This is a genomic window from Gillisia sp. Hel_I_86 (assembly GCF_007827275.1).
Classification (GTDB): domain Bacteria; phylum Bacteroidota; class Bacteroidia; order Flavobacteriales; family Flavobacteriaceae; genus Gillisia.
This window is the reverse complement of the sequence record NZ_VISE01000001.1, coordinates 1-57,671: the sequence shown is the minus strand read 5'-3', so window position 1 is coordinate 57,671 and position 57,671 is coordinate 1. Positions and strand designations below refer to the sequence as shown.

At 37.2% G+C, this 57,671-nt stretch carries 62 protein-coding genes, 1 tRNA gene and 4 pseudogenes (1 of these 67 running past the window's edge); 19 read left to right on the top strand and 48 right to left on the bottom strand.

Going from position 1 to position 57,671, the window contains the following annotated elements:
• Positions 1-398 carry the 5' portion of a hypothetical protein gene (locus JM83_RS00320; protein ID WP_144958335.1) on the bottom strand. It extends 40 nt beyond the left edge of the window, so the window shows 398 of its 438 coding nt (coding positions 1-398); its start codon is at positions 396-398; its stop codon lies beyond the left edge, outside the window.
• On the bottom strand, positions 395-1,474 hold the full coding sequence (recF, locus tag JM83_RS00315; protein WP_144958334.1) for a DNA replication/repair protein RecF: 1,080 nt from the start codon (positions 1,472-1,474) through the stop codon (positions 395-397). Before recF ends, JM83_RS00320 begins: the two co-directional genes overlap by 4 nt.
• 145 nt (positions 1,475-1,619) lie before the next feature.
• Here recF and JM83_RS00310 point away from each other — a divergent pair, with 145 nt between their 5' ends.
• The 7 genes from JM83_RS00310 to JM83_RS00280 all read left to right on the top strand — a co-directional run bounded on the left by JM83_RS00310 (position 1,620) and on the right by JM83_RS00280 (position 7,821).
• The gene (locus JM83_RS00310) at positions 1,620-2,390 is read left to right on the top strand and encodes a tetratricopeptide repeat protein (protein WP_144958333.1); all 771 of its coding nucleotides are present in this window, start codon (positions 1,620-1,622) and stop codon (positions 2,388-2,390) included.
• Positions 2,391-2,399: 9 nt separating this feature from the next.
• The gene (gene ribH / locus JM83_RS00305) at positions 2,400-2,897 is read left to right on the top strand and encodes a 6,7-dimethyl-8-ribityllumazine synthase (RefSeq protein ID WP_144958332.1); all 498 of its coding nucleotides are present in this window, start codon (positions 2,400-2,402) and stop codon (positions 2,895-2,897) included.
• Positions 2,898-3,007: 110 nt separating this feature from the next.
• The gene (locus tag JM83_RS00300) at positions 3,008-3,295 is read left to right on the top strand and encodes a hypothetical protein (RefSeq protein WP_144958331.1); all 288 of its coding nucleotides are present in this window, start codon (positions 3,008-3,010) and stop codon (positions 3,293-3,295) included.
• 6 nt (positions 3,296-3,301) lie between these two features.
• Positions 3,302-5,152 carry a DNA mismatch repair endonuclease MutL gene (gene mutL, locus JM83_RS00295; RefSeq protein WP_144958330.1) on the top strand — a complete coding sequence of 617 codons (1,851 nt, stop codon included), beginning with the start codon at positions 3,302-3,304 and terminating at the stop codon, positions 5,150-5,152.
• Positions 5,153-5,896, top strand: coding sequence for a rhomboid family intramembrane serine protease (locus JM83_RS00290; protein ID WP_144958329.1), 744 nt, complete (start codon positions 5,153-5,155; stop codon positions 5,894-5,896).
• Positions 5,896-6,795: a rhomboid family protein gene (locus JM83_RS00285; protein WP_144958328.1), complete on the top strand. Its 900-nt coding sequence runs from the start codon at positions 5,896-5,898 to the stop codon at positions 6,793-6,795. The genes JM83_RS00290 and JM83_RS00285 overlap by 1 nt, the downstream gene beginning before the upstream one ends.
• Positions 6,796-7,821 carry an endonuclease/exonuclease/phosphatase family protein gene (locus tag JM83_RS00280; RefSeq protein ID WP_261376288.1) on the top strand — a complete coding sequence of 342 codons (1,026 nt, stop codon included), beginning with the start codon at positions 6,796-6,798 and terminating at the stop codon, positions 7,819-7,821.
• A gap of 5 nt (positions 7,822-7,826) precedes the next feature.
• Here the strand turns inward: JM83_RS00280 and JM83_RS00275 are convergent, their stop codons facing one another.
• The 13 genes from JM83_RS00275 to JM83_RS00215 form a co-directional block, all read right to left on the bottom strand.
• A complete protein-coding gene (locus JM83_RS00275) occupies positions 7,827-8,444 on the bottom strand; it encodes a WbqC family protein (RefSeq protein ID WP_144958327.1) in 618 nt (205 codons plus the stop codon).
• Between the two features lie 423 nt (positions 8,445-8,867).
• Positions 8,868-10,430: a signal peptidase I gene (lepB, locus tag JM83_RS00270; RefSeq protein WP_144958326.1), complete on the bottom strand. Its 1,563-nt coding sequence runs from the start codon at positions 10,428-10,430 to the stop codon at positions 8,868-8,870.
• A 53-nt stretch (positions 10,431-10,483) separates the two neighbouring features.
• Entirely contained in the window at positions 10,484-11,188 is a 705-nt protein-coding gene (dapB, locus tag JM83_RS00265) for a 4-hydroxy-tetrahydrodipicolinate reductase (RefSeq protein ID WP_144958325.1), read from the bottom strand.
• Positions 11,189-11,190: 2 nt separating this feature from the next.
• Positions 11,191-11,781 carry a DUF5683 domain-containing protein gene (locus JM83_RS00260; RefSeq protein ID WP_144958324.1) on the bottom strand — a complete coding sequence of 197 codons (591 nt, stop codon included), beginning with the start codon at positions 11,779-11,781 and terminating at the stop codon, positions 11,191-11,193.
• On the bottom strand, positions 11,771-12,673 hold the full coding sequence (locus tag JM83_RS00255; RefSeq protein WP_144958323.1) for a ParB/RepB/Spo0J family partition protein: 903 nt from the start codon (positions 12,671-12,673) through the stop codon (positions 11,771-11,773). Before JM83_RS00255 ends, JM83_RS00260 begins: the two co-directional genes overlap by 11 nt.
• Positions 12,674-12,676: 3 nt before the next feature.
• Positions 12,677-13,441, bottom strand: a complete 765-nt coding sequence (locus tag JM83_RS00250) for a ParA family protein (RefSeq protein WP_144958322.1) — start codon at positions 13,439-13,441, stop codon at positions 12,677-12,679.
• Positions 13,442-13,638: 197 nt separating this feature from the next.
• Positions 13,639-14,520 (bottom strand): SDR family oxidoreductase, encoded by an 882-nt coding sequence (locus JM83_RS00245; protein WP_144958321.1) that lies wholly within the window; start codon positions 14,518-14,520, stop codon positions 13,639-13,641.
• A 176-nt stretch (positions 14,521-14,696) separates the two neighbouring features.
• Complete coding sequence (scpA, locus tag JM83_RS00240) at positions 14,697-16,829, bottom strand: methylmalonyl-CoA mutase (protein ID WP_144958320.1); 2,133 nt, start codon at positions 16,827-16,829, stop codon at positions 14,697-14,699.
• The gene (locus JM83_RS00235) at positions 16,829-18,214 is read right to left on the bottom strand and encodes a methylmalonyl-CoA mutase subunit beta (protein WP_144958319.1); all 1,386 of its coding nucleotides are present in this window, start codon (positions 18,212-18,214) and stop codon (positions 16,829-16,831) included. Before JM83_RS00235 ends, scpA begins: the two co-directional genes overlap by 1 nt.
• Before the next feature lie 42 nt (positions 18,215-18,256).
• Positions 18,257-18,571, bottom strand: coding sequence for an FtsB family cell division protein (locus JM83_RS00230; protein WP_144958318.1), 315 nt, complete (start codon positions 18,569-18,571; stop codon positions 18,257-18,259).
• 19 nt (positions 18,572-18,590) lie between these two features.
• Positions 18,591-19,199, bottom strand: a complete 609-nt coding sequence (gene udk, locus JM83_RS00225; protein ID WP_144958317.1) for a uridine kinase — start codon at positions 19,197-19,199, stop codon at positions 18,591-18,593.
• 118 nt (positions 19,200-19,317) lie between these two features.
• Positions 19,318-19,788 (bottom strand): c-type cytochrome, encoded by a 471-nt coding sequence (locus tag JM83_RS00220; RefSeq protein WP_261376287.1) that lies wholly within the window; start codon positions 19,786-19,788, stop codon positions 19,318-19,320.
• The gene (locus JM83_RS00215; RefSeq protein WP_144958316.1) at positions 19,778-20,893 is read right to left on the bottom strand and encodes a PQQ-dependent sugar dehydrogenase; all 1,116 of its coding nucleotides are present in this window, start codon (positions 20,891-20,893) and stop codon (positions 19,778-19,780) included. The genes JM83_RS00220 and JM83_RS00215 overlap by 11 nt, the downstream gene beginning before the upstream one ends.
• Before the next feature lie 439 nt (positions 20,894-21,332).
• On the opposite strand from JM83_RS00215, the gene JM83_RS00210 reads away from it, so the two are divergent.
• The 6 genes from JM83_RS00210 to JM83_RS00185 all read left to right on the top strand — a co-directional run bounded on the left by JM83_RS00210 (position 21,333) and on the right by JM83_RS00185 (position 25,410).
• A tRNA-Pro gene (locus JM83_RS00210) sits at positions 21,333-21,410 on the top strand.
• Positions 21,411-21,609: 199 nt separating this feature from the next.
• On the top strand, positions 21,610-22,065 hold the full coding sequence (locus tag JM83_RS00205; RefSeq protein ID WP_144958315.1) for an Arm DNA-binding domain-containing protein: 456 nt from the start codon (positions 21,610-21,612) through the stop codon (positions 22,063-22,065).
• 182 nt (positions 22,066-22,247) lie between these two features.
• Positions 22,248-23,018, top strand: a complete 771-nt coding sequence (gene istA, locus JM83_RS00200) for an IS21 family transposase (RefSeq protein WP_186434924.1) — start codon at positions 22,248-22,250, stop codon at positions 23,016-23,018.
• Between the two features lie 86 nt (positions 23,019-23,104).
• Entirely contained in the window at positions 23,105-23,779 is a 675-nt protein-coding gene (locus JM83_RS00195; protein WP_144958313.1) for a Mu transposase domain-containing protein, read from the top strand.
• A gap of 18 nt (positions 23,780-23,797) precedes the next feature.
• Entirely contained in the window at positions 23,798-24,532 is a 735-nt protein-coding gene (istB, locus tag JM83_RS00190; protein WP_144958312.1) for an IS21-like element helper ATPase IstB, read from the top strand.
• Positions 24,533-24,564: 32 nt separating this feature from the next.
• Positions 24,565-25,410: a site-specific integrase gene (locus JM83_RS00185; protein WP_144958311.1), complete on the top strand. Its 846-nt coding sequence runs from the start codon at positions 24,565-24,567 to the stop codon at positions 25,408-25,410.
• Positions 25,411-25,772: 362 nt separating this feature from the next.
• Here JM83_RS00185 and JM83_RS00180 read toward each other — a convergent pair whose 3' ends face one another.
• The 9 genes from JM83_RS00180 to JM83_RS00145 all read right to left on the bottom strand — a co-directional run bounded on the left by JM83_RS00180 (position 25,773) and on the right by JM83_RS00145 (position 33,755).
• Complete coding sequence (locus JM83_RS00180; protein WP_144958310.1) at positions 25,773-27,896, bottom strand: T9SS type A sorting domain-containing protein; 2,124 nt, start codon at positions 27,894-27,896, stop codon at positions 25,773-25,775.
• 461 nt (positions 27,897-28,357) lie between these two features.
• Positions 28,358-29,425 carry an IS5 family transposase gene (locus JM83_RS00175; RefSeq protein WP_144958309.1) on the bottom strand — a complete coding sequence of 356 codons (1,068 nt, stop codon included), beginning with the start codon at positions 29,423-29,425 and terminating at the stop codon, positions 28,358-28,360.
• 59 nt (positions 29,426-29,484) lie between these two features.
• Positions 29,485-30,018, bottom strand: coding sequence for a hypothetical protein (locus JM83_RS00170; RefSeq protein ID WP_144958308.1), 534 nt, complete (start codon positions 30,016-30,018; stop codon positions 29,485-29,487).
• Positions 30,019-30,040: 22 nt separating this feature from the next.
• On the bottom strand, positions 30,041-30,577 hold the full coding sequence (locus tag JM83_RS00165) for a hypothetical protein (RefSeq protein ID WP_144958307.1): 537 nt from the start codon (positions 30,575-30,577) through the stop codon (positions 30,041-30,043).
• Between the two features lie 24 nt (positions 30,578-30,601).
• Entirely contained in the window at positions 30,602-31,114 is a 513-nt protein-coding gene (locus JM83_RS00160) for a hypothetical protein (RefSeq protein WP_144958306.1), read from the bottom strand.
• 23 nt (positions 31,115-31,137) lie between these two features.
• Positions 31,138-31,674 (bottom strand): hypothetical protein, encoded by a 537-nt coding sequence (locus tag JM83_RS00155; protein ID WP_144958305.1) that lies wholly within the window; start codon positions 31,672-31,674, stop codon positions 31,138-31,140.
• A gap of 135 nt (positions 31,675-31,809) precedes the next feature.
• A complete protein-coding gene (locus tag JM83_RS19055) occupies positions 31,810-31,983 on the bottom strand; it encodes a hypothetical protein (RefSeq protein WP_186434923.1) in 174 nt (57 codons plus the stop codon).
• 109 nt (positions 31,984-32,092) lie between these two features.
• Complete coding sequence (locus tag JM83_RS00150) at positions 32,093-32,548, bottom strand: protease complex subunit PrcB family protein (RefSeq protein WP_144958304.1); 456 nt, start codon at positions 32,546-32,548, stop codon at positions 32,093-32,095.
• A 71-nt stretch (positions 32,549-32,619) separates the two neighbouring features.
• Positions 32,620-33,755 (bottom strand): IS630 family transposase gene (locus JM83_RS00145; RefSeq protein WP_144958303.1). Its coding sequence is split into 2 segments (ribosomal slippage): positions 32,620-33,326 and positions 33,326-33,755, totalling 1,137 coding nucleotides; the frame shifts between segments, so codons are not numbered across the junction.
• 1,572 nt (positions 33,756-35,327) lie between these two features.
• Here JM83_RS00145 and JM83_RS19745 point away from each other — a divergent pair.
• The 3 genes and pseudogenes from JM83_RS19745 to JM83_RS00135 form a co-directional block, all read left to right on the top strand.
• Positions 35,328-35,423, top strand: a pseudogene (locus JM83_RS19745) (hypothetical protein); the annotation flags it as partial.
• A gap of 21 nt (positions 35,424-35,444) precedes the next feature.
• The gene (locus tag JM83_RS00140) at positions 35,445-36,458 is read left to right on the top strand and encodes a site-specific integrase (RefSeq protein WP_315897837.1); all 1,014 of its coding nucleotides are present in this window, start codon (positions 35,445-35,447) and stop codon (positions 36,456-36,458) included.
• 19 nt (positions 36,459-36,477) lie between these two features.
• Positions 36,478-36,999, top strand: coding sequence for an ORF6N domain-containing protein (locus JM83_RS00135; RefSeq protein ID WP_144958302.1), 522 nt, complete (start codon positions 36,478-36,480; stop codon positions 36,997-36,999).
• A 25-nt stretch (positions 37,000-37,024) separates the two neighbouring features.
• Here JM83_RS00135 and arsB read toward each other — a convergent pair whose 3' ends face one another.
• From arsB to JM83_RS00035, 20 genes and pseudogenes are all read right to left on the bottom strand, one after another.
• Positions 37,025-38,089 (bottom strand): ACR3 family arsenite efflux transporter, encoded by a 1,065-nt coding sequence (gene arsB / locus JM83_RS00130; RefSeq protein WP_144958301.1) that lies wholly within the window; start codon positions 38,087-38,089, stop codon positions 37,025-37,027.
• 1 nt (position 38,090) lies between these two features.
• Complete coding sequence (gcvH, locus tag JM83_RS00125) at positions 38,091-38,471, bottom strand: glycine cleavage system protein GcvH (RefSeq protein ID WP_144958300.1); 381 nt, start codon at positions 38,469-38,471, stop codon at positions 38,091-38,093.
• 12 nt (positions 38,472-38,483) lie between these two features.
• The gene (locus tag JM83_RS00120; RefSeq protein ID WP_144958299.1) at positions 38,484-39,257 is read right to left on the bottom strand and encodes a metallophosphoesterase family protein; all 774 of its coding nucleotides are present in this window, start codon (positions 39,255-39,257) and stop codon (positions 38,484-38,486) included.
• A gap of 20 nt (positions 39,258-39,277) precedes the next feature.
• Positions 39,278-39,745, bottom strand: coding sequence for a DUF6428 family protein (locus JM83_RS00115; protein WP_144958298.1), 468 nt, complete (start codon positions 39,743-39,745; stop codon positions 39,278-39,280).
• Between the two features lie 10 nt (positions 39,746-39,755).
• Complete coding sequence (locus tag JM83_RS00110) at positions 39,756-40,391, bottom strand: hypothetical protein (RefSeq protein ID WP_144958297.1); 636 nt, start codon at positions 40,389-40,391, stop codon at positions 39,756-39,758.
• A gap of 61 nt (positions 40,392-40,452) precedes the next feature.
• Positions 40,453-40,785 (bottom strand): ArsR/SmtB family transcription factor, encoded by a 333-nt coding sequence (locus JM83_RS00105; RefSeq protein WP_144958296.1) that lies wholly within the window; start codon positions 40,783-40,785, stop codon positions 40,453-40,455.
• Between the two features lie 69 nt (positions 40,786-40,854).
• Entirely contained in the window at positions 40,855-41,064 is a 210-nt protein-coding gene (locus JM83_RS19325; RefSeq protein WP_144958295.1) for a GDCCVxC domain-containing (seleno)protein, read from the bottom strand.
• A 6-nt stretch (positions 41,065-41,070) separates the two neighbouring features.
• Positions 41,071-42,417, bottom strand: a complete 1,347-nt coding sequence (locus JM83_RS00095) for a dihydrolipoyl dehydrogenase family protein (RefSeq protein WP_144958294.1) — start codon at positions 42,415-42,417, stop codon at positions 41,071-41,073.
• 60 nt (positions 42,418-42,477) lie between these two features.
• A complete protein-coding gene (gene merA / locus JM83_RS00090; protein ID WP_144958293.1) occupies positions 42,478-44,181 on the bottom strand; it encodes a mercury(II) reductase in 1,704 nt (567 codons plus the stop codon).
• A 16-nt stretch (positions 44,182-44,197) separates the two neighbouring features.
• Positions 44,198-44,572, bottom strand: a complete 375-nt coding sequence (locus JM83_RS00085; RefSeq protein ID WP_144958292.1) for a YHS domain-containing protein — start codon at positions 44,570-44,572, stop codon at positions 44,198-44,200.
• Between the two features lie 199 nt (positions 44,573-44,771).
• Positions 44,772-45,113: a heavy-metal-associated domain-containing protein gene (locus JM83_RS00080; RefSeq protein ID WP_261376285.1), complete on the bottom strand. Its 342-nt coding sequence runs from the start codon at positions 45,111-45,113 to the stop codon at positions 44,772-44,774.
• 24 nt (positions 45,114-45,137) lie between these two features.
• Positions 45,138-45,734 (bottom strand): mercuric transport protein MerTP, encoded by a 597-nt coding sequence (gene merTP / locus JM83_RS00075; RefSeq protein WP_144958290.1) that lies wholly within the window; start codon positions 45,732-45,734, stop codon positions 45,138-45,140.
• 10 nt (positions 45,735-45,744) lie between these two features.
• Positions 45,745-46,116, bottom strand: coding sequence for an ArsR/SmtB family transcription factor (locus JM83_RS00070; RefSeq protein ID WP_144958289.1), 372 nt, complete (start codon positions 46,114-46,116; stop codon positions 45,745-45,747).
• A 247-nt stretch (positions 46,117-46,363) separates the two neighbouring features.
• Positions 46,364-47,164: a DUF4138 domain-containing protein gene (locus tag JM83_RS00065; RefSeq protein WP_144958288.1), complete on the bottom strand. Its 801-nt coding sequence runs from the start codon at positions 47,162-47,164 to the stop codon at positions 46,364-46,366.
• 140 nt (positions 47,165-47,304) lie between these two features.
• Entirely contained in the window at positions 47,305-47,778 is a 474-nt protein-coding gene (traM, locus tag JM83_RS19710) for a conjugative transposon protein TraM (RefSeq protein WP_315897855.1), read from the bottom strand.
• 420 nt (positions 47,779-48,198) lie between these two features.
• Positions 48,199-48,804 (bottom strand): annotated as a pseudogene (locus tag JM83_RS00055) (conjugal transfer protein TraK); the annotation flags it as partial.
• 43 nt (positions 48,805-48,847) lie between these two features.
• Positions 48,848-49,687, bottom strand: coding sequence for a hypothetical protein (locus JM83_RS00050; RefSeq protein WP_144958287.1), 840 nt, complete (start codon positions 49,685-49,687; stop codon positions 48,848-48,850).
• Positions 49,687-50,190 (bottom strand): annotated as a pseudogene (locus JM83_RS00045) (conjugal transfer protein). Before JM83_RS00045 ends, JM83_RS00050 begins: the two are co-directional and overlap by 1 nt.
• Positions 50,191-50,509: 319 nt before the next feature.
• Entirely contained in the window at positions 50,510-51,640 is a 1,131-nt protein-coding gene (locus tag JM83_RS00040; protein ID WP_144958286.1) for an IS91 family transposase, read from the bottom strand.
• 96 nt (positions 51,641-51,736) lie between these two features.
• Positions 51,737-52,204 (bottom strand): helix-turn-helix domain-containing protein, encoded by a 468-nt coding sequence (locus JM83_RS00035; protein ID WP_144958285.1) that lies wholly within the window; start codon positions 52,202-52,204, stop codon positions 51,737-51,739.
• 74 nt (positions 52,205-52,278) lie between these two features.
• On the opposite strand from JM83_RS00035, the gene JM83_RS00030 reads away from it, so the two are divergent.
• From JM83_RS00030 to JM83_RS19050, 3 genes are read left to right on the top strand one after another with little or no spacing between them, the layout of a single operon-like run.
• On the top strand, positions 52,279-53,565 hold the full coding sequence (locus JM83_RS00030) for an ISL3 family transposase (protein WP_144958284.1): 1,287 nt from the start codon (positions 52,279-52,281) through the stop codon (positions 53,563-53,565).
• A complete protein-coding gene (locus tag JM83_RS00025) occupies positions 53,501-53,881 on the top strand; it encodes a transposase (protein ID WP_144958283.1) in 381 nt (126 codons plus the stop codon). The genes JM83_RS00030 and JM83_RS00025 overlap by 65 nt, the downstream gene beginning before the upstream one ends.
• Positions 53,856-54,029: a hypothetical protein gene (locus JM83_RS19050; protein WP_186434922.1), complete on the top strand. Its 174-nt coding sequence runs from the start codon at positions 53,856-53,858 to the stop codon at positions 54,027-54,029. The genes JM83_RS00025 and JM83_RS19050 overlap by 26 nt, the downstream gene beginning before the upstream one ends.
• Positions 54,030-54,757: 728 nt before the next feature.
• Here the strand turns inward: JM83_RS19050 and JM83_RS19270 are convergent.
• The 4 genes and pseudogenes from JM83_RS19270 to JM83_RS00005 all read right to left on the bottom strand — a co-directional run.
• Entirely contained in the window at positions 54,758-55,264 is a 507-nt protein-coding gene (locus JM83_RS19270) for an MFS transporter (RefSeq protein ID WP_222430204.1), read from the bottom strand.
• 7 nt (positions 55,265-55,271) lie between these two features.
• On the bottom strand, positions 55,272-55,979 hold the full coding sequence (locus JM83_RS19265; RefSeq protein ID WP_222430202.1) for an MFS transporter: 708 nt from the start codon (positions 55,977-55,979) through the stop codon (positions 55,272-55,274).
• 6 nt (positions 55,980-55,985) lie between these two features.
• Positions 55,986-57,295, bottom strand: a pseudogene (locus JM83_RS00010) (MBL fold metallo-hydrolase).
• Between the two features lie 182 nt (positions 57,296-57,477).
• On the bottom strand, positions 57,478-57,671 hold a 194-nt coding region (locus tag JM83_RS00005; protein WP_144958282.1), incomplete at its 5' end, for a helix-turn-helix domain-containing protein.

Sequence of the window (57,671 nt, the reverse complement as noted above, 5' to 3'; positions counted from 1 at the left end):
TGGTACCGCTTGTAATGATAAATGATGCCCCGCTCATTTTTTAAACTAAGTTTCTCTTTACTTGAAGCTACAATAATTTCTTTCCATTTATTAAAAGGAGTGGAATAATATAAAGCCACTTTTTCATCTTCAATCTTTACTATTATATCTTCCGGTTCCCCGGCAGAAATATAAGTACCGTCAAATTGTGGTTTTACTTTTGTCCTGAAGCCTATACTATCAATAATTTCGATATAATCTACAATTTCATTGATCTTAAAATCCCGAATAGAATCCTTGGTGAATTCAACTTTTTCAATTCCCCAATACCCGTTGATATATTCTAATTGCTCTTCAGGATTATTATTGCAACTAGTTAAAAATATCAACAGCATTATTACGGTACCAATTCTCCTCATAGTTTAAATATTTTAAAGGTTTGCTTGCTTTCTTTCATCACTTTTTCGGTTCTGTCTGCATGGGTATCGCTAATAAAAATCTGTCCGAGTTCATCGGTGGCAACCAGGGTAATAATATGTGCAACCCGCTGTTCATCCAACTTATCGAAAATATCATCCAATAATAGAATCGGATTTACCTTGCTCACTTTCTTGATAAAGTCGAATTGTGCCAGCTTTAATGCGATAAGAAAGGATTTTTGCTGCCCCTGGGATCCAAACTTTTTAATAGGATGTCCATCGATCTCAAAACTAAGATCATCTTTATGTAAGCCTACGCTGGTGTATTGAAGGATCATATCTTTTTGAAGATTTTCTTCCAACAATGTAGAAATAGATCTTTCAAATAATTTGCTCTTGTACTCTAGGCTCACTTCCTCCTGATTATCGGATATTTCTGAATAGCGCTTATTGAAGATCGGGATAAATTCAGCTAAGAATTTTTTTCTTTTTTCAAAAATAATATTTCCAAACTCTGTAAGTTGCGCATTATAGATCTCTAAAGTATCTCGTTCAAATTTATTGTTGGCAGCAAAATATTTGAGCAATGCATTTCTCTGGGCGAGCACTTTTCCGTAGGCAATTAAAGCGTTTAAATATCCCTGATCACTCTGCGAAATCACGCCATCCATGAATTTTCTTCGGGTATCGCTGCCTTCGATTATAAGGTCCCGGTCCCCGGGGGAAATCATTACTGCCGGTATAAAACCAATGTGTTCACTGAATTTCTCGTAGGGTTTGTTGTTCCTTTTAATTACTTTTTTCATGCCTCGTTTGGCACTTACCAAAATATGTTCTTTCCGTTCATATTTTTTTAGTGAGCCTTCAATAACAAAAAAATCGGCGTTGTGGTTGATGTTCTGACCGGTAATTGGGTTGAAATAACTCTTCCCAAAAGATAAATGATAGATACTATCTAAAATATTGGTCTTTCCAACGCCATTTCTGCCTACAAAACAATTTATTTTTGAGTCGAAATCGAAACTGGAGGAACCTAAATTTTTATAATTGACTAAGGTAAGCGTCTTTAAAAACATAAAATGCTGTTATTCAGCTAAATAATTATTAATTTTGAATTGCTAAAGGTAATAGAATCGTGCCGAAAGTATTAAAAAATAAGAAATAATTTCCCTTTCAAATAAGAATAAAAATTTTATTTTTGCGACTCATTAAACCAACTTTATGGCTACGTACAAGAAAAAAGGTTCTAAACCGTCTACCAAGGAAGAAAGAAAGAATCAAGTAGAGGAAGAATCTACAACCGCAGAAGTTTTTAACACCTTGGACGAAGGTGCCGGAAGAACAGAAGAGTGGGTTGCAGAAAATCAAAAATGGATCTACATTATTGTTGGTTTGGCCGCGGTTATAGTTTTAGGATATCTAGGATGGCAACGTTTTATTCAGGAGCCTAAAGAATTGGAAGCTTCTAACGAAATGTTTCAAGCGCAACAATATTTTGACACTGCGTTGGCTGGAACAGGTGTAGAGAGTGACTCTTTATACAACATGGCATTGAACGGTGGGGAAGGAAAATATGGTTTCTTGGATATCATAGACAACTACGGAAGCACAAATGCAGGAAATTTAGCTCATTACTACGCTGGGTTTGCATATTTAAATACTAATAAGTATCAGGAAGCTATAGACCATTTAGAAGATTTTGATGGGGACGATGAGATTTTATCTGCTTTAGCTGTTGGTGGAATGGGAGATGCATTTCTTCAATTAGATCAGCCTAAAGAAGCACTTAATTATTACGAGAAGGCTGCAACTATGCGTTCTAATGAATTCACTGCTCCTAGATTTTTGTTAAAAGCTGCGATCACTGCTATCCAATTAGGAGAAGGTGAAAAAGCCGTGGAATATTTAAACAGAATTAAAGATGAATTTGCGAATACTCCAGAAGCAAATCAAGTTGCCATCTATTTAGGGAAAGCTCAAGCAATGAACTAAAGATTTTCTATGGCAACACAAGGAAAAAACCTTAGCAAATACGATAAAAGCCAAATGCCGGAAGCCAAAAACTTTCGGTTTGGTCTTGTTGTGGCCAAATGGAATGAAAATATTACGGAAGGCCTATTTAAAGGTGCCTTTGATACCTTGAAAGAGAATGGCGTGATCAACGAAAATATTGTTCGTTGGAACGTTCCCGGGAGTTTCGAACTTATTTATGGGTGCAAAAAAATGCAGCAAAGCTACGAGATGCTGGATGCTATTATTGCCATAGGAAGTGTGATCGAAGGGGAGACCAAACATTTCGATTTTGTGTGCCAAGGGGTCACCCAGGGCATCAAGGATTTAAATATTCAAAATGACATTCCTGTAATTTTCTGTGTGCTAACAGATCAAAACATGCAACAAGCTATAGATCGTTCCGGAGGTAAATTTGGGAATAAAGGTTCTGAAGCTGCGGTTACAGCCATTAAAATGGCACAATTAAGAATAGACGCCAAGTTTTAAAACAAGCTTCTTTCGGCATTATTCTTGTTCTTTTCTTTTTGCTTGAGCAAGCTTTCTATTCTCTCGCTTTTTAAGTAAATTTGAAATTCTATTAAGAAACAACAAGTATTTTGAAATTCAGTCTTTATAAATCCAAGAAGAACACCCGCTATAATTACACGCCACGTTATTATAAAGGAAAAGACACAGGAAATATTTATGATTTCGATTCTAAATTCTCAAAATATAAAAACACCACAAATTCTATAGATTTCGGTGCGCAATGGGCAGATGCTAGAAGTGCTAGTAGAACTAGAGGTAATCGTGAAATCAATAAACGTGTGATCTATATTATTATCGTCTTGATATTAATTTTCTTGTGGATCATAGATTTTGATTTATCCATCTTTTCGAATTAATTTTCCATGACCGATGTTATTCATCTCCTGCCAGACCATGTGGCTAATCAAATTGCTGCGGGGGAAGTAGTACAAAGGCCTGCTTCTGTAGTTAAGGAATTACTGGAAAATGCAATAGATGCGAAGGCATCGAACATTCAGGTATATATCAAGGAAGCCGGGAAAATCCTTATTAGTGTGATAGATGATGGTTCTGGGATGAGCATTACCGATTCCAGACTTAGTTTTGAGCGCCATGCGACTTCTAAAATTAAAGCTGCCGAAGATCTTTTTCAACTTCAAACAAAAGGATTTAGGGGAGAGGCTTTAGCCTCTATTGCTGCAATTGCACATGTGGAACTAAAGACCAGAAGAGAGGAAGATGAAGTTGGAACCTGCATAAAAATTGAAGGCAGCCAGATTACTTCTCAAGAGGTTTGTGTTACGGCAAAAGGAACTTCTATAAGCGTAAAGAACCTTTTTTATAACATCCCTGCCAGAAGAAACTTTTTAAAGTCAGATACGGTGGAGACCCGCCATATCATAGATGAATTCCAGCGGGTCGCTTTGGCACATCCTACCATTTCATTTTCGTTGGTACATAATACAGGGGAATTATTTAATCTGCCTGCTTCTAATTACCGGCAACGCATCACCAATATTTTGGGTGGAAAATCCAATGAAAAATTGGTTCCTGTAAACGAAGAAACAGAAATTCTAAAAATTTCCGGATTCGTTGGGAAACCGGAATACGCAAAGCGCACTAGGGGAGAACAGTTCTTTTTTGTGAACGACAGGTTTATTAAAAGCCCATATCTCAATCATGCGGTAATTGCTGCATTCGAAGGGCTTCTGAAGGACAGGGCATATCCTAGTTACTTTTTATATCTTCAGGTAGATCCCAAGAGCATAGACATTAATATCCACCCTACCAAGACCGAAATCAAATTCGATGATGAGCATGCGTTATATGCCATTTTAAGAAGTGCTATAAAACACAGTTTAGGACAATTTAATGTTGCCCCTGTTCTGGATTTTGAAAGGGATCCTAATTTGGATACGCCCTATAATTATGAAAATAAACGAGCTTCTACCCCTCAAGTAGAAGTAGATAGGAACTTTAATCCTTTTAAAAATGAAGCGTTTACTTCCTCTAACTTTAAAACTGGTTTTAAGAAGGAATCTGCTAATTGGGAAACTTTATATACCGGTTTGGAATCTGAATCTATCGGAAATAATGTGGATGTTCGCCAGATAGAATTTGAAAGCGAGGAAGTAACGGGGAACCTTTTTGGTGCTTCTAAAACAGAAGAAGTTCAAAACACCACTTTTCAGCTAAACAAGAAATTCATTATCAGCACCCTTAAAAATGGGATGTTGGTAATAGATCAGCATAGAGCGCATACTCGAATATTATACGAAGAATTATTGAAAAGCATAACAGTATCGGCGGCTGTAAGTCAGCAGTTGTTGTTTCCGCTAGTGCTTCAATTCAATCAGCAAGAAACCGACTTGTTGAAAGGCATCAAAGATTCGCTGGAACAAACCGGATTCATATTTTCGGAAATCACCTCCAGTTCTGCGGAGATCATTGGAATCCCTACTTCAATTTCAGAAAGTGAAGTAGCAATGTTGTTGGAACAACTTCTGGTGGATTTTCAGAATGAGGTGCCAGAAAACAATTTTTCCCATACAGATCTGCTAGCCAAATCTTTAGCAAAGAGCATGGCCGTAAAATCTGGAAATTTGTTGAATGCTACCGAACAACTGCATATTGTTAATGGATTATTTGCTTGTAAAGAGCCGAGTTTAACCCCTTTTAACAAGCCTGTTTTTATTACCTTGCCGGTGGAAGAACTGGAAAAAAAATTCATGTAAATGGGAAGAATTACAGATACTGTAAAAATACTTATAATCATAAATGCCATATTTTTTATTGGTACCATGTTCGTTGGCGATTACACGTATAAATTATTTTCGCTTTGGTTCTTTCAGAACGATAATTTTGGGGTTTGGCAAATTGTTAGCCATATGTTCATGCATGCTGGGTTTATGCATATCCTATTTAATATGTATGCATTATGGGCATTTGGAAGTCCTATCGAGCAAATGTTGGGCAAGAATAAATTCATTTTCTTTTATTTTTCTTCCGGAATTGGAGCTGCGATTATCCACTCGCTAGTGAATTATTTTCACGTTCAATCTGGTTACAATGCTTTGTTGGATGCCGGTATGAATCCTATTGACATTCAGCAATTATTGGAAACGGGGCAGTACAATACTTCTATCTTAAGTAGCGTTTCCAAAGATACCTTAGAAAGCATGTTCACTGCTTTTAACACCCCTGCAGTTGGTGCTTCTGGAGCAATTTATGGAGTTTTAGTCGGTTTTGGTATGTTATTTCCAAATGTTGAATTATTTTTACTATTCGTACCAGTTCCAATCAAGGCTAAAATATTTATCCCTATATTAATAGCGATAGATCTATTCTCTGGCGTTACCGGATACTCCTTGTTTGGTGGGGGGATAGCTCATTTTGCCCACGTAGGGGGAGCCCTTTTCGGTTTTATAATGATGTGGTATTGGAAAAAGAATCAGTTTGAACAAAATAGGTGGGATTAATGGGACCGGCAGATAAATTTAGATATAAATTGCAAACAGCAACAGTTGTGGAAAAACTGATTGCAATAAATGTGTTGGTATTTATCCTCTTTTTCCTGATCAAGACCATTGCCTTTCTTTTCAACCTTCCTTCTGGTTTTATTACAGAATGGTTGGTTTTTCCCAAAGAACTGGGGGAATTTGTTTTTAAGCCTTGGTCTATAATCACCTATTCTTTTCTGCATTCAGGAATCTGGCATATTCTCTCGAACATGCTTATTCTATATTATGCAGGGATCTATTTTCTCAATTATTTTTCTTCAAAAAAACTGTTGACATTTTATTTTCTGGGGGTCATAATTGGAGCCTTGGTTTATATGTTGAGCTATAATTTATTTCCTGCTTTTGAAGCCACAGGGAAATCGTATTTGGTTGGAGCTTCTGCAGGGGTGATGTCCGTTTTAGTTGGAGTAGCAACCAAGGTTCCAAATATGAGGATTCGGTTGATGTTTATAGGAACCATAAAATTCTGGTATATCGCCGCATTTCTGGTGGTAATAGATGTTATCCAAATCCCTTTTGGAAACGCAGGCGGCCATTTCGCTCATTTAGGCGGTGCTTTCTTTGGGTATATGTATACAAAGCAATTGGCACAAGGCAATGATATTGCAAGCGGTTTTGAGAAGTTTATAAATTGGTTCATTGCATTGTTCGATTCTTCCCGAAAGCCAAAGCCAAAAATGAAAACTGTTTATAAGAAAAAAGGAGCGAGCCCTTACAAAACAAAAGTTTCAATTACCAATAAAAATGAAAAGCAGCAAAAAATAGATGCTATTCTAGATAAGATAAGCACTAGTGGGTATGATAGTTTAACAAAGCAAGAGAAAGATTTCTTGTTTCATGCCGGTAAAGATAAGTAGATGAAGGAGCTTGGCTTTTTGGATAAATTGATATTTATCCTGAACTCGTTTATGGCATTTGCGCTTTTGTTGTCTTATTTACTGCCTTACGTGCCTCCAAAGACCTTTCCCTTGCTATCTGTACTCAGTTTAGGAGTGCCAGTGTTGATTTTGTGTAATTTTATTTTTCTGCTTTTTTGGGCTGTTCGCTTTAAGAGACAGCTATTACTTTCATTGATTGTTTTAGTGCTGGGCTATAATTATGTGCTTTCCTGGATCCAATTTTCGAATGAGCCAGAATCCAAGGGAGATAACAGTATCTCCTTGATGAGCTATAATGTAAGGATGTTCAATGCTTATAAATGGGTGAAAGACGATAAGATCCCGGAAAAGATCACTGGTTTTATTACTGAAAAAGATCCGGATATCTTAGGGACACAGGAACACTTTGTTGGAGTTTCCGGAATAGTGAAAAGCTATCCTTATAATTTTATAAAGCTGAAGGATGGCGGCTCCGAGTTTGGTTCAGCGCTCTTTTCCAAGTATCCTATAATTAATAGCCATTCTGTAGATTTCCCTGAAGATGGAAACAATAATGCCATTTTTGTTGATATAGTTAAGAATGAGGATACCCTGCGAATTTTCAATGTTCATTTTCAATCCCTAAATATTAAACCGGGAATAGGTGATTTGCAAAAAGAAGATTCCAAAAAGCTATTTGGAAGAATTGGCTATGGGTTTAAGCTTCAGCAGAGACAAGCCGAAATGATGATGGCAGAGGTCGAAAAATCCCCTTACAAGACCTTGATCTTGGGCGACTTTAACAATACGGCCTTCTCTTATATCTATAAACTGGTTAAAGGAGATCGATTTAAAGATGCCTTTCTTGAAGTGGGCAGTGGCTTTGGAAAGACCTTTAACCTAAGTTATTTTCCACTTAGAATAGATTTTATGATGATAGATAAAGGCTTAAAAACCCAGACTTTTGAGGTATTTCCTGTTAAATTATCAGATCATTATCCAATATACTCCACTATAAGTTGGTAGTAAAATTACATCGCTTTTAAATATGCTACCGCATTTGGACCTTCATTAAAAAGCAGGTCCAGGATACAAAGATTGGACAAGAACCCATATTTTTCTTGAAACACCTGTATATATTCTGGAATTTTCAATGTGCTTTTGGCATTGATTAAATTTCGAAGGTCAACTATGTTTTCTGGGTGTTTGTCGTATTCAGAAGTATGTTCAAACTCCAATTCCAACTGAAGACATTCCAAAACGGTTTTAAAACAATCCTGATTGAATTCATAGAGGGTTGGATATTCTTGGCTAAATAAAGGGGCAAGCTCATCTTCGTAAAATTCAAAAAAAGGAGAGGTTTGGTAAGCAGTTTTCAGGGATTTCCAATGTGTGTTTTGCCATTTATCATCATTGTCTATTTTAACCCCGTTATATTTTTGGTGCACCTTGACCTCGGTCTTTGGCAAATGTTTTATAGGGATGTTCAAGCTTAATTTTCCGTTCGCTCCATAGACATACATTCGGTTGCGATATGTTTGCTTTTGGAAATTATCTTCTTTCTCTATCCAAACTTTAGTGGTATCCACCAATTCCTTAAACTGAGAAATAGGCCCAAAATAGGGGAGGCTTACTAAGATCTCTTTCATGCGGATTAAAATTATTTATATATCCATTATTTATACAAAATGACATTTGAACATCTCGTCACCCTGTCCCGAAAGCTTTCGGGATTGTTTCAGGGTTACTGAGATGCTGAAACAAGTTGCCATTGACGTATTTTGAATGCTTTGTCATCCCGACGCTAGGAGGGATCTCTAACTGAATTGATTTCGTTTTATTGAGATTCTTCAGTCCACTACGTTTCCTTCAGAATGACAATCCTTTTTTATTGTCTTCCCCGCGGAGGGATCTGCTCTGAGATCCTTCAACAGGCTACATTTGAGGTAATTTTAACCACGTCAATTTCCTGCGCTAGATATTTTTTTTTACTGGTCTCAGCATGACGACAAGTTGGGATATAAATAGTTAAAAGTGATTATTGGCGCATAACGAACAATCATTTCAATTATCTATGAATCTCTTTTCTTCTTAAAGAAATTATAACCAAATAGAACCAGTAGACCAATTAAGAAATATGGCAAATAGGAGGTAGGCTCCTTATCTCCACTAACTGTTGTAAATAAGCGTTCCCAACGGATCTTGTTCATAATCCCAGTTCCATTGGTATCCCAACTAAACCAGACAAATACAGGTTTGCCCACTACATGATTTTCCGGTACAAATCCGAAATAACGGCTATCTAAGCTATTATGGCGGTTATCTCCCATCATCCAGTAATAATCCATCTTAAAGGTGTAAGTCTCGGTAGGTTGTCCGTTAAGCAACACCTGGGTTCCGTTAACGCTTAGTTTATTGTTGATTCCCAATTCAGATCCTTCATATACTTCAATCAGCCTCTTGTAGAATGGTAAGGTTTCAAGATTTAACTTTGTGGTTGCTCCCTTCTTTGGAACAAAAATAGGTCCCATGTTATCTTGGTTCCAATTTAAATTTTTGGACTTCGGAAATAGTCTGGTGTCCTTATTTCCAATAGAATCGTTTAATTTTTGAATAAATGCAACATTTGGATGATTCTTGAACTTGTTATAAGCATCTTCCGTAAGATTTATTCTAAAAGAATTGGTTCCCGGATCATAGCCATAAGGATCTGTAACATCATAACGCTCATATAAATACCTGGGGTCAAAAGCTTTCCCTTTTGTAGTTCCTATGTAATTATGTTGAAGTTTAGCTCTTCCCGGTAGTTTAAGTGGTTCAGCATTAATAAAGATCCTACCATCTATTATCCTCAAGGAATCCCCTGCAACTCCCACAGCACGTTTCACATAATTCGTTTTCTTATCTATTGGTTTATAATAATATTTATCGGTAAAATACATATTGTTCATAGTATCTACCGGCCAGTTAAAAACCACGATATCTGAGCGTTCAATTTTTTCGAAGCCCGGTAATCGGAAATATGGAATTTGGGGTTTTTCCAGATACGATTTTACTCCCAAAATTGGAATGGTATCATGAACCATAGGAAAAGCTACTGCTGTTAAAGGAGTTCTTGCACCGTAATGGAACTTGCTCACAAACAGAAAATCACCCACCAACAATGTTTTTTCCAAGGAAGAAGTAGGGATCGTAAATGGCTGAATAAGATAGGTATGCACCAAAGTTGCCGCGATCACTGCAAATAGAATGGAGCTTATCCATTCTCCAGTAGCAGTTCTGGGGGTTAAACTTCTATCCTTTATATAAGTTAACTCGGCAGCATAGTTCAAATAAAAGATATAGAGCCCGAAAGTAACCAATACCAAAATAGTATCCATCAGTTTATGCTTCCCAAAACTTCTTATGGTTTCTATCCAAACAACAGGAAACATAATTAGATTAACAATAGGCACAAATAATAAGATGGTCCACCACCAAGGCCTATGGATGATCTTCATTAAAACCACCGCATTGTAAACAGGAATTGCAGCTTCCCATGCCTGTCGCCCTGCCTTAACGTACAATTTCCAAGTTCCTAAAAAATGAACAACCTGAACGATCAGGAAAAACAAGAACCACTGCGTAATAGTCATATATCTTAAGTTTAGGGTATAGGTGTCATAGAAACCAATACCGTTACATATAATTATGTCAAATTTTGAAGGACATCCTTCATGGAAAAAACCCCTTTTTTATCTCTGATCCATTCAGCAGCAATAACAGCACCTAGTGCAAAGCCTTCTCGGGAATGCGCAGTATGCCTTATTTCTATAGAATCAATATCAGATTTATATGAAACCGTATGGGTACCGGGAACATTTTCTTCTCTTTTTGCTGTAATCGGAATTTCATTTTCTTCAGCGTGATCCAGTTGCCAACCCGTTTTTCTGGAATTTCCAATAATCTGTTGTGCCAAACTAATTGCGGTTCCGCTAGGGGCATCCAATTTTTGAAGATGGTGTATTTCTTCAATTTCCACGGAATAATTTTGAAATGGATCCATGATCTTTGCTAATTTCTCATTTAGATCGAAGAACAAATTCACGCCAATGCTAAAATTTGAAGCATATAAAAAAGCTGAATTTTCAGCTTCACAAAGTTTTACTGCCTGCTCATAATTTTCCAGCCAACCCGTTGTTCCAGATATTACTGGAAGCTGCTTCTTTATGCATGTTTTTATATTTGTAAAGGCGGCTTTCGGGATGCTAAAATCTATAGCCACATCGGCTTCGCTAAGATCTTCGTTTTCTATATCCCCCGTAATTTTATGGGTAATGGCATGTCCTCTTTCCAAAGCTATTCTTTCAATGGTCTTCCCCATTTTTCCATATCCTAAAAGTGCGATCTTCATAATTAGAAATTAAAATTTAAAGATAGTCCGTATCGGGTTTTTCCTGAAAATTCATCAAAATTCACCGCAGGTTTAAAAGAAAGGTCTTCCCTCACATTAAATTGCTGAAGATGCGCATCTACATTGGCATCTATGATATTTAAAATATAGATTCCTGCAGTAACCAATAAAGAGACCTCTTTGTTGCGCTGCAAAGTTTTTTGTGCTCTAATTAACCCATCTGTAGTAACCCTGGTTACACCATCTACAATGAATTCATCGTCTTCGAATCCAGCAAGCCTTCTTTTATAGGCATTTCTATACCGGTCGTATTGTTTGTCATTGTCAAGATAAAAATAAATCCCAATCCCAAGACCTGCGTAAGCAATAGGGATTTTCCAATATTTCCCATTGTAGGCCTGGCCTAAACCTGGTAGAACCGCAGAAAAAAATGCTGCTTTTGCGGGTGCTAGTGGGTTGTATTCTTTGTAATCCTTTTTGGGTTCAACAATAGTGTCCGAAGTCGTTTTAACCTGTAAAGTGTCTTTTTGGGCCACTGCCAGTGTAGTAGCTAGAAATAAGAAAAAAATGGTTAAAAGAGACTTAAGATTCACCCTGGATCATTTTTTTGATTCTGTTGTAATCTTCTTCTGAATTAAAGGGAATAATCAATTTTCCTTTTCCTTTTGAAGCAACCTTGATAGCTACTTTGGCTCCAAGATATTCAGAAAATTCCTTGATTCCTTTTTTATATTCTTGTGAAAGGTTCGGACTTTTGGAAACAGGTTTTTTAGTGTCTCCTCCAGATAGTTCACGCACCAATTTCTCCGTATCCCTTACAGATAAGGAGCGTTCCAGAATCTTTTCGTAAATATCCAGTTGAATTTGCGGGTCTTCTATATTGATAATTGCGCGTCCATGCCCCATAGATAAAAATCCATCCCTCATTCCTGTTTGAATGATTGGGTCTAGTTTTAATAATCTTAAGTAATTTGCTATTGTAGATCTGTTTTTACCTACACGCTCGCTTAATTGCTCCTGGGTAAGATTGATTTCATCGATCAATCGTTGATAAGAAAGTGAGATTTCAATAGGATCCAGGTCTTGGCGTTGGATATTCTCTACCAGTGCCATTTCCAATGATTCCTGATCGTTTGCAATTCTTATATAAGCAGGAACAGTTTCCAGCCCAACCAATTTTGAAGCTCTAAACCTTCGTTCTCCCGAAACCAATTGGAATTTATTGAAATCCAGTTTACGAACGGTAATTGGTTGAATAACTCCCAATTCTTTTATGGAAGATGCCAATTCCCGTAAGGCTTCTTCATTGAAACTTGTTCGCGGCTGAAATGGATTCACTTCTATTGAAGCAAGTTCCAATTCAACTATATGGCCCACAAGTTTATCGGCGTGTTTATCTTCAGCAGATTTTATATCGTGCTCGGGATCTTTCAGAAGCGCTGAAAGTCCGCGGCCCAATGCTTGCTTTTTGGTAGCTTTCGCCATCGTTTAACTGTTTTTCTTGATTATTTCATGTGCCAGGCTCAAATAGTTACTGGCTCCTTTGCTTCCAGCATCATAATTTATAATGCTCTCCCCATAACTAGGGGCTTCACTTAAACGCACGTTTCGTTGAATGATTGTGGTAAATACCATTTCATTAAAATGCTTCTGAACTTCTTCTACCACCTGATTGGAGAGTCTTAATCTGGAATCGTACATGGTCAATAAAAGGCCTTCAATATCCAGTTTATCGTTATGGATCTTCTGAACGCTTTTAATGGTGTTCAATAATTTACCCAAACCTTCCAGTGCAAAATATTCACATTGGATTGGAATGATCACAGAATCTGAAGCGGTTAAAGCATTCAGGGTCAATAATCCCAAAGAAGGGGCACAATCTATAAGGATATAATCGTAACTATCTTTTAAATGACCAATAGCCTTTTTAAGCATGTATTCACGTTCCTCTTGGTCTACCAATTCTATTTCGATGGCTACCAGGTCTATATGGGATGGGATGATATCCAGGTTGGGGGAACTGGTCTTTACGATGGCTTCTTCAGCCTTGCAAGAATGTTCCAATAGTTGATAAGTCCCTAATTCCACAGCTTCCACATCGATCCCTAAACCAGATGTTGCATTGGCTTGAGGATCTGCATCTATAAGGAGGACTTTTTTTTCAAGAACCCCGAGGGAAGCCGCTAAATTTACTGAAGTAGTAGTTTTACCAACTCCTCCTTTTTGGTTCGCAATAGCAATGATTTTGCCCATTAATTGTATTCTATTTTAGAAGGTAAAAATACAATTTATTATAGGTTAATAAAATGATTTTGTTAACAGCTTCTACAATGTTAAAAAGATTGAATCCCTCTTTGAGGGTTTAATTCCCCGGTCTTGCCTGGAATTTTTTAAAAGGATTTTCCTATTCATACCTCCTGGCTTGCCCCCTATATTCTTGATTTATATTTTTATTTGCTCTTCTTAGATCGAATCATCGTTTCCAATTGATCCCACATTTCTTCAGGAATTGCTTCCAAAAGGTTGAATTGGCCTGCTCCTTTTAGCCATTCCCCACCATCTATAGTGATTACTTCTCCATTTACATATGCAGAAAAATCTGAAAGCATATAGGCAGCAAGATTCGCCAATTCCTGATGTTCTCCAACCCGTTTTAAAGGTACTTTTTTGGCAAGATCGAATTTTTCTTTTAAATTTCCAGGGAGCAATCTGTCCCAAGCTCCCTTTGTCGGGAAGGGTCCAGGCGCAATGGCGTTGGATCGAATCCCATATTTGGCCCATTCTACTGCCAAAGACCGTGTCATTGCCAATACTCCTGCTTTTGCAGTGGCACTGGGCACTACATATGCTGAGCCTGTCCAGGCATACGTGGTCACAATGTTCAAGATAGTTTTATCTATTTCTTTTTTATCTATCCAGTATTTTCCAAAGGCAAGGGTACAGTTCTTACTTCCTTTTAAAACAATATCTATAATGGTATCGAAGGCATTTGCGCTTAATCGCTCGGTAGGAGAGATAAAGTTTCCTGCTGCATTGTTCAATAAGGAATCTACTTTCCCAAATTTTGCTACGGTTGCTTCCAACATAGCTTCAACTTGAGCATATTCTCGAACATCACACTGCAATGGTAAACAAGTTCCCCCGGTTGCTGCCTCTAATTCCTTTGCGGTATTTTCTAACTTTTCCAGATTTCTGGAAGTAATTGCTACATTAGCGCCTAACTCCAGGAAATAACTGGTCATCGCTTTTCCAAGTCCGCTACCACCACCGGTAACAACGATCGTTTTTCCTTTCAAGGCATCATCACGAAGCATTTTTTTAGTGTAATCCATAATTTCAGTTATCAGTTATTGGTTATTGGTTATTGGTTATCGGTTATTGGTTCATCAGTTAACAATTAACAGTTAACTGTTAACAATCAACAATTATCGGTTTCTATAATATTTCTTCTTCATTTCCAGTATTTCATATATATCTTCCCACAAATCCTGTCTACTGCCAACTTATTTTATTCGTCTATTAATATTTCTAAAAGCTGAATGGCAGCTTCGCTAATTTTAGTCCCGGGGCCAAAAACGGCAACTGCCCCGGCATCGAATAAGAACTGATAATCTTGAGAGGGAATAACCCCCCCCACAATTACCATAATATCTTCCCTACCATGCTTTTTTAATTCTTCTATTACCTGTGGCACCAATGTTTTGTGTCCTGCAGCTAAAGATGAAACCCCTAAGATATGAACGTCATTTTCCATAGCTTGTTTTGCAGCTTCCGCAGGAGTTTGGAATAAAGGCCCTATATCCACATCAAAACCAAGATCTGCATAGCCTGTGGCAACCACTTTTGCTCCACGATCATGGCCATCCTGCCCCATTTTTGCGATCATAATACGAGGACGTCTTCCATCTTGCTCCGCAAATTTATCGGCTAGCTCCCTGGCTTTTATAAAGGATTCATTATCTTTCATCTGTTTTGAATATACCCCGCTAAAGGTTTGGATTTTCGCTTTATACCTTCCGTAAACTTCCTCCAAAGCATCGCTTATTTCTCCCAGAGTAGCTCGTTCTCTAGCAGCACTAATGGCTAAAGCTAACAAATTGCCATCCTTATTTTTAGCGGCTTTGGTCAATACTTTTAGTGCAGATTTTACCTTTTGGGAATCTCTACTTTCTTTTATTTGCTGCAACCTTTCCAATTGCTGTAAACGAACAGTTTGATTGTCAACTTCTAAGGTAACTAGTGGATCTTCTTTTTCTAAACGGTATCTATTATTTCCAACTATGATATCGGTTTCACTATCTATTCTTGCTTGTTTATTTGCTGCAGCTTCCTCTATACGCAACTTGGGAATTCCAGCTTCAATTGCTTTTGTCATTCCGCCTAATGCTTCTACTTCTTCAATTAACTTCCAGGCTTTTTGGGCAATTTCATGTGTTAAGCTTTCTACATAATAACTGCCCGCCCAAGGATCCACCGTTTTGGTGATATTGGTTTCTTGCTGAAGATATAACTGCGTGTTTCTGGCAATTCTTGCAGAGAAATCTGTGGGTAGAGCAATCGCTTCATCCAATGCATTTGTGTGTAAAGATTGAGTTCCTCCAAAGGCTGCTGCCGCCGCCTCTATACAGGTTCTGGCAACATTGTTAAATGGATCTTGCTCTGTCAAACTCCATCCACTGGTTTGGCAATGTGTTCTCAAGGCCAAGGATTTCTCACTTTTCGGGTTGAATTGTTTTACCAATTTTGCCCAAAGCATTCTTGCAGCTCTCATTTTGGCGATCTCCATAAAATGGTTCATTCCTATTGCCCAGAAAAAGGAAAGTCGTGGCGCAAAGCTATCTATGTCCATTCCCGCTCCCAATCCTTTTCTAATATATTCCAATCCGTCAGCTAAGGTGTATGCCAATTCAATATCGCAAGTTGCTCCTGCTTCCTGCATATGATATCCTGAGATACTAATGCTGTTGAATTTTGGCATCTTTTCTGAAGTATATTCAAAAATGTCAGATATTATCCTCATGGATGGAGCAGGAGGGTAGATGTAGGTGTTGCGCACCATAAATTCCTTTAAAATATCATTTTGAATGGTTCCAGATAATAAGGAAAGATCTACACCTTGCTCCTCTGCAGCAACAATATAAAATGCCATAATTGGAAGCACCGCGCCATTCATGGTCATGGAAACCGACATTTTATCTAACGGAATCTGATCGAAAAGGATCTTCATATCTTCCACAGAATCTATGGCAACCCCCGCTTTTCCAACGTCTCCGACCACCCGTTCATGATCACTGTCGTAACCACGATGCGTTGGTAGATCGAAAGCTACTGAAAGTCCTTTTTGGCCTCCTGCTAAATTACGTCTATAAAAAGCATTGCTTTCTTCAGCCGTAGAAAAACCAGCATACTGGCGAATGGTCCAAGGCCTTCTAACGTACATGGTGCTGTAAGGACCACGTAAATAAGGAGCGATTCCCGCTGCAAAATTTAAATGTTCTGCCTCTTCAAGATCGCTTTTTGAATATGTTTTTTTAAGCGGAATATCTTCTGCTGTCATAAAAGCGCCATCCGAATTGCTTTTCGAAGAACCGGGAGAAATCTCTTTCTTAAGTTTTATATGTTGAAGGTTTTTTCTGGACATTATGCTTCTTGTTCTGTTTTCAGTCTTTCCTGTTCATATTTTTCTGATAGCCGTTTTTCCAAAATTGGTTGAAGCAAGGTTTTTCTGGGGTTCATTTTTAAGAACGGATATAATTCCAAGTCATCTTTCATTTTATCCTCTGGATTTTGGAATTTATTGGTTCCAACAAGAATGATCTTTCCTGCATCGAAAAGTTCTTGTTCTTTTCTTGCACTTTCAGAAATTTTTCTCTGAATAATTCCTTCTTTTAATTGTTTTAAAAATCCGCCCCCGTTCTCAATCTCCTTAAAGATCTTCAAGGCTTTTTCAGCAAATTGTTGCGTAAGTGTTTCAATATAATAAGCGCCATCTGAGGTATTGGAAACCTTATCGAAATAACTTTCATTTTTCAGCACTAATAACTGATTGCGGGCAATCCTGTCTCCAAACTCATTGTTTTTATGGTAAATGGCATCGTAAGGAGCATTGTAAACTTCATTTGCACCTCCAAGAACCGCACTCATGCTTTGGGTGGTGGTTCTAAGCAGGTTCACATTGTAATCGTACAAGGTTTTATCCCTTTTTGAAGGCTGTGCCAAAATATGGCATTTTTCGACCTGCTTATATTCTGGAGCTAAACTTGAAAACAATAACCTAAGTGCTTTCAATTTCGCAATCTCGAAAAAATAATTGGAGCCTGTAGCAGTTAAAAATTGAAGCTGGGATTCAGGTTTATTATTCTCTTTATTGTTGAAATGATTCAAATATTCGTTTGCGTGGGCGAGCATATATGCCAATTCCTGCGGAATGCTTGCCCCGGCGTTTTGATACAAAGTGCCATCTACACTAATTATGGATTTAAACCCTTCAGCTTTCCCAACTATTTTGTTCAAAATCTCATGATCTTTTTTCAGGCCATGATACCAGTTTCCTGTACGTGCTAAATTCCCAATGATGTCAATCTGCAAACTTATATTATGGTCCTTTCCGGCTAAAAAAGTGCTTAATGAATTAAAGGCTCCTTCAGAAAGGAATTCTGAAGTTATATATATAGGGACAGTGCTAAGCTGGATATCTTTGAACAAGAGCGTGTAATCGGTTTCTTCTGAAGAAATAACGAACCATAAGCTTTCTGCCCCTTTTTGTACTACTTCCAGTGCTTTTTTATTGCTTTTTATTTCAGAAACCACATAGATCCTCTCACAGATATTCCATTTTTCGGGAGACTTAATAGTCGCTTGCTCTTTAAGATCTTCAGCATTATAAAAGGGTTTTATTGAAATTCCATCTTTGCTATGAAAAACAAGGGTTTCATTATAATCTGCTCCTTTCAAATCGAACTGAATTTTCTGCTTCCATTCTTTGGCAGAAACTTCATGAAATTCGTTGAACAAGGTTTGATTCATAATAGATTTTTTTTAAATAAAATACGTGCAAATAGCAGTTGCTCAGTCTAAGGTATCGTAATGGATAATGTAGATATCCTCGTTGGCCCGCTTCATATAATAATGTTGTCTGGCGTAGCTTTCCAATTCAAAAGAGTCATTCAATTTATCAATTGTAGCCTTATCTTTTGAGATCTCTTTTTGATAATACTCCTTGTTAACTTGAAGCTTATCTACCTCCTCATTTAATTCCCTGTGCACCAACCAGGAATTACTATCTAAAAAAAGCATCCAGCCTCCAAAAATGAGCAACAGCAATACATATTTATTACTAATGACCTTAAACCATTTTTTATTGCGAAGTTCCTTTAGGCTCATAATTTTTAAAGATACAAAATTACGTCAATCTGTCCTTGATGATGGTCTGTACAATATCTACGGCAACATTGTTATACCTGTTGGTCGGAATAATAATATCTGCAAATTCTTTTGTGGGTTCGATAAACTGTTGGTGCATAGGTTTTAAGGTGGTTTGGTACCTCCATAAAACTTCGTCCAGATCCCTGCCACGATCGTTGATGTCGCGTTTTAACCTGCGAATTAACCGCTCATCGCTGTCTGCATGAACATAGATTTTTATATCGAACATATCGCGAATATCGGGATTGGTAAGGATAAGGATCCCCTCTACAATAATCACTTTTTTAGGTTCAATGGTAACAGTTTCCCCCGTTCTATTGTGTTCTTTAAAGGAATACACCGGCTCCTCGATGGAATTGCCACTTTTTAGCTCTTTAAGATGCGAGATCAGCAGGTCGAAATCGATGGATTTTGGATGATCGAAATTTATCTTCACACGTTCTTCCAAAGATAAATGGCTGGTGTCCAGGTAATAAGAATCTTGAGAAATAACAGCTACATCTTCATTGTTTAGCTCTGCAATAATTTGACTCACAACCGTGGTTTTACCACTCCCGGTACCACCGGCTATTCCAATAATTAGCATTTATAAGTATTTTGGCGCAAAGTTAATTATTAGTTTGAAATAGGGGAGCAGTCATGAAATTTTATTGAACTTGAGGTTGGCACTTTTTTAAATCAACTATATAAAAAAGTACAAGATCCTATTTAGAGATGGATTGCACCTCCTCTAAAGTCACTTCTTTTTTAGAGCTATTTCCCCAAGAATTAGAGATATAATTCATAATATCCACCACTTCCTGATCGCTCAGGCCTTGTGCGCCCATCACATTCTCATAAGATTCCCCATTTACTAGGATAGGTCCCGAAAGCCCATATTTAATGGCTTTAATGCTTTCATATTTTTTATTGGTCAACCAATCTGAACCAGCTAAAGGCGGGGAATTTCCAGGAATTCCTTTTCCATTAGGTAGATGGCAGGTCAAGCAAAAATCTGAGTATACTTCTTTTCCCCTTTTATAGCTTTCAGAAACTTTCTCTTGTTTGGGAAAATCTGAAACACTTATTTTTTCTGAATTTAAAATGGATTGATCTTTCTTTTTATGTGAACTACAAGCTATAAAAAATATAAGAATAAAAACCAAATATATTGTTTTAATAAAATTAATTTTCATTTTCAATAAGTTTTACAATACCAAGACCTTCCACTGCCACGTAGATATAACCATTTGGACCTTGTTTTACATCCCTTACTCTACCAATTCCGTCCAGTAAACGTTCTCTTTTTACCACTTTTTCGCCTTCCAAAATGTCAAGTTCCAAATATTGAAATTTTAGTGAGCCGACTAGTAGATTGTTTTTTAAATGTGGATATTTATCTGATGTAACAAATGCCATTCCACTAGGAGCAATAGATGGGATCCAAAAATAAATAGGATCTTCCATTCCGGGTTTTGATGTTGCTGGGGTTATAGAAGTTCCGCTATAATTCAAACCATGGGTAACCACCGGCCATCCATAATTTGCGGCTTTTTTAATGATGTTAATTTCATCTCCCCCTTTTGGGCCATGCTCGTGTACCCAGATTTCGCCGGTAGTTGGGTGAAGGATCATGCCTTGTGGGTTTCTATGTCCAAAACTATAAATAGCGGCTTTAGCATCAGGTTCGTTTACAAATGGGTTATCCCCTGGAACAGAACCATCATCATTTAATCGATAGATTTTCCCGTTATCCCTGGTAATATCCTGCGGATTTATATCCCGCTCTCCTCTCTCACCAATAGAAAAATACATGTAACCTTCTTTATCGAATGCCATGCGGGAACCAAAATGCTGTCCCTTGGTAGTATTAGGTGTTGCCTTATATAAAAGTTCTTTTTCTGTAAGCTGATTATCTTTTACCTTTGCACGCATGATTGCCGTGTTCCCGCCATCTTCATCACCTTCCGAAGAGGAATAGGAAATATAGATCCAGCCATTTTGTTCGTAATTTGGATGCAGTACTATATCCATTAAGCCACCCTGCCCTCGGTTATAAACCTCGGGAACACCACTAATAGCTTGTTTTTCTCCATTTTTAAAAAGGATTAAATCTCCACTCTTTTCAGTAATTAACATCCCGCCATCGGGAAGAAACGCCATGCCCCAAGGAATTTGCAGATCACTAACTATTGTTTCATAGGAATAAGATGTGGAACTCTCATTGATACTGGTATCTTTTTGGGCGCATGCCGTAAATGACAAGGCTGCGAAGCCGATTATAAATAGATTGATTTTCATGGTTATTTTTTTTTTTGATCCCTCAATGAGGGTTTCGTTATATTCGTTATATAGGTTTGCCCGAATCATTCAAGCGGGCTTGTCTCGATTAAAATACTTTTTCAATCTCGCAACTTCTGCTACCGATCGGGAGGGCTTGCTCCAAGCATATTGATTTTCTAAATATGCCAACAAAATACAAAACCATTGTTATAAAATCCTTTTATGAAAAGTTAAAAATTATTATTGATTTTATTAAGACAGTACGTAGGTGGAATAAAAGGAATTGTTATATTTGCAGCCGCTATGAAGTATAGACGCTTTTTGTTTATCCAAAAGATAACCCTCGGGGTGTAGCGTAGCCCGGTGGTTATCGTGTCCCGCTGCGGCGGGAAGGCCGTAGGTTCCTTGGGAACTTTATGCGGCAGGGTTTTGGAATACTGAATAAATTTACACCATACGGGGTGTAGCGTAGCCCGGTTATCGCGCCTGCTTTGGGAGCAGGAGGCCGCAGGTTCGAATCCTGCCACCCCGACCAAGACCATTACTAAATGGTATCAAAACCTTGTTAATCTTATGATTTTCAAGGTTTTGTGATTTTAGGTCATTCATAGTATTTGATGCTAAATCATATAAAATGAGTCCGATTCGGTGACCTCTTATTATTTTGGGCTATTGCCCTGATTGTTGATTTGACTTTCGTTTTCACGCATTTGTTTAACCTGAAAACGATTATTATGAGAAATTCGGTGACCTTTGGGATCGTATTTATCCCAAAATCCAGTAAAGCCAAAAATGGCAAAGCTCCCCTTTATGCTAGAATTACCTTAAACGGTGAGCGAATTGAACTGAGCCTTAAACGTAGAATTACCCAAAATCTCTGGGATGAGCGAAAAAGCCGCCTTAGAGGTTGTAGCGCAGAGAGCATCCAAGTGAATGGTTCCTTGGATAGAATCTATAATAAGATATACGAGTCCTTCCGCCAGCTTCAAAACGAGAACAAGCTTTTAAATGTTAGCGCTATAAAGCAGCGCTATTTAGGAGCAGATGATTCTTTTAAGAAACTCTCGGAGCTTTTAAATTATCATACAGAAAATATGAAGTCCATATTAAAGTATGGTACAATGAAGAATTACTATACTACCGAGCGGTACTTATATAAATTCCTGATCAAACTGGGTATTCCGGGGTAAACTGGACACCTGATTCCTGCGCAAAGTGAACAGTCCATTCCTGCACAAAGTGAACACCTGATTCCTGTGCAAAGTGAACAGTTCATTCCGGGGCAAACTGGACAGTTTTTGATGATGGTTTTAGGTTATATTATGCGATTTAATCACAGCATAGTATGGCCAATAAACCGATAGGATCAATTATGATACGAGAAATCATCAGAATGAAAAACAATGGATTTTCCAATATCAGGATATCCAAAAGCCTTGGTAAATCGAGGACAACCGTAATTAAATATCTCAATGCTTTTGGGGAATCCGGATTTAGCTTCAATGAACTCCTGGAGCTTTCTGACAATGATCTTTTGGAGCTTTTTGAGACTCAGGATACCCTTTCTCCCAACGATCAGGATAATACACATTCTGAACTTTATGCCTTTTTCCCTTATGTAGAAAAGGAGTTAAAACGTGTTGGGGTTACCCGCCATATTTTGTGGAAAGAATACAAGCAAAAATATCCGGAAGGTATCATGTACAGCCGTTTCTGCTACCATTACAGCCAATGGAGCCAGAAATCCGAAGGATATATGCCGGCTGTTTATAAAGCAGGAGAAAAGGTCTTTATTGATTACGCTGGGAAGAAACTCCATATTATTGACAGGGAAACCGGGGAAATGATACCCGTGGAAGTGTTTGTAGCAACGCTTGCTGCAAGTCAATACACTTATGTGGAAGCCTCTTTCTCCCAAACGATCCCGGATTTTATCAACAGCACCCAGAATTGTCTTCATTTTTTTGGAGGTGTTCCGGCTTGCCTCATCCCGGATAACCTTAAATCGGCAGTAACCAGGGCAAATAAATATGAGCCTTTCTTAAACGAACAGTTCGCAGCTTTTGTTTCCCATTACAACACTTCGGTAATGCCGGCCAGGTCATTAAAACAAAAGATAAATCATTGGTTGAAGGCGCTGTAAACATCACCTACACCCGTATTTATGCGGCTCTTCGGGACAGGGAATTTTATAGCCTGAAGGAACTCAACACCGCCATCAGAGAGTTGTTGATCTCCTATAACAATGCTCCCTTTCAAAAGAAAAAGGACAGTCGCACGGAGCTGTTTCTGGAAATAGAGAAGCCAGAGCTGAACCCTCTTCCAATAGAGCGATATGAGCTAAGGGAATATAAAATGGCGACGGTTCAGAAGAACTGCCATGTCTATTACTCCGGTGATAAAAATTACTATAGCGTACCTCACAATCTTATAGGAAAAAAAGTAAAACTGATCCTGACCCAGAACATGGTGGAAGTTTATCATGCCCAAACCCGGGTTGCCCTGCACCAGCGCAGTAGAAAACACTATGCTTATACCACTTTGAAAGAGCACATGCCGGTGAACCATACCTATAACAGCAACTGGAGTCCGGAATATTTTATCAATTGGGCCAGGAGCATCGGTTCCTCGGTAGAACAATGCATTAAGATCATACTCGACAGAAAACAATATCCCGAACAGAACTACAAGAGCTGTATCGGTGTGTTAACTCTGGCAGGGAAAACAAGCAAGGAGCGTCTGAACAATGCCTGTACCAGAGCCTTGGCTTATGACGCCGTGGGATATAACCAGATCAAGAATATACTGGAAAAAGGACTTGACAAACAAACATCACTGCTTGACTCCATAGAAGTCATCCCCGTTGAGCACGAAAACATAAGAGGATCAAATTATTACGCTTAATCTTTAAACATAAAAACAATGAACACAAACGCTACTATTGAAAAGATGCAGCAAATGCGTCTGCACGGTATGAAACGAGCTTATGAATCTTCGTTTGAGACCAGAAACCAGGATACCTTCACCAACGATGAATTCATCGCCTGGCTCATCGAATCGGAAGATAATCAACGCAACAACAGCAGGACAGAACGACTATTGAAGAATGCCCGCTTCCATTACCAGGCATCCCTGAAAGAAATCAACTACAGTCCAGACAGGGAGATCGACCGTAACCAACTCACCCGGCTCTGGGATTGTTCCTTTGTAGACCGCTATGAAAACATTATCATTACCGGATGTACAGGAACGGGAAAATCATTTATTGCAACAGCCCTTGGTTATCAATGTTGCATCAAAGGATACAAGGTACTTTATTACAATCTGGGGAAGCTCTTCAATAAATTATCAATGGCCAAGGCCGATGGTACCTATATGAAAGAACTGGCAAAAATAGAGAAGCATGATCTGCTCATTATTGATGATTTTGGCCTGCAGGCCATCAACAATGAAAAACAACTCATTTTAATGGATCTCATCGAAGATCGAAATCAGAAAAAATCTACCATCTTTTGCTCACAGGTCCCTGTTAAAAACTGGTATGATCTAATAGAAGAAAAAACCATTGCGGATGCAATTCTGGATCGAATCATTCATACCGCAATCCGCTTTGAACTAAAAGGCGAATCTATGAGAAAGAAAATGAAAAACAAGTAAAAAAATTTATCTAATTTTACCAACAAGAAACCATCAAAAATCACCTGTCCAGTTTAGGCCGGAATAGGGTGTTCACTTTCCCCGGAATATTCATCAAACAGTTTAAAGCCGAAGACATTTACCTCAAACAGATCAATTACCAGTTCATAACAGATTTTGAACATTTCCTACGAACGTATAAGCCGAAAAGGGCTAGGAAAGCACCAACGAACAATGGAGTGATCAAACATTTGGAGCGTTTAAAAAAACTACTGAACCTTGCTCAAAGATTAGAATGGGTGGACAAAGACACCTTCGCCAAATTCACATTGAAATTTAAAACATCTGAGAGAGCATTTCTAAACGAGACGGAATTAAAAAGGATAGAAGATTACCATTTTAATAAATTAACCCATCAGCAAACCCGGGATGTGTTTATATTCTCCTGTTACACAGGCTTATCATGGATTGATGCAAAAAATCTAAAACAAAAGAATATTGTAATTGGAATTGATGGGCGGAAATGGATATTTACCTCAAGGGAGAAAACTGCAAAACCAGTCAAAATACCAATTCTCCCAAAGGCTATGGAAATAATAAAGAAATATGAGAAGCATGCTGAGTGCTCCGGATATTTGTTGCCTGTATATTCCAACCAGAAAACCAATGAATATTTAAAGGAGATTGCCACAAGTGTAAAACTCAAAAAGAAACTGACCTTTCATGTAGCTAGGCATACCTTTGCTACCACCGTAACGCTTTCTAAAGGGATACCAATAGAAACAGTTTCCAAGCTTTTAGGACATTCTAAGCTTTCAACCACCCAGATTTATGCACGGGTTTTAGAAAATAAATTAAGTGAGGATATGATGCTACTGAAAGAAAAACTAGGATCATGATTTTAAATAATTTTGATCGAGTACGAAATCAAGCCCCGTATCTACCGAACTAATACTATGAATTGTTTGGGATATTTTATTAAATGAATATTCTATTTTAGAAAAATAAAAATTAAAGCAATTAGTCTTTTAAAATCTTCGCAACCTCAGGGCGCAAATCAAGATTGTCATGACAATCTTGATTTGTTGATATTTAGTGTAAATTAATAACTAAGTTATTGATCTTTTAATTAATGCAAGTGGCGTGGAATAGGAACACGTTCTTCTTGGCTTAATTTTTTTTTATTTGGTATCTAAAATATCGATTTTTACTGATAGCCCACTATTTGCGGGCAACCTACTTAAGCTGCGTATAGTTTTTTCTAGTGTTTTATAATCAATTTTTCAATCACCCGCTCCTTACCGTTAGATAAGTGTAAAATATACAACCCATCCTTGAGCATGCTCACATCCATCTTATGGTTGACTTCTTTAGTCGTTGTTCTAAAGAACAACCTTCCATTGAGGTCAAACAATTCTATTTGGAACGCCGGGTCTTTTTTATTTTCAACAACCAAGGAGTTTGAGTTGACATATAGCGTTTGGTCAGCTGGGTTGGGATGTAAAATTGTGTTGCTCGATAGCGAGTTGCTTAGAGGAGAAGGTGGCCCTCCAGAACCACCACAGGATGGGTCATTGTATCCACAATCACATAAGGTGGGCTTATAAACAAGGACGGGATAGGACTGAGACCACCCGCAATTGTTCCTTATGCTTATGTACACGGTCGTAGACTCACCATCTTGTAAGTTGTAACTGTCCGAAGAAAATTCATAATAGGCAGAACCTGATTGGTATGTGGTTGTTCCGTTGTGGTATATTTTGAATTCCAGTGCGGTATCAGGATAAGTAGCACTGATTCTATAATTAGGCTCATAGCAAGAGCCAAAGGTTGTTTTCGTTATTTTTGCTTGGCCTACCCAAACCTCTTTTCTTACTGTTCCAGCGGGTAAAACGGCATCTATAAATCCCTCCCCATTTCCATTTGCCTGTACGGTTATGCTATTACCATTGGACGATACAATTTCAAGATTTGATGAAGCAGTCCAATTATTAACATTTGTAGTACAATTAGCAATATTATAAGTAACAATTGTTGAGCATACTGTTTTGGGACCATTTATTTGCTCATTCGGATTAATTTGAATATTAGGGGATCTTTGAACCCCTGTAATTTCATCAAAAATAAAATTTGCATTTTCAGAATTTAAAGCGATATGTTGTTCATTATCATTCGATGCAGTAAAGTAACTATCAAAAGGTGTTTCTCCTGTGCATACCAAGTTCCTTGTTGAAAAATCCTCATATAAATCTTGGTTGTTCCCTGTGTATGCCAGAGAGCTTTTTACTGGGATAAAAGAAAACCTAGGAGTAGAAATTTCAGCTCTTGCTTGGTAAATAAATGCTGTTAATAAAGTCTCGTTGGTGTTGAAAACTCCATCTGAACCAAGAAATTGATTAATTTCATCTTCTACTGTAAAAAATCCACCAGGACTGTTTTCATAACTTCCTAGGGCAGCATTAGTAGTAACCTCTTGAAATCTTCTATAAACGGTAATGTAAAAGGCCAAAAACCTGATTTTTGCCTTAAAATCAAAAACTTTATTCGTTTGGTTTCTCTCTGGGCTAAATTTCATTTTAGCATCGGCTCCTATCCCAATTATAGGGAAATTTGCTCCCGTTTCTATTTCCCCATTAAAATAGTTTTGGTTAGGCGCATTGATTGCTGTTCCGGTAGTTATACCATTTGATACGGCAATATTACGGGTTTGCTGAGGAAAGCCGATACTATTCAATGTATTATAAAACCTGTTATGAAAATTGGGTGCCCCAGCAGGGGTTTTGGAATTTGCCAAATAGTGATGAACCAGCATTTGTTTTGCAGCCGGGGATTTTAAGATTTTATCTCCTATATCAATGCTCGCAATATCTTCTATAAAATCTGCAGCTTCCTGAAGCCCCGTTGGAACTACCGCTCCGTTGTGGGGTGTATCTACCGCTACAAATAAATCTGTATTATGGGGGATGTTGTTTTGTTCCATATACCTTAGGGCATATCTGCCAATTAAACCACCCATACTAAACCCGATCACCTTGATTGGTTGAACATTGCTCCAACACGAGGAATTGTTAATGCGTTCAATAAGTTCCACCAATACCATGGCGTTACGCTCCACATAATCTGTCCCGCCATTGGTAACAGTACCATCATTTTGCTCTCCTTTAATGAAATTTAACGGGATGATATCGAAACCTTGACCTCTTAATTCTAATCCGAGATTATTTGCACCATTATTAAAAGATAAAAATTGACTATAAATATCTTCCACATTGATACCTTCATCAGTTCCCTCAAAAGGATCAAAACCATCCAATACAATTACTGGCTGATCATATGCAGCACCTCCTAAATAAACATTAAAAGCCCCAACGCCATTGTAAGCCATGCTTTCATCATATCCCTGAAAAGATCTTGAGGCTGTAATGGTGTCGTTATAACAAAATTCTTCTGTAGTACGGTTTTTTGTGATGTTCTCAGAAATTTTAGTGATGGGCGGGGAGGAGTTTACCCTTATTTTAGCATAGGTATATTTAATACTACCATTGGAAAGAGTAACCTTAAATTTAAGGTTGTGTAAGCCTGTATTATTAAATGTTACACTTTTTTGACCAGATAAAGATAGGCTTTGATACCCCTGACCATTATCAAAATCGGCTTGTACACTCTGGATGCTTATATTGGAAGCAACTATGTTAAGGTGGGTTCTAAAAATTCATTTTTTTGATTTTTTTACAAAGCAATCCCCATTGGTTTTGTAGAAATAATTTTTTCGTCAGCTAAATCTCAATATATTTTTGACCTGACACCTCTAAAAATTCATTTTTAAAACAATTATCTCTTTGATTTTTAGTTTTTTATAGGTAAAATGTTTAATCTGACTACTTGTTCATATCGGAATAAATTATAGGTTAAATTGATCAGTCCGATTATTCCAGTAGCTCTTGCTATTCCGATTGATTTCAATTTTAGGCCATTCATACTTTGCTCCATAAACCCAAAAACGTGTTCAACCCTGGCTCGTGTTCTTGATCTCTCAGTATTGTTTTCCTTTTGCTCCTCTGTTAATGGTTTGTTTTTATATCCTTTCTCGTGAACTTTATTTATCATTTTATATTTTGCAATTGTTTCTTCTTGCTTTTCTCCGGTATAAGCACTGTCTGCATACAATTCTTGATCTTTATCTGTTTCCTCTAACAAGTCTTCGGTGGCTTGCGAGTCGTGGACCGAGGCACTCGTTACAACAAAAGTGTTGATGAATTTGCTTTTGGCATCCACTTTTGCGTGGTTTTTATAGCCAAAAAAATTCTCGTTGTTTTTCTTGGTCCAACGGGCATCAATATCTTTGTGTGATTTTTTGTGGGGTTTGTCGTTCCATAAACCATCACCTTCTCCTTCTTTGATCTTTTTATTTTCCTCACGGGTATTGCGCTGGCGTGGCGCAATAGTAAAACTGGCATCTATCATTTGCCCCTTGTTCAATATCAGTTCCTTGGTCTCTAAAAAACTTTTGAATTGTGTGAACAAATCTTCAATAAGACCAGATTTTGTAAGGATCTCTCTAAATGCCCAAACGGTTTTTTCGTCTGGAATCTTGTCGCCAGTGTCCAGGCCCAAAAAGTTTTTAAAACTTGTCCTGTCCAATATTTGGTACTCTACCTGCTTATCTCCAAGTCCATAATAGCGTTGTAAGATCAAGATTTTGAACATCAAAACTACATCGAAGGGTTTTGCTCCGGCATTATTTTTCTTGGTAGAATTTAGAAGCTTGCTCTCCAATAAAGCTCTAAACATTTCAAAATCAATAGCTTTACTGATTTTATCTAACGGATTACCAATTTCTGATAATTTTTCAGCAGAAAATTGCTCGTCGAATAATGACTTCTTTCCTGTGGATTTGTATATCTGTTTATCCATGTTTTTATCTGTGTTTTTGAAGTCATAAATATACGGATAAATACTTGAAAATCATGTATTTAATTTTTAGAACTCCCCTTAAAACTATTGTCCAATTTAAAATTAACGGTTTTGCCCTTGGTATCGGTAGCAAGGGTACTTATTACCAGTGCCTTAGTTTTAATATAAGGGCTTCGGGACCTGTTGGGCACATCTACCAGTAAACTGTCTTGCCCTTGGATATCCAAAAGATTATCAGAAATTGCCTCCTCGTCCAAGTATTCAAAATCCACATTTATAATTCCTATTGGAATCGAAGTAGTTTCGGCTTCCGCATTGGCTTTAAATGTTTGGATAGGATTCCATCTACTATTATAATCGGCACGTTGCAGTTCATGATAAGCTTGAAAGAAGTGATTTATATGGGAGGTGTCATTAGCTAATTGGTTAAATTCCACAAGATTGGCCAAAGGGAAAACCCTGTCGTACAAAATATCTGTAGTTACATAGTTTTTGTTTAAGAGCTGTAGCTTGGTATCTACCTCGGGCGTAATATCCTGGGCAAATAGGGTCGATGTAAAAAGTAGGCATAAAAAGAAGTAAAGTTGTTTCATAAGTAGGTTGTTTTGAAATTGGTTAGTCTTTATTTAGGGTCTCTTTGTTTATATTTAATTTACCATTAGTAAGGGTGATTATTTCATTAGGATTAGTAGTAGACTCTAAAACAATTTTGTCAAATTTGAGGATTAATTTTTCACCACTTGTAAAACTTAGAACATCAATATTTTCTGAGCCGGTAATCGATGAATATTCAATATTATTTGCCCTGTCTCGTAATTCAATAACGGTATTTTCATCATACAAGAAGTCTTGGTCTCCATCACTACTAAATACTTTATATTTCCCGGTATGGTCAATTTTTTTTATGAATAGATATAATGTATTGTGTTCATTACCTAATGTTATAATCCAACTATTATCTTCAAGAATATTAATTAAATAACCATGTAAAGGTATAAAACCACCATAATCTTTTGGAATAAAAAGTTCCCCATCAATGTTACAGGAAAAAGTGTTTTCGGCTGTAATTGGGGGTGCGGGGGCATCGTCATTTTTATTGCAACTGCAAAAGCCAAGGAGAATGGAACTAAATAATAAAACAAGATTTTTCATAATGTGGAATTTATTAAAGAAATGTTAAGTTAAGAAATTTAATTTAAAAGCTCTGTTTTGCCCTTGGTATCGGTTGAGGGTACTTATTACCAATGCATTTGTTTTAATATAAGGGCTTCGGGACCTGTTGGGAACATCCACCAATAAACTGTCCTGCCCCTGGATATCCAAAAGATTCTTAGAGATCGACTCCTCGTCCAAATATTCAAAATCAACATTTATAATTCCTATTGGAATCGAAGTTGTTTCGGCTTCCACATTGGCTTTAAATGTTTGGATAGGATTCCATCTAATATTATAATCGGCACGCTGCAATTCATGATAAGCTTGATAAAAATGGTTTATATGGGATGTATCACTAGCTAATTGGTTAAATTCCACAAGATTGGCCAAAGGGAAAACCCTATCATATAAAATATCTGTAGTTACTTCGTTTTTGTTTAAGAGCTGTAGTTTAGTATCTACCTCAGGCGTAATACCCTGGGCAAATAGGGTCGTTGAAAAAATCAGAAAGAATAATAAGTAAAGTTGTTTCATAAGTAGGTTGTTTTGAAATTTAGTTAATCTATATTTAGGGTCTCTTTATTTATATTTAGTTTTCCATCTGTTAGAACTACAATATCACTGGAATCTTGAGATGATTTTAGTGTTATTTTATTAAAATTTAGGATTATCTTTTGATTTTCAATATAACTTACTACTTCAATTTCTTCGGAATTATTATAGGAAATGTAAACTTTGTCTAATGTTTTATCATATAATTCGACGGCTGTTTGAAGATCTTGTACGAAAAATTGATCACCATCACTTTGAAAAACTTCGTAATTTCCTTCTGAATTAACTTTCTTCAAAAAGAGGTGTAATGTGAGTTTACCATTACTTAAAGTAATTCTCCAACTGTTATCATCATAAACATTCACGAGGTAACCCTTGAGCGGAATAAAACCACCATGGTTTTCTGGTACAAAAAGTTTCCCATCAATTTTACAGGAAAAAGTGTTTTCGGCTGTAATTGGGGGTGCGAGGGCATCATCATTTTTATTACAGCTGCAAAAGCCCAGAAGAATGAAACTAAAAAATATAACAAGATTTTTCATAATGGGGAATTTATTAAAGAAACGTTAAGTTAAGAAATTTTAATTTAAAAGCTCTGTCTTGGTATCGGTTAAGGGTACTTATTACCAATGCATTTGTTTTAATATAAGGGCTTCGGGACCTGCTGGGCACATCTATCAATAAACTGTTTTTCCTTGGATATCCAGAAGATTCTTAGAGATTGCCTCCTCGTCCAAATATTCAAAATCAACATTTATAATTCCTATTGGAATCGAAATTGTTTCGGCTTCCACATTGGCTTTAAATGTTTGGATAGGATTCCATCTAATATTATAATCGGCACGTTGCAATTCATGATAAGCTTGATAAAAATGATTTACTCATTAAAAAGACGAGCAAGAGAATAGTAAAAATTTTTTTCATAATGGTTAATTATTATTTAGTCTACAAAAGATTTAATTATTGAAATATCACAGGCAAATCACTTTTTGGTATTTTAGCTATATAATATGGTTGTGTAATGATATCTATTACATTTGGACCTGATGGCGATTCAAGTTTAATTTTTACAAAAACATTATTAGGTTTTTTAATTATTTCATCAATGCTAAGATGAAATTCTCCTGAATTTTTTACTTCTTCAAAAATTGCGATTATATTGAATTTAGAGAAATCTATTGCTGTTTCAGAAAAAGATTCAGTTGTATTCACATTTGTATTCATTTTCGTTTTTAGGTTATTCCAATCAGTTTCATTTTCTATCACAATATTTTGTTTCGGGATTCCTTCAGAACCTTGTCCACCAAGAAAACCTTCTGCTATTTCTGTAAATTTAATGTTGGTGTTTAGTGAATTATTATCATCACTACAGCTTAGTGATATAACTGTTGTTAAAATTAAAATAAATGCTTTCATAGGTTTAAATTTTTAATGTTATATTCATTAGTTGCAAAATTTTATAATGGTTGTTTATACCTAGTGTTATGTTAAGTTGTAATTGACGGGTAGAGTCTTTTGAGTTTTATACGTGCCTGGTCATTTGTAAACTGCCAATTGATTTTTGAGGTTTTGTTGTTTCTGTGATTTTGCCACGCATCCACTTCTGATTTTATTTCCTTCTCGCTGGCAATATGACGGTTTAAGCATTGGCCATTGAGTACATGCAATTCTATTTCTGCCATGTTCAGCCAGCTCCCGTGCTTAGGTGTGTAAACAAATTCAAACCTGTCCCGGAGCCTTTTGGCTTCCTGCGGTTCAAATGTTTCATAAAAGGCCGATGCATCATGCGTTTTGAAATTGTCCATCACCAGTTTTATCTTTTTAGCCTGTGGGTACACCTCATCAGCTATTCTCTTGATAAATTTAGCCCAGTCTGTTTTTGTTTTACGCTGGGTAATTTCAACCAGCCTTTTACCCTTCAAGGGTTCATTGGCCATAAAAATATTTACCATACCATGTCTGATGTACTCATAGTCCATCCTGGCCTCCTGTCCCGGCTTGATGGGCGTTGAGGCTACCTCTTGGATTAACTGCTTGGGCGATTCGTCCATGCAAACAACCGGAAAGTCTTCATCGTATGGCATTTTGTATACGTCTAGCACATATTCCATATTAGCTACAAATTCACTGCTCTGCTCTGGGGGAATGACCCAGCCTTTTACTTTCCAAGGCTTAAGTTCGTTTTTTTTAATACCTGGCCCACTGTGACGTGCGATATGTAATCGATATATTCCAATTCCACCATCCTGTCCGCCAAAAGTCTCAATGACCATTTCGAAAATCCTTCTGGGGGCTCACTGCAACAGAGTTTAACCAATTTAGCCTCAATATCCCCATCTACCTTTTTTGTGTAATTCTGGCTTGAAACACGTCGTTCCAAAACACTTTCAAATCCTTCTTCAATGAACTTCTTCTTTACCCGGCCTATCGTTCGTTCACCTATTTTGAGAACTTTGGTAATCTCCGCATTCTTTATCGTGGTATCATCGGAAAATTCCCCTTTATCGCAGTTTAACAAAATGTAGGCGGTGCGAAAGGCCTGAGAGGTATGACGTCCTTTACTAATAATTCCGTTAAGCTCTTCAACTTCCGTTTGGCTCAACTTGATGGTGTAGTGTATCATTGGCTTGTTTTAAGGCCAAGATATAAATAATAACCGTCATATCATAATTAACTTAACACTAGAATAAATTTTAATAATTGAATGGAAATAATTCTTTTTAATCATTTGGGATAGCTGGATTTACAATTAAATAAAAATTCCTGAATTTATTCCTAGGACGTCTTTTTGCAATTGGAGAAGTTCAGAATAGCACCTATAATCATAACAAATTGTTTTTTATTTTAAATATAAAATACATTATTATAGAGATGCTTTAATCTTTAAAAGGTTTCGAAAAAATATTGTTATTCTGTAAATTTAGTAATAAATATAGAGAATTCTTTTTAAAATGCCTAATTATTTACTTTCCTTTGCAACCCCTGGGCGCAAAGCAAGATTGTCATGACAATGACACATCTTGCTTTGCTAATTTGAATCGTCAATCAATTATTAAAGTTGACGGCTTGTATCTAAAAAGCCAACTACTACAAATCCTTAAAATATAGTTAGAAAAATTACCCAAAGAATTTTTTAGTAGATTTTGTCGCAAAAATAAGCTTGTTTACAGGGGATTTCAAGGCATTTGTCGCAAATGCAGTAAAAAAAATAAACTAAAATATTTTAAATAATTAACAATCAATGAATTAGGAATACGTAACATCGCGCTGCGTGTTACCCTCTTGCTATTCCTAATTTCATTTTTAACCAAAATAAAAACGGAATACTAATTGAAAAAATAACCTCACGGTGCTCCATACAATTTACTTTTTTTATCCTGAGCACTTTCCTTTTTTGATAAACCTCAAATTTTTCTGAAAATAAGTTCTACCTAACTATTAAATCAATTTACTTCTTCCAGAGCCTTCGCTACTACCTTTTTTTGATGCTGTTCCTTTCAAGATTTAGAATTAGGAAGGGACTTATAAAAGGGCAAGGTATGAAGCCCGGCTTATGCAGTCCGGCTAACTTCTAAATCTTGTCCATTTGCATCTACTAAAAAAAGTAGCAGGAAAATGGAAAATTAGTTTTTAGGAAAGTCTATTTTAAAGAAAATCATATCTTTATAGCACAAAGACGATCAAATAATATGAAAGCTCTTTGTTTTATGAAGTTTGGTGAATCATTCGGTGAAACATCAAATTGATTTTCAGTGAAAGTACTGTGGATAGGGCGTTTGTTCTTGAATAAATTATCCTGCCACCCCGACCAAGACCATTACCAAATGGCATCAAAACCTGTTCATAGTATGATTTACAGGTTTTTTTGTTTTTAAGAATATCATAAGAATTGATATGTTTTGATTAAAAACGTCAACAAATCGGATAACAATTTGAAAAATCAAAAAGTGTTGACCAGATTTACAGCCAACGGTCTGCTAATCAATAAATAAATGTATCTTTATAAGTGATTTGACTTTCGTGTGATAACAACGAATTATTGTTAACTAAAAGACGAAATAATGAAAACATCTTCCACCTTCGGTATTTTGTTCTGGGCAGACTTCTCCAGAGCAAAAAATGACCAAGCATCAATTTACGCAAGAATTACGGTAAATGTAAACGAGCAACCATCAGTTTAAAACGAAAAGTTTTAGTGTCTGATTGGGATGTCCATAAAAACAGAGCTCGGGGAACAAATCAAAAATCAAGAATACTGAACAGTTATTTAGATGAAACCTACAACCATCTTTTTAAGTGTTATCGTGATTTAATGTCCGAACATAAATTGATTACTTCACAAGCTATTAAGGCAAGGTATTTTGGACAAGACGAAAATAATCAATCGATTATGGATATTATCAACTACCATAATGAGGATATGGCCGGAAAGCAAAAATGGGGAACACAAAAAAATTACTACACTACACAAGGTTATATCTCCAAATTTCTATCGAAATTCTATAAGACCACAGACCTTTATTTACGGGAACTCGATTATCACTTTATCATAAAGTTTGAGAAATATCTTCGAGACTACATACCGGAAGACCATCAAAAACCAATGGGCAATAATACCGTAATGAAGCACATTGAACGGTTTAGGAAACTGATAAATCTATCACATAAGTTAGGCTGGATAGAACGCGACCCTTTTATCAATTTCAAAGCTAAATTCATTAAAAACGAAAGAGGGTTTTTAAGTCTCGAAGAGCTTCAAGAGATAGAAAATAAACAATTTAGCATTCACAGATTGGAATTGGTTAAGGATTTGTTTGTTTTTAGTTGCTATACCAGTTTAAGCTATATCGATGTCATTCATTTAACTGCGGATAATATATGTATAGGAATTGATGGCGAACTTTGGATTTATTATAAACGGGAAAAAACAACAAAGCCCATCCGAATACCATTGTTTCCAAAGGCATTACAAATCATTGAAAAGTACAAGAGCAATCGAAAATCTATTGCCCAAGGAAGTATATTTCCTAAAATCTCAAATCAAAAACTAAATTCCTATTTAAAGGAAATTGCGGATGTCTGCGGTATTAAGAAGAACCTTACTTTCCACATTGCTAGACATACGTTTGCTACAACGGTAACATTGAGTAACGGGATGCCCATAGAGACGGTTTCAAAATTGTTAGGTCATTCCCGAATATCCACTACCCAAATTTACGCCAAGGTTATTGAACGTAAAGTTAGTGACGATATGCAAAAATTAAGGGCCCAATTCAACGAGATAGAAAACAAACCTATCTCAAAATTAGCATCACAAAATTCATAATATCCTAAATAGAAAGACAATGGAACTATCGATAATAAAAAATAAAATCCACAATATTCAAGGCAATAAAGTAATCCTTGATTTTGACCTCGCCGAACTATATGAGGTGGAAACCAGAGTGCTGAAACAAGCTGTTAGACGTAACCTTAAACGTTTTCCGGACGATTTTATGTTTCAGCTTTCAAAGGACGAGTGGAAAGAGGTTATCACAAATTGTGATAACCTTCCAGAGAACATCAAATTTAGTCCTGCCACTCCTTTTGCCTTTAGCGAGCAAGGTGTGGCAATGATTTCAAGTGTACTCAATAGCGACAAGGCCATTGACGTAAATATATCCATTATGCGTGCTTTTGTAGCTTTAAGACAGCATCTTACAGATTATAGCAATCTGAAAGAACATATTGCCCAACTCGAAAAAGAAATGAACATAAAATTCAAGGACATTCATCAGGCAATGAATTATTTGTTACAAAAGGACAAGGTACAAGTGAAACAGCAAAACAGGGAACGAATTGGTTTTAAAACTGACAGGAAAGATTAATAAATACTTCTCCAATATTTCAATATCAATAATTTTGTGAGTTGCTGTCCAATGGTTTTTCGTAATACTTTTTGCGCAACCAAAAAGAAACCCGAACCAATAAAATCAATGCAGGAACTTCAACCAATGGTCCAATCACTCCTGCAAATGCTTGTCCTGAATTCAGTCCAAAAACTGCTATTGCAACTGCAATAGCCAATTCAAAATTATTTCCTGCTGCCGTAAAAGCTACGGAAGTTGTCTTGTCATATTCTGCACCTGTCGCCTTGGTAACGAAAAATCCAATGATAAACATTAAAGTAAAATAGATAAGCAAGGGAATTGCTATAATCACGACATCCATCGGAATTTTTACAATGAGCTCGCCTTTTAAAGAAAACATTATTACAATCGTAAATAAAAGTGCAATCAAGGTAATTGGCGAAATAGTTGGGATAAACTTTTGGGTGTACCATTCTTCCCCTTTAAGTTTTACCAAAATCAGTCGGCTCAAAATTCCCATAACGAAAGGGATTCCCAAATAGATTGCAACACTTTCGGCAATCGTCGCTATCGAAATATCTACAATAGCACCTTCAAATCCAAAATAAGGCGGAAGGACGGTAATAAATATCCAGGCATAAAAACTATACGCAAATACTTGAAAAATACTGTTCAAGGCAACCAATCCTGCGCCATATTCGCTACTTCCTTCCGCAAGGTCGTTCCAAACCAAAACCATTGCAATACAACGAGCCAAACCAATCAAAATCAGTCCAACCATATATTCTGGATAATCACGTAAAAATATAATTGCCAAGACAAACATTAAAACGGGACCAATTATCCAGTTGAGTATAAGCGAAATGGAAAGGATTTTTGTATTCCTGAAAACTTTCGGCAAAAGCGAATAATTGACTTTTGCCAAAGGTGGGTACATCATTAAAATCAAACCGATGGCAATGGGTATATTGGTACTACCACTACTGAAGGAATTGACTATTTCTGGAAAGGATGGCGCAAAATAGCCGATGCCCACGCCCAATGCCATTGCTATAAAAATCCATAATGTTAGGTAGCTGTCGAGAAAGCTTAATTTTTTATTGGCCATATTATTTTTCGATATTTTTTTGATAGTCCTCTTCGCTCCAAAGATTTGAAAGTTCTTCCAAATCCTCATTTTTTATTTTAATCATCCAACCTTCCTCAAAAGGTTTATCGTTTACAAGCGTGGGGTTTTCCAGTAAATCCTTATTAATGGAAGTCACTTCGCCCGTTAAGGGCATAAACAAATCGCTAACTGTCTTTAATGCCTCTACAGAGCCAAAAACTTCGTCCTGGTTAAATTCATCGCAAATGCTTGGCAGGTCAACATAAACTATTTCCCCAAGCTCGCTTTGGGCAAAGGGGGTAATCCCAACCGCTCCGGTATCGTTTTCAATTTTTATCCAAGTGTGCTCTTTCGAAAAATATAGATTGTTAGAGGTTTCCATTTTTACAAGGTTTTAATATCCGTTTCTCAAATTGTCTGCATAACTGTTTGGCAAAATACTGTCTTCAATCGCTTTTGCTGCTTTTTCAATATCGTATTCAAATTTTACAAATTCCACCGAAATACTGTCCTTGTCCAAAACAGAAGCGTTTTCGTTGATTTCCAAAATAACATAGCTACCTCGGTTATCGCTGTCTTTTGGTTTGCCGATAGAACCTAAATTGATAGCGTGTCTATAATGTGGTGTGCTTTCATCTGCCGAATTGAAAATTCTGTGGTAAGGTTTATGGGTATGCCCAAAACACATAATGTCCGCATCGGCTTGTTCCATTATCCGCATCATACTTTTTTCAGCTCTGTCCTCAAAGAGATATTCGTTTATTTTTCGTGGACTGCCGTGCACCAACAATAAATTCAACTGGTCGTCATTCAGTTTAAATTCCACTTTAATGTGTGCTGGAAGCGTTCTTAAATAGGCTCTGTTATCATCGTTTATCAATTCATTGGTCAGCGAAATGGAAACCGCACCATTGGCTTTTTCTTCATCTGTCTTGTAGGCACAACCGCAATCATCACTTTTTCTGCCGATACCAAAATCATAGTTTCCTGCAATTGTTGGAATTTTTCTTTTTCTTATTTCTTGGACAACCTCATTTGGCCAAATATTGTAGCCCACTAAATCGCCAAGACAATAAATGGCGTCTGCATCCCTTTTATCCAAATCGTTGAAAAAGGCCTGCAACGCAGGTAAGTTTGAGTGAATATCACTAAACAGGATAATTTTCATAACTATTAATTTTTTTAAGTTTAACAACAACCGCTACCTGGTGCGCAAGAAATTGCGGTTTGAATGTCGGATAATTTCATTTTAGGTTTTTCTGTAGGAATACCACATTGGTCTTTAGCCAAACAGTCGGTTTGTTTGGATGTCAGCAAGAAATTCTTTCCGTCAAAATCAAGTCCGAATTTTCCAATTGTATCTGCTTGATATTCTACTTCAACTTCCAAATCGCCTATTTCCAATATTTTTTCGGAAAGCTCAATGATGTTCAACAGTTTGCTGGGGTGCAATCTGTGGTTATAATCATTCGCGTTCCACAGTTGAAAATTTGCAACTTCCTCTTTTCTTTCGGTTCCGCCACAATCAATGAAATGATTTGTGATTTTGCCCACTTCGGTAACGTGGAAGTGATTTGGGACCAAATCGCCATTTGGTAGTTGGAAGGCGATTTTATCCAACTGCGTAAGTTGGGCTTTGATTTGTGATAATTTCATAAAATTAATTTTATTGTTTTGTTTGCAATAGATTGTTTATTCGTGTTGCCATATAGAGCATTTCTCTTGGAATGCTTGATGTATCTGAAAAAAGCAATTCAATGTTGTTTTTAGTCTCGTCGTCAGATAAGTTTTCCAGATATATATTGAAAGTAGTCTCACTGCTTAAATTTAAGGATTGGAAAGACTTTGGATATACAATCCAATTGCCAGAACCGAAGTCAATCTTATAGGATATTGGGTTTTCCCCGCGCGTATTCCTTATACTAAAACCATATTCCTTTAATTCCGCAAGTTTTGACATAGGTTCAATTTTGGGCGAAATCCCTGCGGATTGGATATTGAACCTATCGCTATAGCCATAATATAGCATACCTGTTTGAAGCCATATCATTGCAAGTTGGCTAATTTCTTGATTGGTCTCATCAAGAAATAGCACGTCAACCTTTGTGCTGTCTTCTAACTTTTTGAATACTAAAAAACTAACTTGGTCAAGATATTTTAGTCTGTCCATTGGGATTTCAGGGAATGTATCGCCAATTTCAACCACGGATTTTTGAATTTTGCTCTTGAGCGTTTGTGCCTGAATTACTTGCTGAAAGCAAAGCAAAACTACCACGATTGGGATTGCTATTTTTGGTTTCATTACTATGGTACATTTATATATTCTTTTATCGCAATAAAACGATTAATTTGTTTAAATTTTTTTAGCAACATTCATCTTTTGGCAACAAATCCTGCCCTAAAAATTCGGACATAATCTCTTTCATTTCTGTCCAGTTTTCGGTGTTTATGCAATAGCAAACGCTTGTTCCGTCAACTGTTCCTTTGATTAATCCTAAATATTTTAGTTCCTTAAGGTGTTGCGAGATTGTTGGTTGTGCCAAACCAATTTCCTTGACCAAATCGCCACAGAAACACGTATCGATTTTAAAGAGGTGTTGCAGGATTGCCACTCTGGCGGGATGTCCAAATGCTTTTGCAAAAACCGAAATTTGGTTTTGTTGGTCTGTGAACATTTCTGTTTTGGCTAATCCCATTGTATTTTATATTGTTTCATTGCAATATTATGATTAAAGAACCGATTAAAAAAATAATTCTAAACTTTTCTAACAACAGCTCTTGTTTTCTTGAATTGGCGGACAAGGTACAGTTCCATAAGAGCAATAAACACAACAATCCCCTTCATTTGGTTTCAGAACTGTTTTACAATTCTCACACTCGTAAAAGAACTGACAAGCGTTTGTTGGCATATCTTCTACTTTCTTACGTCCACAGTTTGGACAGGTAATTTCTGATTTTAATATAGTTCCATTCAATTTTTTTTAGAGCATATGTGGTATGTCCGAAGCCAATGTTGGATATGAGAAAATCATTGTTCTAATATCATTAACCTTCATCTTTGTTTTTATGGCCATTGCGAAGAGATTTATGGTTTCTTCTGTATGTGGTCCAATTAAATGCGCTCCCAAAATTGTTCGGGTTTCCTCATCAATTATAGTTTTGAACGCATATTCTTCTGCATTCAAGCGTTTGGCATTGAACCAATTGCCAACCTCCTTATAATTTACCCGAATATTGTAATTAAGCTCTTTCGCTTTTGATTCTGTATAACCTACGGAAGCCATAGTAGGCAATGTGAAAACTACCGTTGGCATTGGCGGATAACTTATTTTCTTATGATTGCCTTTGATGATATTTGACGCAACGGTGTGGCCTTCCAAAACTGCAACTGGCGTTAAGGGCAAACCTTCTGAATCTGCTGCATCGCCTGCTGCATAAATATGAGGGTTTGAAGTACTTTGAAGGAATTCGTCCACCGTAACACCTTTTTTTGTAAAGGCTATCATTGCTTTGTCTAAATTCAAATCGAATATTGCAGGTGGTCGTCCGGCAGAATTAAATACGGCTTCGGCCTCAAAATATTCTGTTTTCTCTGCGGATTTACCTTTCACTCGATACTGGTTATCCACTTTCTCAATATCCGTTACTTCTGTATTAAGAATGAGTTTTACACCTAATTCTTTTGTGGCAGCAACAAGATGCTTTACTATATCCTTTTCAAAATTTTCCAAGGGGATTTCTCCACGATGAACAATAGTTACTTCTGCTCCAGATCGAGCCGCGATATGTGCAAACTCAAAAGCAATATATCCGCCACCAATGAACAATAAGGATTTGGGCAATTCTGCTAAATTCAAGAAATCGGTACTGGATTTGGCAAAATGACCACCTTCAAATTCTAAAACTCGTGGCTTCGAACCCGATGCGATTACAATTTTGTTAGCCTTTACTTTGTCGTTTCCAACTTCTAATGTGTTTTCTGACAGAAATTTTGCTGAACTATGAAAGGTGTCTATTCCGTTTTTTTTATATCCTTTTTCAATTTTTGGTGGCATTTCATCCACAAAGGATTGTTTAAAGGCCATTATGTCCTTCCAATTGACTTTAGGTATGGTATCAATGCCATTACCTTTAAGCCGTTTAGCAAAATCGCGAACCTCTGTTGCGCCAATGATTATTTTTTTTGGGTCACAACCTCTTAAAGCACAGGTGCCGCCATATGGTAATTCATCTGTTATCCCAACCTTAAGGCCTTTGGAAGCACATTTGTTGGCCACGGTCATTCCTGCCATTCCTGAACCAATAATAAATACATCATATTCTTTCATACTAATTGATTTTTTAGGCTCCGTAAAATCATCATTATGGCGATTTCATCGTACCAATTTTTAACTCGCACAGCAACTCAATTTAGAAACATCTTTTCCAAAGGTAATTGCTGCTAATTTTATGCCTTCACCCAGTGTTAAGTATGGGTAAAAACTTTCTGCCAAATCTTTTACTGTAATACCAAATTTAATAGCCATACTCAATTGTTGTATCAATTCGCCTCCTTCTGGTGCAATCACTCTTGCACCTATTAATTTATCGGTATCTGTATTTCTTATTAATTTTATAAACCCTCTGGTATCTTGTGCTGCCAAGGCTCTTGGAACATGTATTAAATCCAATTTTGATACTTCGAAAGGAATCCCTTTTGCTTCTGCTTCAATTTCGTCCATGCCTGCTCCTGCAATTTGTGGGTCTGTAAATACAACCCAAGGTAATGATGCATAATCAACACTGTTTTTCGACAATGAAAAGGCGTTATTGACTGCTATGCTACCTTCTTTTGCGGCAGTATAAACAAAGGCCGGTGTATTGGCGACATCACCTGCTGCATAAATAGTGGGAATATTGGTTTCCATTTTTTCATTGACTAGAATATGGCCTCTTTCGGTTAAATCAATATCAATGTTTTCAAGCCCTAATCTTGAAGTGTTGGGCTTGATGCCTGTAGCTACCAAAATCTTGCCTTTTTCAATAAGCTGCGTTGTCGTTCCGTCTGGACATTTGCAATGGATAATCGTGTTATCGCCATCTTTTTCAAATTTAAAGGCTCTGAAATTTGGCAAAAATTCAATGCCCTCACTTTTCATTTGAGCTTCCAATACATCGGTAATATCCTTGGTTTGGTTGCGCAATGGCCTATCGGTAAATTCTATGATACGCACTTTTACACCTAAACGATTGTATGCCATCGCAATTTCCAATCCAATATAACCAGCTCCCATTATGGTCAGGCTTTCCGGTTTTTCCTCTAAATCGAATAAAGACACATTGGTTAAGTAGCCTACATTTTTTAATCCTTCAATATTTGGGATATTTATGGTTGCTCCTGTGGCAATCAGGATATTGGTGGCTGTAAAAGTATCTTTTTCGTCTACAAGAATAGCATTGGTATCAACAAATTTTGCCCATCCTTTAAGCATGGTCAGGTTTTTAAAATCACTTACCACATCCATATATTTTTGCTGTTGCAGTGCAGCGACCAACTCTTTTTTATCTTTGATAACTTGCTTAAAATCAATCTCAACTCCTTTTGTTTTGATACCTTTAAAATTAGAGTGCGTAGCATGATATACTGTTTCGGCAGCCCGAATTAAATTTTTGGAAGGTACACAACCTACATTGACGCAAGTTCCGCCAAAGTCAAGACCACCATTTACCATTAGGGTTGTCAGTCCTAAACTTTCGGCTTTTATGGCTGCTGAAAATGCCGCAGAACCACCTCCTATGATTATTAAATCGTAATTGGTGTTCTCTTTGGAATTGTCTTTTTTTGTGGCATCGTCTAAAGTTGTTGTACTAAAATCTTCTTCTTCAACATCATTGACAACCGAATAATCACCGATACCATTAACAGCATTTATTACATCTGATTTGCTTAACTTATTGGTATCAATTGTAAATTCCCCAATCCCGGTTTCGTGATTTACGGCACTGCTTAAAAAGCCCTCTTTTGCATTTATTTCATTTTCTATACGTGACGAACAGCCACTACAGGTCATCCCGTTTATTCCTAATGTGATTTTTTCTATATTTTGTGACATATTTTTTTCATTTTTATTAGCAACACAAATTATTGAATAGTCCCTCATATTCAATTTTACCCATCAACCTATTCAAATAGTATTCAGGCTTTTCCTCAAAGGTGGAAATACAATGTGGGCAGCGACAAAATGGGATGTCCGTATCGTTATATGAAACCATAGTTGTCTGCTCCCTGCTTTTTTCCGCAAGACAAACCGGGCATACTACTATATCTTGAATTTCTTGTATATATCTTTCCGGATGCTCCTTAAAAATTGTGGCACATCCCGAACAGCAAAAGAAATACGATTGTCCATTATGTTCTATTAAAGCAGTGGACTTTTCCTTAATTCCCAATCTTACCAATGAACAACCACAAGTGGGACAAATTTTTGATTCCAATTTTTTCATTTTTATTCATAATAATTTAAACAATGAATGCTTTTTAATCCTGTTTTAGATTTTAAAACAGTTCTTTCAAAATAAAATGACAGAACCGTTTAGGTGCTAATTAATCAATTCCAATAAAAGAGGTTCTAATTTGAGGCCTAAACCTAATTTTTATGGAAAATTTCTTCATTTGTAGATATAGCTGAGCTTAATACAAAAATTATGCTTTATCCTTTAGTAATTCGACTTTATAGCCTTTCTTTTCTATGACAAGTTTTAAGGCTTCAATACTTGTTTTTGAATCATCAAACTCAATAACAGCAATATCTCCAGGATATTCAACTGAATGTTCTAAAACACCCTCCACTTCTTTTAAAGCATTATAAATTGCATTGGAACAACCAGCACAGGTAATCCCTGTGATTTTAAATTTGACCGTTTTTGAATTTAGTTTCTTTGAAGCAGCTTCCACAACTTGATTTGTGGCCTCATTACTTTGTGCTTTCACTTGAAAAGAAAACAGCATCAAAGCCAATATGGGTACTATTAATAGGTTTTTCATAATATGTAATTTTAAGTTTATTTATTAATCTTTTACAACTTTATATCCAGTTGAATTAATTGCTTTTTCTATATCATTTTTAGCCGTTTTTGATTTATCAAAAGTGACTGTGGCATTTTCATTGTCATAGCTTGCCGTAACAGAAATAATCCCGGAAAGTTTGTTCACTTCGTTTTCAACATGTGCCGCACAGCCGTTACAGGTCATTCCCTCAATATCAAAGTTTAGGGTTTCCACATTGGCTTCACTGACCACGACCACTTCCTTGTTATTATTATTGGGATAAAAGATGTGTGCATAATATGGAAAGCTAATTGAAATGGCTGCAAACAATGTGATCCCAATTAAAAACCCTTTGGTTTGATACCATTTTGGCTTTTCAATTTCACAGCAATCATCTACTTTTTTAGGTGTTAAATAAGCATACCAGGCGTAGCCAATGGCTATCACAGCCAATCCTATTAAATACGGTCTAAAAGGTTCCATCCAGGATAGCGCTGATGCACCTCCTCCCACACCTGCAATTAAAGCAATAACAGGTGGAATACAGCAGGATGATGCTGCAACAGCAGCAAACAAACCCGTATATGCTGCATTTTTTGATGTTTTTTCTGATTTCATTTTTTTAAATTTATGCTGTTTTTCTTTCTAATTTGATTGACTTAAAAATACTTTTCAAAATATCTGTTTCATCCTCGTTCAGAGAATAATAAAGCGTTTGGCCATCACGTCTCGCCGTAATAATTCCCGCGTCTTTAATTTTACGAATGTGCTGTGAAATTGCTGGAACACTCATTTTAAGAATGTCGGCTAAATCACAAGGGCAGAGTTCATTTTCCATATTTAATAAGAACAGGATTTTTAAGCGTACCTCATTGCCGGCAATGGATAAAAGTTTAGATGTGTTTTCAAAACTAATGTCCATACTGTTTAATGCGGACATACAATTAAACAGTTGCTTGTGGTTGGCTTCCGCTCGTGTACAGGTTATTTCTAATTTCATATTATTATGTTTTTTTATTATGTTTGGCGGGCAAATATATAATTAATTACGTATTTAAGCAAATACTTAAATATGTATTTTAAAATTTCTCGGAAAATTTTAGCTCTTTTGGTTTTTAGAGTGTTAGAGTAAGAGGTTGGGAAAAATAGATGCACTGTTTGTGGACTAGCTTTTCAACTTATAGTTGGTTTGTTTTAATTTGAACAAAAATGCTTTATTCTCTAAAATGAAATCATTAGACGATTTTTCAAAACCTTGTTTCTAAAACCACCTTTCGACCCCCTTTCAATTCCTTCAGCTCCTGCATCAGTTTTTCATTATCCCCTAAAACAAACTTGGGAAGCACATACACAAAGCGTTGGCTTTCCCCATCTGTAACGGATTGTGGTATTTTGTGTCTGTAAATCACTTCTTGTTGCAATCTTTGATAAGAAGCTTTGCGTTTGTTGTTCCCATTGGTTCTGTACACGTCGAGATAGTCTATTTCAAAATCGATTCCTGACTTGTTCTTGACCTCTATAACCAGATACACTTCAGAAGCATCAAAAGCAATTTTTTGCAATTGTACTTTGATGCCTTTTTTACGCTTGGTTTCAAGACGTTCAAAATTGGATTTTAATGAATACTCGCTGAATTTTTGAAAATGTGTTATTCTATTTGCATATTCGTTCAATGGCTTAAATTCTGGCTCCTGCTTAATCTTTATTGGAAGCTCGCTACCAATGCTTTCATTTTCGTTGATAAAATAATTCAGTTCTGGAAGTTTTTCAGAATACTTCAGAATATAAGAATAAACGCTACCATCACTTGAAACGGTCAATAGGTTGCTTTCCGTTCCAGGCTTCGCCTGTAACAATCCAAAGTATTGTTCCTTCTCACGATTGTATGTGAATACGAAATGGGAAGCTCCGGTGATGCCCTGTCGTATGGGATTGGGAAAAAATAAGGCAACGTTCTTCTGGTCGTTGGCGTAAATGGTGTCCAGCTGTTGCTGTGCTGAAATTGACATTGAAAAAATCAACGATAAAGATGTGATTAAAATTTTCATAAGAGTACGTTTTAACTAATTGCCCTTTAAGGGCTTTTCATAATAATAGTAAGTTTAATAATTGCCCATTAAAGGTTTTCCTTGGTATTTGGTTTTAGGCATTCTTAAAATGAGTTTGTAATTATCGGTTATCGTAACCTTTACGTTTTTGTGGTTACGTTGGAACATTTTTTTGAAACCGCTAACTTGCGGTACACCTGTAATGTTGATATCGTCCACCATATATCGCCAACAATTTCATTGGTAACTTCTGCTCTAAAACTGTTTTCAATATAAATTCCTTTACTACCATCCTGAAAATCATAAGCCTTTAACTTTACTGGCTGATGATTGCTGTTCTCAATGTCTATGATTGTGCGATTGGGCTTAAAATCAATAAATCCGTAAATGGGTGTGTTTTTGGAATAATGTTGCCCATAGACGGTAGCATCCTTTAATAATCGCATCTGTAAACGATAATTGGTTTTCACGGTCTGTGTGCCATCTACACGTACATAAATAAATTCATCTGTGTTTTTTGAATTCAAATCATCATTTTCAATGGGATGCGAGGCAAAAAAAAGTTGATGCTCCAAAGCACGTTCTTTGGCCTCAACATTCGTTTCTTTTTCTATAAAGGCATCCGTTGTGTCTTTTTCCTTCTTAACAGGTGGTTTTGGTGGATAGTATCTGGGATTGATATTTTCAAACGTTCTATCTGAATATCAAATCTGCCCTTGTTGGTAGATGCTATCTACCATCTGCATTTTTTTCTTATCCAATAAATTAGGGTCATATACGCCTGTGGAATCCAACAGCCGTTCATCATAAATACTCGGTGCATTGGTCTCCCTTACTTCCTTTAAATCGTTTAGGGCATCCAATTTGGAATCGTATTCCTTTTGGTCGTCTTCCAGTTCCGGTACGGGAATCTGGTTGTTTTCAATGGTCGGTTCTTCGTCTTTGCCCATAACGAGCATTGTATATCCTCCTATAAATAGCAGGATGCATACCAACACAATGGAAAAGACTATTTTATTTTTTCTACTTTCATAATTTTCTAATTTTCGTAAGGTGCTTTCAAAAAAGTTGGTAATCAGCAGTCCGTGGGTATTGTTTGGAAATTTTCTATCAACCTGAATCAAATTTCCAGTAGTGGTCAATTCATAGGTATCTGTAATAGTACCTCGATTGATTTCAAAAACGGTTTTGGTCTCAAACTTGCAGGGTTCGTTTTGAATATCAACTTTTGATTCAATATTCAATACTTTTTGAACTAACGAATACTGTAACAAACGGTTATACAGGCCATCGGCTTTTTTCTGTCAATACAAAGCATCTACGGAACTATTGCCCAACCATAAAGCTTTCTCCAAATTCTTTTCATAATTGCTGGCATCTATGTTGTAGAAATAGGTATGGAACAACTCCAATTGTGCCAAGACTTCAACTTTTATATTTTCTTGTTGGGATACCAGTTTGAGCGGAATAACGCTTCCTTCCGTATTGACCACAAAGGCATTGTTAACCGTTTCTTTATGCAGTTTTATGACCATCAATACGGAAATGATACAAGTCAGTACAGCTCCGATAACGACTGCTAACACAATAAAGCGATTGAGCTTTAATATGTAGTAAATATTCTTATATGGTGTTTTCATTTTTTGTATGATTGGTAATTGATAAATTTGCTTTAAGCACTTATCAGCCTGTAAAGAGTTTAAAAGTGAATGATGTTGCTCGTTTATATAATTTGAATTTCAGCAATACAATAAAACCGATAGACCCTAACTGAAAAAGCGGTGCGAAAAAATTACTACCCCAATCTGTACCAAATAAATCGCTCCAAAAATTGGTGTTGATTTCGGTATAGAGATTATTCACGAAAACATTGACCAGAAAAAAGGCAGGAACTAACATATAAACACCTGCATAAAGTTTGAAAAAGTTGTAGGCCAATGACCTGAACTTTTCAAAAACAGCCAAACTGATGACCAAAGGAAAAAATGCTTGCATTATGCCCAATAAAAAGAATCGCTCTGCAAGGAATAAGGGATAAATGAACAAATCCAGCAACCAGAGAAATATTCCGGCAACAAAGGATAGTATTTTTAGACCATATAAGGGTGTGACCAAAGCTTCGTAGAGCATCGCCATTGCTTTGGTGGCGGCATCCCAAGCACTTACATCCTGTTCGATGTCAATATCTTGCATCTGTAAAGGAAGGAGTGCGGGTGCCGTGTCCCGATATTGGTTTTCAATGGCCATCAAAATGGTGTCGAAAACACCCACTACCTGTGTAGAAAAAATCACTAAAATTACTATTGCAAAGTTTTTTGCCAGTTCCGCAGGGGTCCAACCCCAAGTGTAGCCTTCATTATTGGCAACGCCTTCATTGTATTTTTTTAGGATATTGATGAGAAAGAACAAGATGGCAAGGGTCTTCATCCCTGCAATAGTATATTGTGAGAAATCACTATTTTTTATCGTTTGAAAAATAGTGGCCACATATTCTAACCCTATGCCTAAAAAAATACCTGACATTAGTAATTGGTTTCTTGGTTTTTGATTTTGTGCTGCATTTCCCTAAATTGAATAATCTCCCGATAGCGTCTGGTTTTTGCCTCAATTTAAGCTACCATTTGCTTGGATTCCAATTCCTTTTCTTTGAGTACTTCTGCTCGTTCGGCATCGGTCACCTTCATATTGTCGCTGGACAGTATTTGGTCGATATATTCCATACCTGCCATAGAATTTTCAAGGATGGCATCAAAGGATTCTGAAATACGAGTAACTTCATCTGGTTTGATAAAAGGGGAATTGAGTATTTCCCTTAAATCATCCTATACAATATCAAACAGGCGTTGGTTATTTCTTGCCAATTCCCGAACTGCTTTAAGTTGTTTGATCACATCGTTTACCTTATCGATATTCTCTTTTTGGGTTTTAAGGAATTTTACCGTCTTCATTAAATTGGCGGTCTGTTTACCAGATTCCAACAATGATTTTACAAAAGAGATAAAGTTTGTATTGTCATACACAGGCATCCCCTGGGCCGAAGCGTTACTTCCAATTAGCACTACAAATAGTGCGGATAATAACTAAGCGTTCGTGTGGCCGGTACGGCCTAACATGAACGCCCTGTTGACTAAACCGGTTCTTTGCCGATTAGCCCTATATGGGGATTAGTTTGTTTTGAGGGGGTAAAGTTTGTTAGGTAGGACACCTAACTGGATGTCGGGTTATTGTTATTGACCGAAGGTGCAACTCCTTTTTGTAATGTTTTCCATAGCACTTTTGGTATTTCATGCTATTTTGATCGGATTAGGCCATAGGCGTCCTATTACGCCTTTAAGGATCATTTTTTCATATTCCGTTTTGTTTTTGCTTTTTCAATTTTTCCATCCAATATTCTGGTGGACCACGTGCCGTAAAGATGTTAAGGGTCACTAATGTTCCTTTCTTGCAAACCAGGCACAGCCGGTGTTGTAATGGTTTTTGTTTTTGGAGTTGTACCCGCCCCAGGCTTTGCCGTAGCTGGGTAAGCGTGATTTTCTTGTGGTAGGAGCTCAAGATCCCGTAATGGCGGATGCGTGCAAAGCCTTTGGGGAGGACGTGCAGGGCGAACCGCCTGATGAACTCTTGGTCGGACAAACGTAGTAAGGACCTCTTTCCCCCGTGCCGGTAATCCTTTACGGCAAAAGTAACGCCCTTGTTGTCCAGCTCTTTTATGCGATGGTTGCCAATGGCGATCTTGTGGGTGTAACGTCCCAAGTATCCCACCACTTGAGAAGGGCCAAAAAAAGGACGCTTACAGTAAACTGCCCAATTGCTTTTGAACAGGCTTTCATAGAAGGCAATGGATCGCGGCTTCAGTTCCTTGCGCAGGGCAGCTACAAAACGAGCCCTAAATACGGTGCTCCTGGCCTTTACCGGAAACAAGTATGTGCCTTTGCTCCTGGCCGACTTCCATTTGCCGGATTTGGTAATGCCTCCACCGGGAACAATGCAATGCAGGTGTGGGTGTAGGGAAAGGTTTTGTCCCCAGGTATGCAGGATAGCGATCATACCGGGATTGGCCCCGATGAACTTTGGGTTTGCAGAAAAACCTTTTATTACCTGCCATGCTGTTTTGAACAGTAAGCTGTACATCAGTTTTGGTTCATACAGGCAGGCCCGGTTAAGCTCAGGGGGAAGGGTAAACACCACGTGGAAGTACGGCACGTTAAGTAATTCTTCCTCCCTTGCCCGTATCCATTCTTCCCTCTTGTGTCCCTGGCACTTGGGACAATGACGGTTCCGGCAACTGTTGTAGCTCAGGTGCAGGCGGTGACAGCCCGGATTGTTGCAACGGTCAATGTGGCCGCCAAGGGCAGCGCTGCGGCATTTGCGCAAGGCGTGGAGGGTACGAAGTTGCCAGCTATTGGCACAATAACCGGCCAGGCCTTCCCTGTTGCGTTCCAACACCTGGGCTACTTCGTAAGCAGCACGTTTCACGCTTGCTCTTTGCAAAGCCGCTCCAGTGTGGATATTACGGTTTGAATCGGGTTCTTCGTCACTTTTGGTGAAAAAATCATTAATTATTTACACGATCTAATCGAGTGGGACATACCCTTTTCCGTTTTGGGACTCCAGCCCAATCTTTTCAAGTAATTTATATATAGTTGTGGCTGTAAATTCGGTTTTATATTCTTTATTGATCCATTTCAAAAGTAAAGGCCCTGTCCATCGCTTGGATGTGTACCCATATTCAGATGGAGCGGTATTCAAAATAGTCTGCCGAATATGATCTAATTCTTTTTTGTTTAAGCTAGCTTTTCTACCACGCCCCACTTTGTCTTTGAGCCCTTCTATTCCCTGATGTTTAAATCTATGTACCCAGTTTAGCACCTGTTTAAAGCTTACCTGATAGATATCGGCCACCTCTCTGCTGGATTTTCCCTGGTGGATCAGGTAAACCATTTGCAACCTTAGAGCTACTCTATATTCTTGTCTGCTTTTGAGAATATTTTTGATCTCTTGAGGGTTTAATTCTTTCGGGTCTAACGTGTTTTTTGCCATTATTTTTCTTCTAAAAGAATATAAATATACACATTAATTGTGTAATTTAATAGGGTGTTTTTAAACTATGTACTATGCTTTCCTGCAAATTAAAAATTAAGCAAATTGCTGTATTCCATACTGATACAAAAATCATTTTCTCTATTCTTCCAAAACAAAAGCGCAGTAGCTGCCCTTTATGTAACAAATATGGCAATCGTATTCATAGTCATTATGTTCGAAGTTTAGCAGATCTTCCAATATCAGGAAAATTGGTGCAATTACAGCTCAGGGCAAGAAAGTTTTTCTGCCGTAATAAAAGCTGTCCGCGAAAAATATTTACAGAACGCTTTAGCCAGGATATTCTGCCTTATGCAAGGCGCTTATGCCGTTCCATTGATGTGCTGCGTAGCATAGGCCTGGAAGTAGGTGGAAACAAAGGGGCATTGATTAGTCGTATTGCAGGTAACCCGGTGAGTTCCTCGACCATCTTGCGCCTAATTCAACAGTTGGAAATAGAAGGGACAACTACTACTTCTGGAGTCATAGGAGTGGATGATTGGGCATTTAAGAAAGGAAGGAACTATGGGACCATCATTGTAGATCTTGAACGTAAGAAGGTTGTCGACTTATTACCGGATAGAGAAGCAGATACGTTGAAGCAGTGGCTTCTAAAGCATCCAGAAATTCATACAGTATCACGGGATCGCGCCAGTGCCTATTCGAAGGGAACTAAAGAAGGTACCAAAGAGGCCATCGAGGTAGCTGACAGATATCACCTCCATGTAAACCTTAGGGATGCTTTTAAAAGGGTACTTCACAAGCACAGTACAACTTTGAAAGCGGCCTTTATAGCTTTTAGCCGTCCGGGCAATAGAGAACCTCTATTGGAAGAAGAAAAGGCTCGTTCACTGCCAACACCTAAATGTACATCAAACTCACAGCGACAAATGAAATTTGAAAAGGCAAAGGAACTTCATCAGCAAGGATATAGGATAAAAACAATTGCCAAAATGCTTCAAGCCGGCCCCCGAACCATCGGGAAGTACATTCAGCATGATGAATTCCCGAAACGACAAGCGCCTGTACCACAAGTAACTATGACTAATTTTCATGAGTTCAGGGAATACCTTCCGAAATTTTACGGGAAACAGGACTATCCAACCTTATACAAAAATATCCGCGATAAAGGGTTTAATGGGAAGTATACCCAATTTTGCAGTAATATGAATCAGTTTATTAAGCCTGACTCTGACAATATTTTTTTTGCCAAAATTATCACCAATAAAAACCTGGTCAACCTCGAAGATTTCCTTTATGGTATTACAGCCAGAAGACCGATTAAAAAAGACGGATCAGGCTTTTCTGAAATTCCTGTATAACAAAGCGCCGGAAATTAAAGCCGCCGTAGAAATGGCCGTGCAATTTAAAAGCCTCTTCAAAAATAAAGAGGAAGGACCATTAGAAAGTTGGTTAACCCGCGCACTGCAACCTGAATCAGAATTACGGAGTTTTGCCCAAGGGGTCAAACACGATTATAGTGCCATAAATCAAGTGGTAATATCAGTCATAAGTAATGGGCAGGTGGAAGGACAGGTCAATAAATTGAAAAATATCAAACGAATGATGTATGGCAGAGCCAACTTTCCGCTTCTAAAGAAAATGGTATTACATGAAAGTATGGTTCACCAAAAGTGACGAAGAACCCAATAAGGCTCGAAACCACCCCGGCTCTACCTTTTTATACCATTACCAGGAATATGTGCAGCAGGCTAAAGATCCTTATGGCTATACCAGTTTATGGAACATTATTGGCGTAAATATGCCAGGGAGAAAGGCTCGATGAAGCTTGAGCATGACCCTGGGAAAGAACTATTTATTGATTTTGCAGGCAGAAACTTCATATTATTGATAAGGAAACCGGGGAGGTGATCCCCGGTAGAAGTATTTGGTATACAGCCATTACAACAAGAATTGCCAGCATCAATAGGCGAAAAAGCCTGAACAGCTGGCATAGTCATTAAAAAAATTACATAAAACGATAATATGTAAGCAATCAGTTTCATTAATTTTCAAATATACTAATTAAAGAAGATACTTATATCTAAAACCCCCAATTCATTATCTTGAGCCAATACCTTTTATAAAAGAACAAAACTAAAAAGCAGTTTATCTACCTTCTCAAATTCACCGAGATGTTATCTCGGGAGTAAATTTTAGATTGACTCTACTACAGCGTTAATTTTTCTTATCTATAAATTTCCAGAGAAGATAAACTAAAAGGATTGCCACAAAACCCATAGAAACATCATAATCATTATTTTTAATTAAAATCAAATTTGGATTGTCGTATTTAAACAAAAAAACGGAAATTATTTGATGAGTTTCAATACGGTAGTTTAATTTTTAATCTCCAAGTAAAAGGTTTATAGAATTTTCAACAAAAAAAATACTATCAGCGGTCTCTATGGCAACATCGCTTCACAAACTAATCTATAACTAAAACATATTGATACAAAATCATTTATTTCAAATTCACAATGGGTAGCAAGAATTACCTAAAACGAAATGACTTTAATTATTTTTAATGGTCTTTAGTTCTGGCATCCTAAATTTGATTACCATTGCCGAAACTATGGTTATGGCACCTATAGACAATATTGCCATCGACACACCGAATAAATCCGCAATGATCCCAGAAACTATTGCTCCAATAGCATATCCCAAATCTCGCCATAGCCTAAAAGTACCTATGCTTTCGGCACGTTGGGCTGGGCTCGTGGCAGCTGCAATTGTAGACAAGAATGTAGGGTAGACCAGCGCAGTACCAATCCCCAACGCAAAGGTTAAGGCAATTAGCATTATGTAGCTCTCTGTAATGAAGGGTAAAATTAAAATGGCAAAACCTTGCAAAAGCATTCCCCAAAACAACATCGCCTTTTTTGAATATATATCTGACATCCTACCAGTAAATAATTGTCCCAATCCCCAAACCGTAGGGTAGATAGCTGTTATAATCCCTATATTTTGGGAATCATAATTGGCTTGAAGCAAAATTATGGGCAATAGCCCCCATATCATTCCGTCATTAAGGTTTGTTCACCAGACCTGCTTGGCTCACTGAGCTAAGTGTTTTATCTTTTAATGTGGTTTCCCAAAATATATTCTTTAGTTCGGTTGAATTATCATCTTTACTTTCTAAGGCAACAAATTTGCTCGTATCATTTATAAAAAATAGACTCAATAAAAATCCTATTATAGATATAACTATTCCTATGTAAAACGGATAAGGGGTAATACCATATCGGTCTGCCACGTAACCTGAAAGGAATGCCACTATACCGATGGCAAAATAACCTGCAAATTCATTGAGTCCCATTGCCAGACCGCGATTTTTCTCTCCTACAAGGTCAATTTTCATTACCACCGTACTGCTCCAAGTCAGACCTTGGTTGATTCCTAAAAGAAGATTGGCAACTATTACCCAGTTCCAACCGTTTGCGTTCATCAAAATAAAAGGAACAGGAATGGCAAATAACCACCCAATAACCAATAAATTTTTCCGACCTATGGCATTTGCCAAACGCCCAGTAAAGTAATTGGTCAGAGCCTTGGTAATTCCGAAGGCTGTTATGAATGAAAGTATGGCTGTTTTTGATTCAATCCCAAAAACTTTTTGTGCATATTCAGGGAATATGCTGCGTTCCAACCCTATCATACCGCCAACAAAGGCGCTTACCAAAACCAACAGCGAAAACTGCTTCCAGTTCTCTCTTAAGCCTAAGCGAGTATCCATAGAAAACTATTTAAATTTTTCGATATCATCGCTTAGGTCATATACCTTAGTTCCAGGAATCTTATTTTTGAGTATGCTACTTCCTGCGGCACTTCTATAACCGCCCGCACAATGTACCACTATAGGTTTTCCAGTTGAAATTTCATTTGCCGTTTTCCGTAAATCATTTAAGGGATGGCTCAAGGCATTTTTAAAGAACTTGCCTTCCTCTACCTCGCCTTTATTGCGTATATCAACGATTGTATAGTTATCAGGGTGTTTTTCAAAGTCATTTAAGTCCAATGATTCCATCGTTTCAAGATTCATAGTGTCTGACGTGGCGACGGACAAAAGATTCACTTCATAACCTATTACTGCCACCCTTTCAAGTATTTCCTCTAAATCTTTTGGATGATCGATGACTAAATTAAATTTTTCGTCAGGTTCAACGATGGCTCCTAACCAAGTCTCGAACTTTGCACTTTCGGAAGCTGCTTGAATGTTTAAACTTCCTTTTATATGTCCTCTTTTAAAGGTTGCTTCATCCCGAATATCTATGACCAATGCTCCGTTATCAATGGCTCCATTTAACTTGAACGGAATTTTTGCAAGTGCATTACGCAAGATGGGGGCACCTGTTTTATTGGTGTCAACATTATAGCCAAAATAGGAGGGGATGAATGGTTGACCATCGAGAAGGGAATCGATGAATTTTTCTTTGGTCTCTACTTTGAACGCCCAGTTGCCCATACGCTCATTAGTACTACTTTTATCGCTACTTATATAATTCCCGTGAGTTGGGTAAACCAGTGCATCGTCTGGTAATCCTGTAAATTTATCCTGTATTGTTTGAAACATCATCTCGGCGAGCTCTCGACGTTTAGCTTTCATATTTCCAGCTTTTTCCCTTAGGTCTGGTCTTCCTACATCTCCTATAAATAGCGTGTCCCCTGTGAAAAGTGCCACCTTTTTTCCATCTTTCGCTACTATCGTTATGCTATCAGGGGAATGGCCTGGGGTGTTAATGGCGGTAATCTCAATTTCCCCTATTTGTAAGGTATCCCCTTCATCAAAGGGACGATGTGGGTAATCTGCTCCTACCTTGTTACTTACATAGATTGTCGCACCCGTTTCTTTGTGCATCTGTAGGTGCGAAGAAACAAAATCTGCGTGCGGGTGTGTTTCAAAAACAGCAACTATTTTGGCATGTTCGCTTTCGCGAAAGCATAATATTTCATCGGGTTGCGCTCTGGGTCGACAACCACCATTTCTCCATTGCTGACAATAGCATATGAAAAATGCGCTAGTGGTTCGTATTCAAACTGTTTAATTTTCATAATATCTAATTTTTACTCAAAAGTAAGATTTGAATGGGCTTTTTCAGTAACCTATGATACATAAGTACTTATTAACTAAAATGATTTTTTCGCTCGCTCATTCTTTCCGGTAGTTACTGTATTTAGGAAAAAAGGGATAATTTATCTGCTCATTAAAGGTTGTAGGAAATTCATCGCCATCTTTAAAACCCAGTTTGGACTTGAATAAAACTTCGGTGTAACGATATTTTATGTTCCTGTTCCATTTTTTTTAGCAAGCGTGAAATTACAACTCTGCTCGTATGCAAATCTTCAGCAATTTCTTGATGCGTAGTATGAATATGATTGTTGTTGAGTATTGCTATTTTGTTTTGAATATAATTTTTCAGCCTTTCTT

Coding starts and splice junctions, on each gene's coding strand:
- recF (WP_144958334.1), bottom strand. CDS start 1,474: ATGTTTTTAAAGACGCTTACCTTAGTCAATTATAAAAATTTAGGTTCC.
- JM83_RS00310 (WP_144958333.1), top strand. CDS start 1,620: ATGGCTACGTACAAGAAAAAAGGTTCTAAACCGTCTACCAAGGAAGAA.
- ribH (WP_144958332.1), top strand. CDS start 2,400: ATGGCAACACAAGGAAAAAACCTTAGCAAATACGATAAAAGCCAAATG.
- mutL (WP_144958330.1), top strand. CDS start 3,302: ATGACCGATGTTATTCATCTCCTGCCAGACCATGTGGCTAATCAAATT.
- JM83_RS00290 (WP_144958329.1), top strand. CDS start 5,153: ATGGGAAGAATTACAGATACTGTAAAAATACTTATAATCATAAATGCC.
- JM83_RS00285 (WP_144958328.1), top strand. CDS start 5,896: ATGGGACCGGCAGATAAATTTAGATATAAATTGCAAACAGCAACAGTT.
- JM83_RS00280 (WP_261376288.1), top strand. CDS start 6,796: ATGAAGGAGCTTGGCTTTTTGGATAAATTGATATTTATCCTGAACTCG.
- JM83_RS00275 (WP_144958327.1), bottom strand. CDS start 8,444: ATGAAAGAGATCTTAGTAAGCCTCCCCTATTTTGGGCCTATTTCTCAG.
- lepB (WP_144958326.1), bottom strand. CDS start 10,430: ATGACTATTACGCAGTGGTTCTTGTTTTTCCTGATCGTTCAGGTTGTT.
- dapB (WP_144958325.1), bottom strand. CDS start 11,188: ATGAAGATCGCACTTTTAGGATATGGAAAAATGGGGAAGACCATTGAA.
- JM83_RS00255 (WP_144958323.1), bottom strand. CDS start 12,673: ATGGCGAAAGCTACCAAAAAGCAAGCATTGGGCCGCGGACTTTCAGCG.
- JM83_RS00250 (WP_144958322.1), bottom strand. CDS start 13,441: ATGGGCAAAATCATTGCTATTGCGAACCAAAAAGGAGGAGTTGGTAAA.
- JM83_RS00245 (WP_144958321.1), bottom strand. CDS start 14,520: ATGGATTACACTAAAAAAATGCTTCGTGATGATGCCTTGAAAGGAAAA.
- scpA (WP_144958320.1), bottom strand. CDS start 16,829: ATGTCCAGAAAAAACCTTCAACATATAAAACTTAAGAAAGAGATTTCT.
- JM83_RS00235 (WP_144958319.1), bottom strand. CDS start 18,214: ATGAATCAAACCTTGTTCAACGAATTTCATGAAGTTTCTGCCAAAGAA.
- JM83_RS00230 (WP_144958318.1), bottom strand. CDS start 18,571: ATGAGCCTAAAGGAACTTCGCAATAAAAAATGGTTTAAGGTCATTAGT.
- udk (WP_144958317.1), bottom strand. CDS start 19,199: ATGCTAATTATTGGAATAGCCGGTGGTACCGGGAGTGGTAAAACCACG.
- JM83_RS00220 (WP_261376287.1), bottom strand. CDS start 19,788: ATGAAAATTAATTTTATTAAAACAATATATTTGGTTTTTATTCTTATA.
- JM83_RS00215 (WP_144958316.1), bottom strand. CDS start 20,893: ATGAAAATCAATCTATTTATAATCGGCTTCGCAGCCTTGTCATTTACG.
- JM83_RS00205 (WP_144958315.1), top strand. CDS start 21,610: ATGAGAAATTCGGTGACCTTTGGGATCGTATTTATCCCAAAATCCAGT.
- istA (WP_186434924.1), top strand. CDS start 22,248: ATGATACGAGAAATCATCAGAATGAAAAACAATGGATTTTCCAATATC.
- istB (WP_144958312.1), top strand. CDS start 23,798: ATGAACACAAACGCTACTATTGAAAAGATGCAGCAAATGCGTCTGCAC.
- JM83_RS00180 (WP_144958310.1), bottom strand. CDS start 27,896: ATGGCTTACAATGGCGTTGGGGCTTTTAATGTTTATTTAGGAGGTGCT.
- JM83_RS00175 (WP_144958309.1), bottom strand. CDS start 29,425: ATGGATAAACAGATATACAAATCCACAGGAAAGAAGTCATTATTCGAC.
- JM83_RS00170 (WP_144958308.1), bottom strand. CDS start 30,018: ATGAAACAACTTTACTTCTTTTTATGCCTACTTTTTACATCGACCCTA.
- JM83_RS00165 (WP_144958307.1), bottom strand. CDS start 30,577: ATGAAAAATCTTGTTTTATTATTTAGTTCCATTCTCCTTGGCTTTTGC.
- JM83_RS00160 (WP_144958306.1), bottom strand. CDS start 31,114: ATGAAACAACTTTACTTATTATTCTTTCTGATTTTTTCAACGACCCTA.
- JM83_RS00155 (WP_144958305.1), bottom strand. CDS start 31,674: ATGAAAAATCTTGTTATATTTTTTAGTTTCATTCTTCTGGGCTTTTGC.
- JM83_RS00150 (WP_144958304.1), bottom strand. CDS start 32,548: ATGAAAGCATTTATTTTAATTTTAACAACAGTTATATCACTAAGCTGT.
- JM83_RS00140 (WP_315897837.1), top strand. CDS start 35,445: ATGTCCGAACATAAATTGATTACTTCACAAGCTATTAAGGCAAGGTAT.
- JM83_RS00135 (WP_144958302.1), top strand. CDS start 36,478: ATGGAACTATCGATAATAAAAAATAAAATCCACAATATTCAAGGCAAT.
- arsB (WP_144958301.1), bottom strand. CDS start 38,089: ATGGCCAATAAAAAATTAAGCTTTCTCGACAGCTACCTAACATTATGG.
- gcvH (WP_144958300.1), bottom strand. CDS start 38,471: ATGGAAACCTCTAACAATCTATATTTTTCGAAAGAGCACACTTGGATA.
- JM83_RS00120 (WP_144958299.1), bottom strand. CDS start 39,257: ATGAAAATTATCCTGTTTAGTGATATTCACTCAAACTTACCTGCGTTG.
- JM83_RS00115 (WP_144958298.1), bottom strand. CDS start 39,745: ATGAAATTATCACAAATCAAAGCCCAACTTACGCAGTTGGATAAAATC.
- JM83_RS00110 (WP_144958297.1), bottom strand. CDS start 40,391: ATGAAACCAAAAATAGCAATCCCAATCGTGGTAGTTTTGCTTTGCTTT.
- JM83_RS00105 (WP_144958296.1), bottom strand. CDS start 40,785: ATGGGATTAGCCAAAACAGAAATGTTCACAGACCAACAAAACCAAATT.
- JM83_RS00095 (WP_144958294.1), bottom strand. CDS start 42,417: ATGAAAGAATATGATGTATTTATTATTGGTTCAGGAATGGCAGGAATG.
- merA (WP_144958293.1), bottom strand. CDS start 44,181: ATGTCACAAAATATAGAAAAAATCACATTAGGAATAAACGGGATGACC.
- JM83_RS00085 (WP_144958292.1), bottom strand. CDS start 44,572: ATGAAAAAATTGGAATCAAAAATTTGTCCCACTTGTGGTTGTTCATTG.
- JM83_RS00080 (WP_261376285.1), bottom strand. CDS start 45,113: ATGAAAAACCTATTAATAGTACCCATATTGGCTTTGATGCTGTTTTCT.
- merTP (WP_144958290.1), bottom strand. CDS start 45,734: ATGAAATCAGAAAAAACATCAAAAAATGCAGCATATACGGGTTTGTTT.
- JM83_RS00070 (WP_144958289.1), bottom strand. CDS start 46,116: ATGAAATTAGAAATAACCTGTACACGAGCGGAAGCCAACCACAAGCAA.
- JM83_RS00065 (WP_144958288.1), bottom strand. CDS start 47,164: ATGAAAATTTTAATCACATCTTTATCGTTGATTTTTTCAATGTCAATT.
- JM83_RS00050 (WP_144958287.1), bottom strand. CDS start 49,687: ATGTCAGGTATTTTTTTAGGCATAGGGTTAGAATATGTGGCCACTATT.
- JM83_RS00035 (WP_144958285.1), bottom strand. CDS start 52,204: ATGGCAAAAAACACGTTAGACCCGAAAGAATTAAACCCTCAAGAGATC.
- JM83_RS00030 (WP_144958284.1), top strand. CDS start 52,279: ATGCTTTCCTGCAAATTAAAAATTAAGCAAATTGCTGTATTCCATACT.
- JM83_RS00025 (WP_144958283.1), top strand. CDS start 53,501: ATGGTATTACAGCCAGAAGACCGATTAAAAAAGACGGATCAGGCTTTT.
- JM83_RS19050 (WP_186434922.1), top strand. CDS start 53,856: ATGAAAGTATGGTTCACCAAAAGTGACGAAGAACCCAATAAGGCTCGA.
- JM83_RS19270 (WP_222430204.1), bottom strand. CDS start 55,264: ATGATATGGGGGCTATTGCCCATAATTTTGCTTCAAGCCAATTATGAT.
- JM83_RS19265 (WP_222430202.1), bottom strand. CDS start 55,979: ATGGATACTCGCTTAGGCTTAAGAGAGAACTGGAAGCAGTTTTCGCTG.